The organism is Thalassospira sp. CH_XMU1448-2 (assembly GCF_037027285.1).
Classification (GTDB): Bacteria; Pseudomonadota; Alphaproteobacteria; order Rhodospirillales; family Thalassospiraceae; genus Thalassospira; species Thalassospira profundimaris_C.
In genome coordinates this window covers 632,893-690,563 of sequence record NZ_JAYMEA010000001.1, presented here as the reverse complement: position 1 = coordinate 690,563, position 57,671 = coordinate 632,893, and the positions used below count along the sequence as shown (strand labels likewise).

Here is a 57,671-nt window from a genome sequence, read left to right as displayed (position 1 = left end):
GCCCTGTTCCTTGACCGCTTTGTCGAAGGGGCAAAAAGCTGGGCACATATCGACCTGATGGCCTGGAACCCGACGGATCGTCCGGGACGTCCGACCGGTGGCGAAGCACAGGGAATCCGCGCGGCCTTCAAGCTGATCGAGGATCGTTTCGGTAAGTAAACCAAACCGTAAATTGCATATTTTCCAATAAGACCTTTGACATATGCACAGGGGTCAGGTAGACAGATTACGTATTCGTAACAAATTAATTGTTGGGCACAAGCATGTCGATCGAGATCAAACCGTCTCAGGCACTCGACCTTTGGCGTATCGCGATTGTAGAAAGTGTGCGTCGGGATTCTCCCGATCTTTCTGCCCGACAGATGGCTTTGTTGCTGAATGTTTACCTGACCCCGGCCCCGCATACGGTACGCGGCCTGTCAGAAGCGCTTAACATCTCCAAACCTGCCATTACCCGCGCCCTTGATCGCCTGAGCTCGCTTGGCATGGTCAAACGCAAGGTCGATGAAGAAGACCGCCGTTCGGTTCTGATCCAGCGGACGGTCAAGGGATCTGTCTTCCTGCGTGAATTTGGCGATATCATCGTATCGGCCGGCCTCGAGACCGAATAAACGGATCGTAAAAGACGGGTTTCGCCGCCCGCAAAACGATCAAAATGCCCTGATCAGCGCAGTCTGGTCGCCCAGAAAATCCAAAATCGGGCAGTTAGGGCAGCAATTCTTCCCCATTTTGAATTCAAAAAATCTGATATGGCAAAAATCTGCTATATACAGACCAGTCGGTTTGTAAGCACAGCAAGTATCAGATGTGCCACATCCAGATATTTTATTTTTCTTTCAGATAGTTAGGCCGGATTACGCATATTAGAAATGCAAAATTTCCGACCTTCCCGCCCCTGAAAGGCCAAAAGCGCATCCGACCCAGAAACGGGCAGCTGCAACGCTTACCGGCATCTCGATCAGCGATAAAAGGCCCGCCGCAACGATCAAAATGGCCCCGGATACGCGTGCAACCACGTTGTTACCACCGCATTTGATCAGCCAGGGCATGATGCGTGCAGCGCCCATCGCGTAAATCATTACGAAACTGTAATCAAGAACAACAAAGGTAGCCCCGAGAGTCAGCAACTGTGGTGCAAGTGGTGCCGCCAGATTGACAAATTGCGGAAACAGCGCCCCGAAAAAGGCAATCGCCTTGGGATTTCCCGCCGCAACAAGGAAGCCTTCGCGGAAAAGTTTTCGATGGCTGGCAACTTCACAGGCATCGGCAATATTCATTTCGATACCGTTCTTATCGTTTGATTTCTTGGGCTTACGGAAGAATGACAGCAATCCGATCACCAGCAGGAACACCACCCCGCACCATTTGACCACCCCGAACGCCACCGTCGATGTCGCCAGAACCGCACCCAGTCCGACGGCTGCAATCACCATCTGGATCATGTTGGCGGTGACATCACCAAGGGCGGTCATCAGGGTCGGTCGCGCGCCATAACGCAACGCATGGGACATGCCGATCAGAATGCTCGGCCCCGGCGTGAGGACCAGCAAAAAGACAAGGAGGGTAAAACTCAGCCAGACTTCGAACGACATGGAGATGCTCCGGGACTTTGACCGAACCGGAATATCACAGACATGCCATGGCACAATTGCGTCCTGCGCAACTGGCCCATGCGTCATCGGTCAGGAACGGGTCAGGCAGAAAGATCAGCGCGACTTGGCGTCGCCCGGCCAGAAATCATAGAACATGCGCACCTGGACCGAACGAAGTGTATCGGGCGGCAGAAAAGTCTGCCCTGTTTGCAGAAGCTTGTTCTGAAGGGCCGCGAAATAACGGTTGGGTACAGGCGCAAACGGGCTGAATGGCAGTTCGGGAACGATTTCCTCGCCTTTTTCCTTGGCGGCTTCGACTGCTTCGGCCTCGGCTGCAAGTTCTTCTTCTGTCTTGGGGGGCGGAGGTGGCAGCAGACCTGGTGCCGCATATTTGAAGGATCGTTTGCCCGGCTCACGGGTTTCAAAACGCTGTTGGGTATCGCGATACATCAGGCGCTGCAGATCGACCAGAAAGCCGTTAATAATCTTGGGCAGGTTATGTTCAATCACCGGCACAGCCTGTTTGGACTGCGCTTCAAGCCAGATATTGAGCACAATCTGGCGAATGGCGCCGGATTTCGGCAGTACAATGGTCAGCGATACAGGATCGGGAACAATGACCGTTTCGGGGATTTCCGGCTTGGCGTTCTTTGCCGGTTCCTCGGTCGCCGGTTCGGTCTTTTTGCTGCTGGCATGGGCAGGACCAGACAGGGGTGCGACCACAAGGATCGCCAGAAGCATGGTCAAAAACATGACCTTGCCCCAGAAACACACACTGTTTGACCATTTGCTCATAGGCGACAGCATATTCACTTTACTACCCTGTTTTCATTCCCTTTTCCGATCCTGTTCTAACAGGTTTGATGGCGCTTTGTCGTTATCAGTTACTGACAAAATCTGTCCCGGCGGCCTTAAGATCAAGGGCCGCCGCCAAAAGCGCCTTGGTATAGGGCTGTTGCGGGTTATCAAAGACATCCGTCGCGGCACCGCTTTCGACCAGTTTCCCACCCTGCATGACCATCACGCGATGAGACAATGCCCGCACAACCCGCAAATCGTGACTGATAAACAGATAGGCCATCTTGTGGCGGGCCTGCAAATCACGCAGCAATTCGACAATCTGGGCCTGCACGGACATATCAAGCGCCGATGTCGGTTCATCCAGTACGATAAAGCGTGGTTTCAAAACCAGTGCCCGGGCAATTGAAATGCGCTGTCGCTGGCCACCGGAAAATTCATGCGGGTAACGATCCATGGCATTTTGCGGCAGATCGACTTCGTTGAGGGCCTCGGCAATACGGGCTTCGCGTTCGGCAGGTGTCAGGTCAGGCTCATGAATTTCGAGCCCCTCACCGACAATCTGGGCGATCGACATGCGCGGGCTAAGCGAGCCGAACGGATCCTGAAACACGACCTGCATGTCACGGCGCAGCTTGCGCAAATCGGCACCGGCATATTTGCGGATATCCTCGCCCGCAAACTTTATATCACCCTCAGATTTCAACAGGCGCAGGATGGCCATGGCAAGGGTTGTTTTGCCCGATCCGCTTTCGCCCACAATCCCAAGGGTTTCGCCCTGCTTAAGCGACAGGGAAATGTTGTCGACTGCATCAAGATAGCGTTCCGGACGGCCCAGAATGCCTTTGCGACCAATCGGAAAGCGCACCTGAATATTGCTGGTTTCGAGCAGCTCCGTGGCATTTTCCGGCAGTTCCGGCGCATTACCGCTGGGAACGGCTGCAAGCAGCTTTTGGGTATAGGGATGTCTGGGATGTTCAAAAAGACCATGTCCGACACCGCGTTCAACGATCTCGCCATCCTTCATCACGCAGACGCTTCTGGCCATTTTCTGAACGATTTGCAGATCATGGGTGATCAGCAGCAACGCCATGCCAAGCTTGTTCTGCAGGTCCTGAAGCAATTCAAGAATCTGGGCCTGAATGGTGACATCAAGGGCTGTGGTCGGCTCGTCAGCGATCAGCAGTTCCGGCTCATTGGCAAGCGCCATGGCGATCATGACACGCTGGCGCTGACCACCGGAAAGTTCATGTGGAAGCGCCTTGAGCCGTGACGCCGGATCAGGAATACCGACCAGATCAAGCAATTCCAGAATACGCGCACGCGCCTTGGCCCCACGCAGGCCCTTGTGGAGAAGCAAGACTTCGCCGATCTGTTTTTCAATATTGTGCAGCGGATTAAGCGACGTCATCGGTTCCTGAAAGATCATCGAAATCCGGTTGCCACGGATCTTGCGCAAGGTCCGCTCTTCGGCACCGACCATTTCCTGACCGTCAAATGTGATCGAGCCCGATGGATGGGTCGCGCGTGGATAGGGCAGCAATTGCAGGATCGAAAGGGCGGTGACCGATTTGCCCGATCCGCTTTCGCCGACCAGTGCCATGGTTTCGCCGCGCCCTATCGAAAATGACACCCCCTTGACGGCATGCACATCGCCGAAATTGACCGAAAGATTGCTGACATCAAGGAGCAGCTGGTTGGCTGATTGCTCTGTCATTTTACAGGTTCCTTAGGGTCAGGGCCTATGAATTTGGCTTGAATGGTCGATAAGATTTGTGCGGATACGCGAAGCGAAACCGCCGACAGATAAGTATCTTTCAAGGTTTTGCGACAACGTAGCCCGTGCAAATCTGATCGATCCGAAGGACAAAGTTTATATTTGCAAACTCCGACGTCAAATCCCTTGTACGGGATACCAACCCGCCCGGCGGGATTTTTCTTGGATTTCACAAATATAAACTTTGCCATTCCAATCAAATTCATAGGCCCTGACCCTAAAATGTCTTGCGCGGATCGAACGCGTCACGGACAGCTTCGCCGATAAAGATCAGAAGACTGAGCATCACCGCGATGGCAAAGAAGGCCGTCATGCCAAGCCAGGGGGCTTGCAGGTTGTTCTTGCCCTGCGAAAGCAATTCACCAAGTGATGGCGATCCCGGTGGCAAGCCAAGCGACAGGAAGTCGAGCGAGGTCAGAGCAACGATTGAGCCATTCAACACAAATGGCAGGAAGGTAATGGTCGCGACCATCGCGTTGGGCAGAACATGGCGATACATGATCCGGTAATCGGTCATGCCAAGCGCCCTTGCCGCACGAACATATTCAAAATTGCGCGCACGCAGGAATTCCGCACGCACAAGCCCGGTCAAACTCATCCAGCTAAACAGCACCAGAATGAACAAAAGTGTCCAGAAGCCCGGTGCAAACAGGCTGGCAAGGATGATCAGAATAAAGAGTTGCGGCAGGCCACCCCAGATTTCGATCACACGCTGGAAACCAAGATCAACCCAGCCGCCGAAATAGCCCTGTACCGCACCTGCGGCGATGCCGATCACGGAACTGATCGCAGTCAGTGCAAGACCAAACAGGATCGATATCCGGAAGCCATAGATCAGACGCGCCAACACATCACGCCCCAATTCATCCGTGCCGAGCAGATGGCGCGAAGACGGTGGCGCTGGTTGCGGTTCGCGCATCTCGAAATCAATGGTGGCATAGGAAAACGGGATCAGTGGCCAGATGGCAAAGCCATGATGGTCGATCTTGCCCTGAATATAGGGGTCATAAAAGTCGGTCTCGACATCGAAATCGCCGCCATAGGTGGTTTCCGGATGGTCGGAAAAGATCGGCATATACCAGTTATCGTCATATTTGACGAAGATCGGCTTGTCATTGGCGATCAGTTCGGCAAACAGGCAGATCACAAACAGCACGGTAAAGATCACAAGCGACCAGTAGCCGCGCTTGTTGGACTTGAAGTTTGCCACGCGACGACGGTTAAGTGGCGAAAGAACAGCACCAAACATGATCAATTCTCCCGCGCATCAAAGTCGATCCGCGGATCAACAAGGTGGTAACTCAGATCACTGATCAGGTTCATGATCAGACCAAACAGCGTGAAGAAATAAAGTGTGGCAAACATCACAGGATAATCGCGCGTCATCACCGCGTTAAAGCCAAGCAAGCCTATCCCGTCGAGTGAGAAGATCACCTCAATCAGGACAGAGCCGGTAAACAGCATACCGACCAGCGCACTGGGGAAACCGGCAATGATCAGCAGCATGGCGTTGCGGAAAACATGGCCATACAGCACACGCTTTTCCGTCAGACCCTTCGCACGGGCGGTAACGACATATTGCTTGTTGATTTCATCAAGGAACGAATTCTTGGTGAGCATGGTCAGCGTGGCAAAACCCGAAATCGTCAGTGCAACGATCGGCAATGTCAGGTGCCAGAAATAGTCAACGATCTTGCCCCACAAGGATAGCTGTTCCCAGTTTGTCGATGTCAGTCCGCGTAACGGGAACCAGTCCAGATATGTCCCACCGGCAAAGATCACGATCAGCATGACGGCAAACAAAAAGCCCGGAATGGCAAAGCCGACAATGATCGCCGCCGACGACCAGATATCGAAATTGGAGCCATCGCGCACCGCCTTGGTAATGCCAAGCGGGATCGAGATGATGTAAATGATCAGCGTCGACCAGATGCCCAGCGATATCGAAACCGGCATTTTGTCCAACACCAGATCGACAACGTCACGGTCCTGAAAATAGCTTTGGCCGAAATCAAAGGTCAGATAGTTTTTCATCATCATCCAGAACCGTTCATGTGCAGGCTTGTCAAAGCCAAATTGCACTTCAAGTTGCTTGATGATTTCGGGATCAAGCCCCTGCGCCCCGCGATAATTCGATGTCGATGAGAAATTGTTGCCTGATTCCGATGATGATGCGGAACCACCGCTATCACCACCCTGATTGGTGATACGCGCTGTTGATGAAACAGCCGTTCCCTGAAGCTGGGCAATGACCTGCTCGACCGGGCCGCCCGGTGCAAACTGGATGATCGCGAAGTTCAACAACATAATGCCAAACAATGTGACCGGGATCAGAAGAAGACGCCGCAGAATGTAGTTCAGCATGGCCTAGTTCCCCCCCATCGGCAATTTCGCAGCCTTGTCCGGGTCAATCCACCAGCGCATGACCGATTCCCCTTTCAGCGGCACCGTATCGGGATGGCCAAAGATGTTCCACCAGGCGAGACGTTCGCCACCAAGGTAATATTGCGGGATCACGTAATAGCCCCACAAAAGGACACGATCGAGCGCATGGGTCGCTGTGACCAGCTCTTCCCAACTGTTTGCCGATGCAACCTTGTCGACCATGGCATCAACAACCGGGTTTTTAATCCCGGCGAAATTGCGCGAACCTGGTTGATCGGCGGCTTCGGAACTCCAGAAAACGCGCTGTTCATTGCCCGGCGTCAGGGATTGTTGCCACCAGAAGGTGATGGCTTCGAAATCGAAGGCTTGAATACGGTTGACCCACTGCCCGGTATCAATCAGACGGATGTCCATCTGAACCCCAAGCTGTTTGAGACGGGCTTTCATGACCAGAGCGATCTTTTCAATCCCCGGCTGGCGAATGACCAGCTCAAACCGGAAGGGCTGCCCGGTTTCCTTGTTGACCAGAACCTTGTCGCGGACTTCCCATCCGGCTTCGTTGAGAAGCGTCATGGAATCGCGCAGCGCCTTGCGGCGACCATCGGGTTCATCGAAGTTTGGCAGCTTGAAGGGCTGGGTAAACAGTTCCGGTGGCAACTGATCGCGATAGGGTTCAAGCAATGCCAGTTCATCACCGGTCGGAATGCCGCTTGAAGCCAGATCCGAATTGACAAAATAACTGTCAGTCCGCTTGTAGGCACCATAGAACATCGCCTGACTCAGCCATTGAAAATCAAAGCCATATTGAAGCGCCTTGCGCACACGCCAGTCGGAAAACAGAGGCAAGCGATTGTTCATGACATAGGCTTGCATACCAACAGGCAGATGATCGGGCATGAATTTTTTCTGAATATCACCGCGTTCGACCGCTGGCGTGTCATAGGCCGTACTCCAGTCGCGCGATGAATGTTCGGAACGCACCATATATTCACCGGCCAGAAAGGCCTGACGCTGCACCTCGGGGTCGAGATAGGTGTCATAACGGATGGTGTCGAAATTACTCTGGCCGCGATTGACCGGCAAATCCGCCGCCCAGTAATCCTTGACCCGTTCATAGGTAATGCGGCGGCCTGCCTCGATGCTTGCGACCTTATAGGCACCACTTCCGACCGGGATTTCAAAGGTGGTTTTCGAGAAATCCTTACCTTCCCAGAACTTCTTGGGCATGATCGAGATGCCCGCCGCCGTCATCGGTGTTTCGCGGTTGTTACCGGGCTTGAAGGTGAATTTGACCGTCAGGTCGTCAATCGCCTCGGCCCCCTCGATCTGGGAGAAATACTGCCGATAGACGGGGCTGCCTTTTTCAACAAGGACTTCATAGGAAAACACCACATCATCAGCGGTGATTTCGCTGCCATCCTGAAAACGCGCACGCGGATCAAGATGGAAGATGGCAAAGGAGCGGTCCTGGGGCACTTCGATGCTGCGCGCGATCAGGCCATACATCGCATAGGGTTCATCGGCACTGGCCACCATCAGGCTGTCATAAATCAGACCAAGCCCCGCCGCCGAGGTTCCCTTGAGCGTGAAGGGATTGAGCGTATCAAAGGCAACGATGGATGACTGGATCAGGGTGCCACCCTTGGGCGCATCGGGATTTACATAATCAAAATGCTGGAAATCCGGGCCGTATTTCAGATCACCATATAGCGATATGCCATGAGACGTGGTGGTCAGGGGATCAAGTTCGGCTTCCTGGACTTCAACCGTTGGTGCCGGATTGATGACAGGCTTGTCGGTATCTTGTGCCTGGACGGATGCGAACGGTATTCCGGCCGAAAATGCCATGACACCAATTGCAACAAGCATTGATGAAACCGCCCGGCGAACAGAATACATGCGCGACGGTTTCGTGTTGGCGACATACGCGATCATGTGACGAATCGTCTTTCCCCTGAAGCAAACTGGTTGCGAATCTTGTCACTATCTGAGACGCAGCTGGCAGACTTTCCCGGACATAATGACCATCAGAAAAGCACCACCCGACTGTATTATTTTTTTCTACTCCTCATAATGAGGAATAAAATGGTTCAATTTCAAGGCATCATGATGATTGTGATGCCTTTTGCGCCAGTTTTCGCCGTTCGGTTTCAATTTTGATTTCACCCATCAACCAATTGCGAAAGGCCCGGACCTTGCGCCTTTCCAGTCGCCCCTGCGGATAACAGAGCGAATAGGCATAGGGACTGTCGACCGGCAAATCGAACGGCACGGTCAAACGGTTGGTCACAACATATTCCCCGATCATTGCCGGGTCGGAAATGACCACACCGAACCCGCTTGCCGCAGCCTCCATCGCCATATCGAGGGTAGCAAATACCGGCCCGTGATCCGCATCGACCCCGGCAACCCCGGTCCCGTCCAGCCAGATATGCCAGTCTTCACGCTGTGCCGAACAATGCAAAAGGGTTACTCCGGCAAGGTCTTCGGGGGTTTTGAGCTGTCTGGCAAGATCGGGATGACAAACCGGTAAAAGCCGCTCGCCAGTCAGGAATTCATGGACCAGTTGTTCATCCTGGGTGTCGGCAAAGCGCACGGCAATATCGACCTCGTTGAAATCCACCGGGGCCTTGTCATCATTATAGGTGCCCAGTTGCACCTGAAGATCGGGATGCTCCATCTGAAAACGCCCCAGCCGTGGCACAATCCAGCGCATCGAAAAAGTCAGCGGGGCAAGGACGGAAAGCTGTGTGTCATCCGCCCGGTCTTCGACCTTGGCCACCGCATTTTCAATCGCGTCAAAGGCCGGGGTCAACCCGTCAAGAAGGTTCCGCCCGGCGCGTGTAAGTTTCAGGCTTCGATGATGGCGCTCAAAAAGTTTACGCCCCAAAACGTCTTCAAGATGTTGCACCTGTCGACTGATTGCACCTTGGGTCACGTTAAGCTCATGTGACGCTTTGGTGAAACTTTCAAGACGACCGGCAACTTCAAAGGCACGGAGCGCATTTAACGGCAATGGACGGCGTTTCATGACAACGACTTTGCATGATAAAAACTCATGCAATGATGACAAAAGATGGTTTGAGCGCAAGTATTTTTCGGCGTAACTCTGGGTTCAAGGAAATCAGACACACGCATGACAGATGCAAGGCCGCTGAAATACCGAGAGCAGGCCTCGATTGAAAAGGAACAGAATCATGGTCGCGATCACCAAAGAAGCAGGCGCATTTGTCGCAACCCGTCGTCATCACAATACCGTCAGCCTGCTGGATTTGCCGCGCGAATGGTACAAACGCCATGACCTGCGCAAGAAGCTTGGCCTGATGGATGCCCGTATGCTGCGCGATATCGGCTGGAACGTCTATGACGCCCGTCGCGAAGCTGCAAAACCGTTCTGGAAAGCGTAAGTCGCGCAAGTACAGAACAAACCCCGCGCCCCGGCGCATAACAGAGTATGTATCATGTCTGCCCCCGTTTTCCGCTTGCAGGGGTCCCTTTCATTCCCCCTGCAGGTGCTTGATGCTCTTCTGAGCATTCTGAAGGTCCCGAGCCCGAAATAAGGTTTGGAATTCTTCTTCTCCCTGAACGCAATGACCAACACCCCCCGTTGGCAACCGCGTATGAGATTGCCGGTCACTCCCCTGGTGACCGGCAATTCTTTTTTGGAGTCTGTTTTCGGTGCAAACGCGTTCTGCGGTTGACCTATTTCTTGTCAGGGTAGCGCAGATACATCAGGTTCGCCGCATTCAGGACCGAATACATCACGGCAAATTGCGCGTTGAACTCGAACTTTTCCGGCTTTGGATCAAACATCTCGTAAATATCCCGGATGGATCGCTTGCCATCAATGCGCGACAGGATCGCCGGTGATGCGGCAGGCATGGTGCGGGTCACCGAAAGCCCGGTAAAGGTGATCTTGATATTGCCCGATTTGGCAACCGATCGTGCAAGGGCAGCACCATCCACACGGGTAAAGAACGGAATGGCATCTTCGTCCGGGACCGGCGGTTTGACCTTGTTCTTTGCCTTGACCACATAAAAGATGTGCTTGGTGATATTGCCCGCCATCAGTTCGGCAAGGGCCGCACGTTCACGGAACGGCACATGGACGGCCTTTTCCAGAACATCATGGCGCGAACAATAGGTGGTCGGGTCATAACGCATCGGCTCGATAAAGCTTTGCAGGCGCAAACCGGCCTGTTCGACAAAATCAAACACCTCGTCAACGCGATAGGCACGATCCTGCTGATGTAGCAACAGGTCATAGAAACCGGCATCACCGCCATGGATATGATCGCCGATAAACGGATTGCGTTTAAGCCAGTTGGTGCCAGGCAATGAATTGAAAAGCGCCTTGCCGAAATGAAGTCGGCGCGCGCCGCCGGCCTCGGCATTGAGGCGCTCCATCATTTCCTGCATGTGATAGACGCCCTGACGGCCAAGCTCGCCATAGACCATCAGCCCCATACCACCATTGGGTTTGAGCGCATCGGTCAGCGCACGCAACCCCGCATCGGGATCAGGCAGATGATGCAGCACCCCGCAGCAATCAATATAGTCAAACGGACCATATTCCTTGGCCAGATCGACGAAGGAGCCGGTAACAAAGGTGACATTCTTTTCAAGGTTGCGGCGCTTGATGCGGGCTTCGGCAATCTCGCGCGAGCTTTCGGACAGATCGATATAGACGATTTCGGCCTTTGCCTTGCGGTCCCGGGCCTGCTGGGCCAGCATAACAAGTGCATCCCCCGTTCCGCCACCAGCAACCAAAATTTTGATCTTGCCCTTCGATGACGGATCGCGCCCGCCAAAGACGAAATGAACAACCTCGTCCCAGTTGCCGGGCGATCCGGTGACCAGCCTTTTGTCTTCGTCTTCCGGGTTGCGTGCCGGATAGGGATATGTCTCGTACTGGTCACGCGTCTTTTCAGACGATTGCACAGCATCGGCGCTCTTTTTGTCGTCGGGCATTACCGCAAATTCCAGCAGAGAAGTGGTTGGGACGTCACCATCCTATACCAAGGAATTAATTAATAAAATCCGCCAGTTCACTTGGCATCGGGCATCGTGATGACAAGTTTGCCGGTCGCGGTGCGATTGCGGATCGCCTCAAGGGCCAGCATGGCCTCTTCAAGCGGATATCTGGCCGAAATCATTGGTTCGATTTTCCCGCTTCGCAGGAGTTCCAGCAGCTCACTCATACCCTTGCGCGCGATGTCGGGATTTTGGTCAAGATAGGCCCCGAAATAGAACCCGATGGCCGAGACATTCTTGACCAGAAGGATATTGGCCGGGATTTGTGGCACCGTGCCACTGGCAAAACCGATCAGCAACATCCGCGCCCCGGGCGCAACACAGCGCAGGCTTTGATCAAACACATCGCCGCCAACCGGATCATAGACCACATCCACCCCGGCAGGTTGGCCAAGGCTTGCGGCGATCTCGCGCACCCGATCACGGATATTCTCGACCTTGTAATCAACAACGTGATCAGCGCCATGGTCCCGCGCGATCTGGCATTTATCGGCCCCGCCCGCCGTTGCAATCACCCTGGCACCAAGAAATTTGGCGCATTCGACTGCCGTCAGGCCAACGCCCCCCGCCGCACCGTGGACAAGAACAATATCGCCCGGCACGATGTTGGCGCGATATTTCAATCCAAACCAGCTTGTTCCATAGGCAATCTGAAATGCTGCCGCCGCATCAAAATCAACATCATCAGATAACGGAATCACGGTTGCGGCATCGGCAATCACACATTGGGCGAAACCACCCCAATCGGGCAGCGCCATGACCCGATCCCCAACCGCAATACCGCGAACATCGGGGCCAATCGCCCGGATGGTTCCGCTGACTTCAAAGCCGGGTGAAAACGGGCCATCGGGGCGCTTTTGATATTTGCCTTGCAGGATCAGGGTATCGGCGAAATTGACACCACAGGCCGCAACATCAATCACCACCTGCCCCGGACCGGGCACCGGATCGGGACAGTCGATCAAATGTGGTTCTTCGCCAAATGCCTTGCAAATCCATGCCTTCATGCCGGTTCCCTGTCTTTTGCCGATTGCGCGCAACAGTTTGGCGCGCGCCATCCGCACAGACAAGCCGACATTGGGCTAAATCGCTTACCAAAAACCCATTCGGGATAAGCGAGAGCACGCATGCACCCCGAAGGCGGGGCAACGTTAAATCCGCAAATGGAAAGACAGGATTGGATAGATACGTCTGCAAAAATGCCGGGATCAGAAAATCCGCTGGCGTTTGCGTTTGCGGGTCAGCAACAAAAGGATGAAGGACGGCACGATCAGAACCACCAGTGCAGGGGCCAGCAGAACCGGAACAAAGATATTGTCCCATACCCAGGAAGAAATGTAGCGCTGGACGACGGATTGTAACAGGTTCAGGCTTCCGGCATCCAGGCGATACCAGAGCTCGCCAGCCGCAACCAGACGAAAGCTTCCTGTTTGAAGTGCCGTAATGGAATCGTCTACCAGCACCGCAAGGCTGGCAAACAGCAAGACCCATCCCAACACTCTAAAAACCCACATTGTCCTCTCCAGACGCCCGCGCACGGGGTTTATATTAGCATACACTGTCCGCAGCCTAGCTTCTCTGCCCCATGGACGTAAAGGGGTGAGACGTCGCGTGCAAAGACAGTGCAAACCAAGATCCTAACGTGAAACCTTACGGCCCAGAGATCAACAAGAAGTAAAGATCACGCCAAAGCCCGGCTTACCAAGGGTTTGCACCGGTCAATCCACCATTCCTCACCCGGTTTTGCCTTTGGAATCAGACGGATTTCACGAAAGTGAAAAAAGAGGCTTATTGGGCCTTGTCAAGCAAGGTCGGGTCGGCTAATGTCCGCCCGCTTTCGCGATATATACAAGATCGCATGTGGAGAGGTGGCCGAGTGGTTTAAGGCGCACGCCTGGAAAGCGTGTTGGGGTGTAAGCCCCTCAGGGGTTCGAATCCCCTCCTCTCTGCCACTGACCAAAATCCCCGAAAATTTCAGACCTGAACACGCGCATGACATCCTGCGCGATAATGTTGTTTGTCTATTGCTCTGACACGCCCTTGTCGGAAACGGCGGCCAGCCATTTCCGCAAAAGCCCGTCAAGCTGGCTCATTTCATCGGAACTCAGACCTTCAAGCAAGCGGTGCTGATTGGCAACGTGGTCAGTGACCGCGGCATCAATCATCTCAAACCCCAGTGGTGTGAGGGCAACAACAAAACCGCGACCATCTTCCGGGTTGCGCTGACGCGTGATCAGACCAGCCTCTTCCAGCTTATCGAGCCGATTGGTCATGGTGCCCGATGTCACCATCGTCCATTCGATCAGTTGCGACGGGCTTAGCGCATAGGGCGGACCGGACCGGCGAAGGGTGGCGAGCACATCAAAGCTTGCGCCATTGAGATCGTGTTGCCTGAACACACGATCAAGCTCCATCATCAGGATATTGCGCAACCGCCCCAGACGACCAATGACCCCCATCTGGGTGACGTCAAGGTCGGGGCGTTCGCGGCGCCATTGCGCAAGAATACGGTCAATTTTGTCGGTGCTGCTTTCCATGGCTTGAGGATATGCCGAAAATTTATCTTGACGTCAAGATTTCTGAATATATCTTGACGTCAAGATAAATGGAGATGCCACCATGAATAGAACAACTGATTTATTGCTTACGGCGATTGCCCCGGTGATCTGGGGCAGCAGCTATATCGTTGCGACGGAAATGCTGCCGCATGGCTATCCGTTGACCGTTTCGCTTTTGCGCGCATTGCCCGCCGGATTGATCCTGTTGCTGGTGGTGCGCCAGCTTCCCGGTGCGGGATGGCGGGGCCGGGTTTTCATCCTTGGCGCCCTGAACTTTGCGGTTTTCTGGGCCATGCTGTTTGTTGCGGCCTATCGCCTGCCGGGCGGGGTTGCGGCAACCCTTGGTGCCATTCAGCCACTGCTTGTACTGTTTCTTGCGCGCTATGCGCTGGGCAACACCATTACGATGCTGGGCATTCTTGCCGCGGTTTCGGGCCTGATCGGGGTCGCGATGCTGGTCCTTGGCCCATCGGCAAGCCTTGATCCGATTGGCATTATAGCAGCCCTTCTGGGTGCGCTTTCGATGGCGGCAGGCACAGTCCTGACCCGGAAATGGCAGCCGCCGGTTTCACCCCTGACCTTTACGGCATGGCAATTGACTGCGGGCGGTATCCTTTTGATCCCGGTTGTCCTGATTGTCGAGCCGGGCTTCCCGATGCCAACAGTCACCAATATTGCCGGTCTGGTATGGCTGGGACTGATCGGGGCGGCACTGACCTATTTCCTGTGGTTCCGGGGCATTGCCCGGCTTGGTCCGACCACGGTGACAAGCTTTGGCTTCCTGAGCCCGACCAGTGCGGTTCTTCTGGGCTGGATCATTCTGGGCGAACAGTTATCGCCGCTTCAGATTGCCGGTGTTGTTGTTGTCCTGATCAGTATCTGGCTTGGACAGCGTGCGGCACGACCCAAAACGGATACCGTCCCGAATACCCGCCCCCTTGCTGCCACCCCCAAATCATAACGCACCACCAAACACCATTCAGAAAAGGAACGCCCCATGACCAACACCGCCCCACATAATCGTAAAATCGTTGTTTTTGGCGCCACCGGCGATGTCGGCCGCGAAGTCGTGACCGAGGCCCTTTTGCGCGGATATCAGGTCACGGCCATTGCGCGTGATGCCGCAAAACTTTCAGCCCTGCCCGAAACGGTTATCCGTCAAAGCATCGATATCCTTGCCGATCCCCAACAGGTGACAAAGGTATTGGCCGAACATGACGTTGCGGTCAGTTCACTGCGCCCCGCCCCCGGTCAGGAAAAGCTGTTGCCAGAAATGACCAAGGTGCTGCTGGATGCGGCGCGTCAAAGCCGGAAGCCGATCTTTGTGACCGGCGGGGCGGCAACCCTGAAACTTGCCGATGGCAGCGGCCATACGGTTCTGACCGCGCCGGACTTCCTGCCCGACAGCGTCCGTCCGATTGCCGAGGCCTGCGAACAGGTTGATGCCCTGTTTGATCAGTATGACGATGTGCAGTGGACCTGCCTGCGTCCACCTGCCATGCTGATTCCCGGCGAGAAAACCCGTCATTATGTGCGTGGCACCGACACGCTGGTTACCGATCATGATGGCGTTGCGCGGATATCCTATGCCGATTTTGGTGTGGCGATGGTGGATCTGGTGGATACCAATGACAGCCCGCAACAACGCCTGACAGTTGGCTACCAGAATAAGGCAAAAGCCGCCTGATCAACTTGGCGTGGTCCTTATATAAACATCAATGCAAAACGGGCGGTCCGATGGAACTGCCCGTTTTCAATTCCGGTCAGCCGGAATTCGACGCTGCCTTGATGCGGGCAAAGACTTCATCAAGGGCGGCATGAATCGCAGATGTCCCGTTTTCGCGTACGAAGGCCCTGGCGACCTGTTCGTTCAGACCGCCCGGTGTGGAATGACCATCGACCAGTTGGGCAAAGCTTTGATCCGGTGATCTGGTGGTATTTTCAGCAAGACCGGCAAACAATGCGGCCAGATAACGTCTGGCATCGGCATCATCCGATCCCTGCTTGACCATCCAGTCGGCCGCACTTTCAAGCACCGTAAAATAGGTCGCCATCAGGGCACTTCCGGCCGCATAGCCGTCAAAGGCATCGATGGTTTTGGCGGCAACCGCCCCGCCAAGCTTTTCAAACAGCTCGATGACGTCGGGTGATCCCGGATAGACCGCCGTCACACAGGCATGATGTTCGACCGACGGCAGGGGAATGGCGCGATCAATTTGCGCATCGGTGCCAAGCCAGATTTTAAGATCATCAATCGGAATGGTAGCGATCAGACTGACGAGCTTTTTGTCATCTGGCACATGCAGCTTTTCAAGCACATCGCGCGCAATTTGTGGCAGGACGGCAAGGAAGATCAGATCAGACTGATCAATGATCGCCTGATTATCTTCAAGTACACGGACGATATCAAAGTCGTCGGCAAGCTTGCGCGAGACGGCAGCGCTTCGGTGCGAGACGATGACGTCCGTCACCGGATAGTCCGAGGACAGCAATCCGCGGATCAAGGCATCACTGATGGCACCGGTACCGATAAATCCGAGCTTCATCTGAAATCCCCCTTTTGAAAATCCACGTCAAAGTCACCTATGGCAAAGTCGTCGATCAGCTCAGGAGTTCGGGGCCGTGCACCTGTTCCGTCATAGGCGGCAATCACCCGGAATTCAGGCCCGTCCGAGGTCGAATGGCTTTCATAAAGGCAGAACCGGTCGATGGTGAAAACCCGCGAACTCAGATCAACGTGATCGGCAACCGTCTGTTCGATGGTGGCGCGCGCCGCATCGCGGTTTCGGCCCAATGTGATGTGCGGGGTGAATTTGCGAGCATCGAGTTCCGGACAATCATCAAGGGCCAGAAGAGCATTTTCAACCCGATGGGCCAGACGGCGCATCACTGGCTGATCTTTCACACCCGCCCAGAAGATGCGGATTTTGCGGCTTGAGGCAAAGACATTGAGCCCGTCGACCTGAAGATCAAACGGTTCAAAGGCCACATCGGAAAGGGCCTGATCAATCTCGGCGGCCAGACCGGGATCCACATTACCGATGAATTTAAGGGTGATATGCATGTTTTCCGGGGTCTGGGCATCCAGCCCCTTGATCCCGCGCGCAAGCGGATAAAGCTCGGCTGCGATATCGCCGGGAATTTCCACGCCGACAAACAAACGCATGATGGGGTATCCAATTCTATTCTGGTGGCACGGCGAGAACGGAAACCGATGCTAGCCGGTGGAACGGCCGGGCAGCGGAAGAATATCATCCTCGCCATCGATCTGCGGGAAATTGCCCGACGCCCAGTCGGCCTTGGCCTTTTCGATCCGTTCCCTGGTGCTGGCAACAAAGTTCCACCACAGGAAGCGATGCCCAAGCGGCAATCCGCCCAGCAACATCACCCGACAATCATTTTGGGCAACGATATCAGGGATTTCTTCGGGGGCGATATAGACAAATCTTTCGGGACCATAGGTCTCGCCATCAATGGCGAGACTGCCAGAAACGACATAGACCGCCCCTTCCTGATTTTCGCCGGGAAGCAGCAACTGCGCGCCTTCGTCCATGTGAACATCAAGATAGTAAAGCTTGGACTTGACCGGCACCGGTGCGGTTTTTCCAAAGGCCTCACCGGCGATCAGGCGCATGTGAAGTCCGGCATCCTCGATGATCGGAAGGTCTTTTTTTGCGACATGATAGAAGGCCGGATCAGACTCTTCCTCTTCCTCGGGCACAGCGACCCAAAGCTGCAATCCGTCAAGTTCATGGACGGAATTGCGGACGGCTGGCGTTTCGCGTTCGGAATGGGTGATGCCACTGCCGGCATTCATCCAGTTGAGATCACCCGGGGTGATTTCAAGATTGCTGCCCAGACTGTCGCGATGAAGGACCGCTCCCTTGAACAGATAGGTCACAGTTGCAAGACAGATATGAGGATGCGGGGGAACGTCGATGCCCTGACCGGGCTGAAATTCGGCCGGGCCCATATGATCGAAAAACACAAACGGGCCAACTGACCTTACATCACGATGAGGCAGAACGCGGCGCACGGAAAACGCACCAAGATCGGCTTCCTTGCCAGTGATAAGCTTAACCATGCGCCGCCTCCTTATATATGGATTGGGAACAGCCCGAAACGGGCTGCCCCGATTAGTGTTCTGTTCGGATCGTGCCGATCACGGGCACGGATAGGGCCATTTCTGATGGATGGCTTCGATTTCGCTCAGAACATCTTCTGACAGCGTGATCTTTGCCGACCCGATATTGGTCTTGAGCTGTTCCATGCTGGTCGCACCAATGATATTGGCGGTCAGGAACGGACGCGAATTGACATAGGCCAGCGCCATCTGGCAAGGATCAAGACCGTTATCCTTGGCAAGTTTCACATAGGCCTCGGTCGATTTGATGCCGTTTTCGGTCTGATATCGGCCGAAATATTGTGGCCAAAGCGCCACGCGCGACCCTTCTGGACGGGCACCGCCCAGATATTTGCCCGAAAGCGCGCCGCCACCAAGCGGCGAATAGGCCAGAAGACCGGCATTTTCGCGGATTGAACATTCGGCCATACCGACTTCATACTGACGGGTCAGAAGGCTATAGGGGTTCTGAACCGAAACCACACGTGGCCAGCCATTTTTTTCGGCCAGCTCAAGGAACTTCATCAGACCCCACGGGTTTTCGTTCGAAAGCCCGATATGACGCACCTTGCCCGCCTTGACCAGCCCGTCGAGGGCTTCGAGGGTTTCCTCGATCGGGGTGAATTCCTCATCGGCGTCATGGACATAGCCAAGCTTGCCAAAGAAGTTGGAATTACGATCCGGCCAATGGAGCTGATAAAGATCGACATAATCGGTTTTCAGGCGCGACAGCGACCCGTCAATCGCCTCATTGATCTGTGCACGAGTCAGACGCGGCCCGTTTCGGACATAGGAAAAACGATCCGCCGGACCAACGATCTTGGTGGCAATCACCAGATCATCCCGACGCCCGCGTTTTTCGAGCCAGTTGCCAATGATGGTCTCAGTACGGGTGAAGGTCTCCTCCATTGCCGGAACCGGATACATTTCGGCGGTATCAATGAAATTGACTTCATTTGACGTGGCGTAATCAAGCTGTTCGAAGGCTTCGTCCTGCATATTCTGCTGGCCCCAGGTCATCGTACCCAGGCAAATAACACTGACATCAATGTCAGTACGTCCCAATCGACGGAATTCCATAGATCAATCCCCTTTTGCATCCCGACGCCAAACGGCTGCACATCTTGTGTCTGACGGGATGCGACTTTTCACAATGGTATGAATATATCCCGTCAAAGACGTGATGAAACCGCCTGACGCAAAAAATCTTGATTGCGTATGGATTTAACGCGCAGTTTACAAGGATGTGAGGCCAACACGCGCCTAAACAAACAGGGTCAGAACCCCGGTATAGCCATAAAAGCGGTCATTGCAGATTTCGCCATTGCCATAAAATCCGGTCAATGGCAGGTCACCCAGTTCATCGCGGATGATCATCATCTCGCGGCTTTCGGTGCCAAACAGGTGCGGCCCACGGGCGACACAGCTGCAATAAAGGGCACCGCGCGGTTTGCCCGGCAGGCGCTTTTGCAGTTCCGAAAGCATCCGTCGCAGATCCTGTTCGGCCGCCGCCCCGTCGCGACGGACAAAGCGGATGGCGTCACCTGCCTGCACATCGCCACTGATCGCGATCATATTGTTATGGGGATCAATCCCCATCAGATTACGGACGACAAAATCACCGGTATCGGACCCCGGCACCATCAGGGCTGCGTGATAGCGCCCCGAGACAATAGAATGTTCGCTGCCATCGGCATCAAGTTCTTCTTTAAGCACATCAAGGGCGGGACGATCATCAAGGGTGGCAACAATCCCTTCGCGTCCCTCGGTGACGCGATGCACCGGGCCAACCGGGGTGCAGGCCTGACTGATGCCGACCTGAACTGCGGTTTTGCCATCAAACAGAACACCTGAAAGGCCACCATCAACAACCCGGCCTGCAATCTGTGGCGCGCCACGTTCACCCGACGCAATCCCGCCGACCAGATAGGTCGAGCCCATCCTTGCCAGTTCCGAGAGTGTGGCAAGGCTTGCAGGCGCAGACGGATCGCCATGCACCAGACCAAAGATCGGCTGCAGGCGATCAATCGCCCTTTGCAATTCCGGTGCATCCAGGTCGCTATCCGTTTTAAGCGGCTCAAAAATATGGAATTCTTCACTGGCAAAAGGTGCAATCATCACCGATGCCGCCGGAACCCCGAAATAGGCCCGCCCCGATCCACACACTCCGACACCGGCGGTCCCGACCCAGTGTTCAATCGAAAGCCGCGACCGAAGAAAGGTCAGGATACTGCCGATATCGTCGGAAAGGGCTTCGGAGACATACAAAAAAGCCAGGGCCTGAGACGGCAATGGCTCTTTTTCCAAGAGTTCGGCCAGCTCGGAGGCGACAGAGGCCCAGTTTTCCCCGCTGGCATGTGCAGCCCGAAATTCCGCCGTCATGCATTCTCCCGATTTTGACTGATCAGATGATCCGGGTCTTGCGCCCGCTTTCTCCGGTTACGGCATATGCCGTGTGATATGGCTTTTCTATATCTAAGCATTGGCCCAACTCTTCGACAAGGGCCATGCTTGGAGAAGACCAGAACCATCGGCATCAATGATCAGGAAATGTGTTTGCGCAGCAAGTCCATAGCCGCATTAAGCTGTGTCATCCGCTGATGGGAACCATAATTACTGTCGGGATGGTGGATGGCAGCAAGAACACGGTATTTGGCCCGAACGGCGCGCATATCAGGCCGGGCATTTGGTGCAAACCCCATGACATGCAGCGCTTCGTTAAAGGTCGTCACCCCGCGATCAAGCGGATCAAAGGCAAGGTTATCGACAATCTGACGCAATCGTTCGAGTTCCTCGCGCGATTGCAAAAGTTCGACGGGGGGTTCTGCCTGACGTTTCTTAAGGGCGCGCGCTTCTTCAAGGGCTGCGCGTTCCGCAGCCAGAACATCGGATTTCTCGACGCGCATATTCACATCACCCGCATCGAAATCAATGGCCATTTTCAAAGCCTTGCGCACGGTGACCACGGCAAATCCCGGTGGCAGGCGCAATTGCAGACGCGGCTTGCGACGCCAGGGGCGGCCTTCGGCCGGGCCGGATTTCAGGACAATGGTTTCGCGGTCGCCCTTTGGCGGGTCGCCCGGATCTTCGTAATCATCAATCGCCTTTTGCGGCACGATCAGCATGACCGAACGGGCCAGATCGGCGGCATTGACCCCGCGGCGCTCGGCCAGTTGCAAGACAGCATCACGAAAAATCGACGAACAGGGGATGGTGTAGGATTGTTTGACGCCAGATGATGCGGTCACGCCGGATGCCTCTGATAAATTATTGATTTAATTCAATAAAGCGTAGGTCCTTTGCAGGATACCCGCCCGGTTGTTCATCGTTTTGCCCATGAAGAACATCCTGTATCGCAAAGTGTATCTGTCGATTTTGGTCGCTGCAACTGCATTTGCAGTCAAATTCGAATCGCTTCCGATTCATCCACAGGAGAAATTGCGACTCGAAACAGGACCCCGGAGTCGGAAAAAACGATTCAAGTCCCTGATATTGCGCCATTCTCACCAAATCACCAGAGAATCCAATGACCGACTCGGCAAAAACTTATTCAACAAACTTATCCACAGGAGATGGTGCATAACAGATCACAGCATTTGGTTAAATTGTTGAATCAAATGGGTAATTCATATGAATCACCGGTTTGGCATGCCACCCGGAATGGAACCTTCTGGTTCCGGTCATCCGAAATCCGGAACCCGAAAATACAATGCCCGATCAGAAAACAACATACGCAGTTATGTGACGGCCAATTCGAAACATAACCGAAAGTAAATGGTATGTTAATTTTACAGCAATCGGGGTGTTTTTGGCCGTAAAACGGCCTGTTCGGCGGATTTTTCAGCGAATCAGCATCCCGGAAAATTCTCCGTAACCAATTGTTATTATTTATATTTATGGTCATAGACCTACAATATACCGCGCACCTCCTATCAGCCCGCATATTCATTTCGGGTTGTTGATGGTTTTTGCCTACATATGCAGTTTTTAACCACCCCGCACGGCCAAAATTGCGTGTGACGAAGGTGAGTGCGCACATAAAATCCGGCGCAAAGCCGCACAAACCCTTGGAATATCGCAAATCCCGATCACGGCTGGTTTGAAGACCTTGGAACGATTCGAATTTCAGAGCATGGAATAAACGTTAAACAGACGACTGCCGCACAAGACGGAAACCCGGCCTTTGCAAATCGGCACACAAGTCAATCAGGCCATATTCATTGGCAGCAGACATGAAAAAGCCCCGTCACATCAAGGGTGACAGGGCGTTCCGGGTATCTGGGTTCCTTAGGATGCACCATCAAGCAGATTGATAATGTCTGGCAGGATACGTTCGACAATCACGCCCACCCCATCGGCATTGGGATGCATCCCGTCATCCTGATTAAGTGCAGGGTCGGCTGCTACGCCATCAAGGAAAAATGGATATAAATCAATATCATATTGCCCGGCAAGATCCGGATAGATGCTATTGAACTCATCACCATAGGCCGTCCCCATATTGGGTGGCGCCATCATGCCCGCCAGCAGGATATCAATATCTTGGGCGCGCAGCTTTTCGATAATACGGGCCAGATTATCACGCGTTTGGGATGGCTCCACGCCGCGCAAGGCATCATTGGCGCCAAGTTCAAGCAGCACCGCATCGGGCTTATCGACCAGCGCCCAGTCAAGGCGGGCCAACCCCGCCGCCGAGGTATCACCGGAAACCGAACTGTTGATCACCCGGACATCCTGCCCGGTATCCTTCAAGGCATCCTTCAGGGCTGCTTCAAGTCTGGGTGCAAAGCCCTCTTCATGGGAAAGCCCATAACCCGCCATCAGGCTATCCCCAAATAAAACAATGGTTTGCGGCGGATTGTCCGCAGCAGATACAGATGAGGATGCAGCAAAGGTGGCAGCAGCAACAAGGAAGGCCGCCATCAGAGCGGCGCTTAAGCGACGTGCGACGGCCTTGATCGCAGTGAACTCGATTACAGTGTGATCTTGCCCGAAAGCCAAATTCATAACAAATCTCACCCCATATGCTGTCATCATAGCGGCACCTTGCCGCAACGGTTACCAACCGGTTACCCTGTGACAGCGCATTCAGATCATTAGAAATCTGAACCAGAAACGTCCTGATCCGTAAGCTTATGTAACCTGCTTTGATGATCTTGCAACGGACAAGCCCGATAGGACCCGAAATGACTGTGACCGAAACCACCGCGATCCCGGAACAAAATGATGTTTCTTCGGGCAGCAACCCTCAACAGACAATTGATGTGCGTAACCTGAAGCTTCGGCTGCAGGGGCCCGCAGGGATTGTCGAGATTCTGAAGGGCGTTGACCTGTCGCTGAATGCCGGAGAACGTGTCAGTCTGGTCGGGCCATCCGGATCGGGCAAGACATCGCTTTTGATGGTTATTGCGGGATTGGAACAAGCGCAGGAAGGTGTGGTCAATGTGTGCGGCAACGATTTACGCGCGCTTGATGAAGACGGGCTTGCCCTTTATCGCCGCTACCATGTCGGCATCGTGTTTCAGGACTTCCACCTGATCCCGACAATGAGCGCACTTGAAAACGTTGCACTTCCGATGGAATTCGCCGGACGCAAGGATGCCTTTGAAAAGGCCCGTGCCGAGCTTGAACTGGTCGGGCTTGGTCATCGCACCGATCATTATCCCGGCCAATTGTCGGGCGGCGAGCAACAGCGTGTCGCCCTTGCCCGTGCCCTTGCCACCGATCCGGAACTTTTGCTGGCCGATGAACCGACCGGCAATCTTGATGGTGCGACCGGTGAAACGATTATCGAATTGCTGTTTGATCTGACCAAACGCCGCGGATCGACATTGCTTTTGATCACCCATGATCCGAGCCTTGCCGAGCGCTGCGACCGGACGGTGATGCTGCGTGATGGCGAAATCGTTTCGCAACTGGAATCGCGGGCATGAGCAACAATCAGTCTTTATCTCCAAGCGATGACCGCCTTTGGTCGATTGCCTGGCGGGTTTGTCGTCGGGAGTTGCGGGGTGGTCTTTCGGGCTTTCGCATTTTCCTTGCCTGTCTGGCACTGGGTGTCGGGGCGATTGCGGCGGTTGGAAACGTTTCGGAATCCGTTCTTTCGGCGCTGGAGCGCGACGGGCGCAAGCTTTTGGGCGGCGATGTTGAACTGCGCCTGACCCATATGGAAGCAACAGGCGAACAGCTTGACTGGCTTCGGGAAAATAGCGAACGCATTGGTGAACTTGCCACCATGCGCACCACGGCCTATGGCCCAGATCAGCGTCGACTGGTTGAGCTCAAGGCCGTTGATGATGCCTACCCGCTGTTTGGCGAGATGGAACTTGCTGACGGGATTGCCTTTAAAGGTGTCCTCGACAAACAGGACGGACTTTGGGGTGCCGTGACCGAGGCCGGTTTGCTTGAACGGCTAAAAATCCAGATCGGCGACACCGTCAAGCTTGGCGATATCGATGTGCAGATCCGTGGCGTCATTGCCAAGGAACCTGACAAGGCCGTCGGATTTTTCAATTTCGGCCCGCGTCTGATGGTGTCCAAAGCTGCCCTGATGGAGACCGGTCTGGTCCAGCCCGGAAGCCTGATCCGCTATTATTACGCTTTGGATTTGAACGATAATGACACACCAACCGCCTTTCGCGAACGGATTGAAGACCGCTTTGAAGATGCGGGATGGCGTATCCGTGACACTGCCAATGCCAATCCGGGATTGCGTCGTTTCATTGAACGTCTGACCCTGTTTCTGACGCTGGTGGGCCTGTCGGCCCTTCTGGTCGGCGGCATTGGCGTCGCCAATGCGGTGCGCAGCCATATCGAAAGCAAAACATCCGTGATCGCCACCCTGAAATCAATCGGGGCATCACACGGACTGGTGTTGCGGATCTACTTCCTGCAAATCCTTGTTCTGGCACTGATCGGGATCGGCATCGGGCTTTTGATCGGGGCAATTACCCCGGCAATTGTCGCCCCGCTTCTGGCCGGGCGTCTGCCGATTGACGTGACCCTTGGCCCGGCTTTGCCGTCGCTGATCATCGCAACCAGCTTTGGCGTACTGACCACCTTGGTCTTTGCCCTGCCATCGCTGTTGCGCGCCCGCGAAATCCCGGCGGCCCGACTGTTCCGCGCCAGTGCCGGACTGTTTAACGGAAGCCCGGTGCGCAAGCGTGACCTGCCCTATATCGGCATACCACTGGTGCTGTTGCTTGTCCTGACGGTGCTTACCGCGACAGACAAGGTGATTGCCCTTGGCTTTATTGCCGGGTCAGCTGCCGCCGTGGTGATTTTCACCTATGCCGGGCGCAGCATTGTATCTCTTTCGAAACGGTTTATTGCCGGGCGGGATGCATTTTCGCGGCTGGCACTCGCCAACCTGCATCGGCCGGGGGCCAGCACGGTTCCGGTTGCCCTTTCACTTGGACTGGGGTTGACCTTGCTGGTGACCATTTCCGGGATCGAAGGCAACCTTGATAACGAGATCAATGAGAACCTGCCTGAATCTGCGCCGGCCTTTTTCTTCCTTGATATCCGGCCCGACCAGATTGATCAGTTCCGCTCCGAGCTGCTCGAGCAAAAAAATGTTTCGGATATCGAACAAACGCCGATGCTGCGCGGACGTGTTACCGCGATTGACGGGGTGGATGCCAATGATGTCGGACCGGGCGATGATCGCTGGTTCCTGCGCGGGGACCGTGGCCTGACCTTTGCCGCGACCCCGCCCCCCGAAACCAAGCTGGTACGCGGGGAATGGTGGCCGTCTGATTATGATGATGCCAGCAAGCCGCTGGTGTCGATCAGTGCCGATATTGGCAATGCATTTGCCCTTGAGCCCGGCGATACCATCACGGTCAATATTCTGGGCCGCGACATCACCGCCGAAATCGCCAACTGGCGCGAGGTTGAATGGCAAAGCCTGCGCATGAATTTTGCGATGGTGTTTTCACCGGGCCTGATCGACAAGGCACCCTATAGCCTGATTGCGACGGCTCATATGCCGCGCGAAATGGAAGAACCGGTTGATCGCCTGATCGGGCTGGACTTCCCGAATGTGTCGGCCATCCGCGTGCGTGAGGCGCTTGAAGCCGCCAACGCCATTCTGGCCGGGATCGGAACCGCGCTTAATGCAACGAGCATGATTGCAATTGTCGCCGGTGTGCTGGTGCTGGCAGGAGCCGTTGCCGCCGGGCGTCGCAAACGCATCTATGATGCTGTGGTGCTTAAGACCCTTGGCGCGACCCGGGCCAACATTCTTTATGCCTATGCGCTGGAATACGGGATTTTGGGCCTTGCGACCGGGGTAATTGCCGCCCTTGTCGGATCGGTTGCAGCATGGTCGGTACTGGTTCTGGTGATGGGGGCCAACTGGGTTCTGTTGCCAATGACCATCCTTGGGCCGATCGGCATCGGGTTGTTTGCCACCCTTGCGGCTGGCTTTGTCGGCACCTGGCAGGCCCTGCGCGTTCCGGCAGCCCCGCTTTTGCGTAACGAATAATCCGGACAGACCTGCACACATATGAAAACAGGGCCGATCTGATGTGATCGGCCCTGTTTTCGTTTTAAAATCATTTTGATACCAAACCGAAATCCGGCTCAGTCCTGCATCATGCCAGATCGCGCAACGCGCGCCGGACGACCTTGCCGGTTGTTGTCATTGGCAATTGATCAAGGAAGGCAATCTCGCGCGGATATTCATGGGCCGCCAGACGGGTTTTGACGAAATCCTTGATGTCGCTTTCAAGCTCGGCCGTCTGGGTATAGCCATCGGCAAGCACCACAAAGGCCTTTACGATCTGGCCGCGCTGGTCATCAGGCTTGCCAATCACACCTGCCATACGGATTGCAGGGTGGGCGATCAGACAGTCTTCGATCTCGCCCGGTCCGATGCGATAGCCCGCCGAGCTGATGACATCGTCATCGCGCCCGACAAAGCGAATATAGCCATCGGCATCGACACAGCCCATGTCACCTGTCAGAAGCCATTCACCGACAAATTTGTCGCGGGTAGCTTCGGGATTGCGCCAATATTCAAGAAACATCACCGGATCAGGCGCGCGCACCGCAATGCGGCCCATTTCACCGGGTGCCAGAACATTTCCACCCAGATCAATCACTGCCACATTGTGGCCTGGCACCGGACGCCCCATGACACCGGGTTTGGGCGCCATGATCGACTGACAGGAACTGACGACCATATTGCATTCGGTCTGACCATAGAATTCATTGATCGTGACATCGAAAACCCGACGCCCCCAATCAAGAAGCTCAGAACCCAATGTTTCACCACCGCTTGCAATAGAGCGAAGATTACAATTGAATTTTTGCGCCAGTTCGTCACCCGCGGCCCGCATCATCTTTAACGCGGTCGGCGGCAGGAACGTATTGCGCACGCCGTATTGCGCAATCAGTTCAAAGGCAGCCTCGGGCGTGAACTTTTCAAACCGGTGGGCAACCACCGGAACGCCGTGATGCCAGGCTGGCAGCAACACATCAAGCAACCCGCCAATCCATGCCCAGTCGGCGGGCGTCCACATCACATCGCCGTCCTGGGGGAAGAAATCGTGCGACATTTCAACACCGGGCAGATGCCCCAGCAATACACGGTGGGCGTGAAGTGCACCTTTGGGCTGACCGGTAGTGCCCGATGTATAGATAATCAGGGCCGGTTCATCAGCACGGGTTTTGACAACATCGAACGCGTCACTGGCCTCTGCCGAAAGCGCCTTGAAGTCAAAGCAGCCATCAGGCGCACCATCAATGACATAGACATATTCAAGTGCGGGCAGCAGATCGCGGATTTCAGCGATCTTTGCAGCCCCTTCCTTGTCCGTCACAAGAGCCTTGGCCGCACAGTTGCCCAGACGATATTCCAGCGCATCCACCCCGAACAGGGTAAAGAGCGGCACGGCAATCCCGCCCATTTTATAGGTTGCAATATGGGCAATCGCCGTTTCGGGACTTTGTGGCAACAGGATGCCCACCCGGTCCCCGCGTCGTATGCCATGACGACGCATGACATTGGCAAAGCGATTTGAAAGACGTTTGAACTGGGCGAAGGTGTAATCGCGCCGCGATCCATCGCGTCTACGGTGCATCAATGCCAGGCGATCCGGGTCATCGGCCCATTTATCGCAAACATCGACGCCAATATTAAAGTGAGACGGCACATCCCAGACAAAATCCGAGCATACCGTCGCGTAGTCATTACGACTGGCCAGCATGTTTCCTCCCTGAATTTACCGCTGTTCTTTGTTTTTGGCTGCGGCAAATGTTGGGCAACATGATAGTGCTTTTTCCATCCAGATTGCACCGATTTTGTTTGCATCTGGCGATCTGGTCAGGATGGCGGATCCAGAAGGAAGGTAAAGTTCGACACCTGTCCGCTATCGGTCCGCGCACGGGTGTGACAGCCCAGACAGGTGGCATCCGCCTGATCCTGCATAAAGCTTTCAAGCGTACTGTTGGTCAGATAGCGCGGCACTTCGCCAACCCCGAATGTTGCTCCGCCCGGATTACCGATCCATTGCGTGCCCAGCAGCATGTAATTTTGCCAGACCGTGCCTTCGAGTTTACGTTGCCAGATAAAGTTGGCCTCGGCCGTTCCTGAAAACAGTCGCCAGCACCGTACAATGTCGGGGCCTTTTACCGGTTCCCCGGATGCCATGCGCGCAAAGGGTTGCTGATCAGCCCATTTCACATTTCCGCGGGTCGGCTGATTGGCAGCCATGCCTTTTTGCGTCTGGTGACCGTAAAACGCGTAGGCCTGATCGTCTTCCTGGATATCCGGGGCAAGGCACCCGTCCGCAAAGGGATTATCGGTAATAATACTGTTGGGACGACGGGCATTTGCCGCCAGGGGTACATTATTGACATGCTCGAAACTCGACCAGATCCAGCGATCACCATTGCCACTGGCCACGCGCTGTACCAGATGCAAACCGACAAGCGCGACCGTCACATCCAGACATTGGGGTTTCCCGTCAAGCGTCTGATCCATCCCCAATGAAATGCGGGCCGGACGGGTGTAATAACCCTGCCCGGACGGGGATACGGCATTTGCCCCGTCAGGCAGCACCCGCCAGGCAAATTTCAGCAGTTGTGCGCCCATATCGCCCGGTGCGGACGGGGGAATGACGCTATCCTTGGCATCTGCGGGCTGGCCGACTTTTGCCGGTTCGACCCGCGCAAGGGTTGTTGATGCAGGGTCAAACAGCTTGCCTTTGGGAAATTCGATAGCATTGCCCGACTTGGCAAAGGCGGCACGACCAGTTTTCTGATCAAGGTCGTTGTCCTGGATATAACGGGCAGCAACCGGATTTATGCGGGTTTCAAACAGCACGAAATTTCCAGCCTGATCGACCAATGCATCACCGGTCGTTTGCAGATAGCTTGCCAGCAACAGGGTTCCTTCGGGCAGATCATCTGCACAAGTCGGGTTCGGATAGGGAACCTCGGAAAACAGGTCGCGCCTTGTGGGGAAGCTTTCCCACAAGGCGGGCTGATCGGGCTTATCAAGCGGCGTCATCAGCGCGGTAAAGCCCTGCCATGAAAACCGGTCAAACGGTCGCTGGGCGTGATAAGCCAGAAAGCGATAGACGAAGCTTGCATCAAATTCCGGGACATCGACCGGGGCAACATCGCAAGGTGCGTCAATGGTACCGCTGGCACAAAATTCCGCACCGTCGTAGTTCTCAGCAAAAACAGGAATATCACCGCGCGCAGAACTTGCGGTGAATTTGGAATTCTGGGCCTGGGCAGGCAACAATATCGCTGTCTGGCCAAATGCCAGCCCCAGCAACAATGATATGTATTTTATCGCCTTGGTGGTCTTTGACATGCCAGATCGGACCTTTTCCATGTCGGGGGTGCATATCAATGTCCCCATTGCCGGACCATCATAGACCCGTTTGCCTGCCTTGTCCTGATTATGGATTTTCACGATCTTGTCAAATGCAGGGTGAACAAGATCACATGTGGATAGCTGTGACGATTGCACTTTCCGCCAAACCGTTGCTTTTCACGGAAATCCTGCCATATTTTGACCATCGCAGAATTGTAGAAATGATTCTGCCCACAATTGGATCAAAGAGGGATTTCAATGGCTTTTGAAACGCGTCAACGCGGCTATGACGTCTCGGTTGGCCGGTCGGCGGCCGAGATCGATGAAGGTCTCCGCGCCTATATGCTGCGTGTCTATAACTACATGGCATCCGCACTTGCCTTGACCGGTATCGTGGCAATGGCTGTGTCGACCAGCCCGGCCCTGATGCAGGCAATTTTCGGCACCGGACTTATGTGGATTGTCATGCTGGCCCCGATCGGGCTGGTGTTCTTCCTGAGCGCACGTATTCATAAAATGAGCTTCGGCGCAGCACAGGCGACTTTCTGGGTCTATGCCGGACTGATGGGCTTGTCCCTTGCTTCGATCTTCCTGGTCTATACCGGTGAGTCGATTGCTCGTACCTTCTTCATCACCGCAGGTACCTTCGGTGCGATGAGCCTTTATGGCTACACCACCAAGAAAGACCTGTCGGGCTGGGGCAGCTTCCTGTTCATGGGCCTGATCGGCATTATCATTGCCAGCGTGGTCAATATCTTCCTTGGCAGCAGCATGTTGCAGTTCGTCATTTCGGCTGCTGGTGTTCTGATCTTCACCGGTCTGACCGCCTATGACACCCAGCGCATCAAGGAAGCGTATCACGAGCATGATGACGCAACCACCGCAGGCAAAAAAGCCCTGTTCGGTGCCCTGCAGCTCTATCTCGACTTCGTGAACCTGTTCATTATGCTTCTGCACTTCTTCGGTAATCGCGAATAGAAGTGCCACGGCATTCGCAGTCAAAACCCCCGCAGACAGCAGCTGCGGGGGTTTCTTTTTGTCTGATCCGAGCTGACCATGACGGGGCGCATCGCAATATGATCAGGAGGCGATTTCTTTTTCCGGTCCCTCGCCGCCGGTCGCATCCATGATCGCCTTGCGATGACCAAGCTGGGAAATGATGTTTTCGGTACGGGTAAAGCCACCCGATGCCGCCCGTGCAGCGCCCTTGGCCCCGGCATCCATGAATGCCTCATAGGATTGCGAGAAGCCCATTCTTGCGCTTGAAAGCATCTGGACGTCCTTATGCACGGTTCCGTTGGTCAGATAGACCGTCGACAGTGCAAACATCGTCCGTCCCCAGATATAGGGATTGTCACGTCGCGCACAGATCTTAAGGGCCGCCTGGAATACCGGCACGACCTGGGTATCGGGGATGGTGACATCATTAATGATGGCGGCCGATACAATGGCCTCGGCCAGACCATAGGCCGTAATTGCATAAAGTGGCGCGTGGGCCCGGTTATTGACCATGGTCAGCGCCCGGCGATATTGCGCTGCCCCGCTTTCAATCATTTTGGCGTCTTCGCTATCCTTGCCGCTTGCCACCATGGCCTCGGCAAGTTTGCAGATCGCAAGCGCCCGGTCGACCGGAGACCCCAAAGACAGTTCAAAGCGCCGTTCAAGCATCTTCCAGATACCGATCGCAAGGGCGGGCGAGCGGGCCTTGAGATTGGCAATCAGTGACCAGTTCACCAATCCGGCATACATCGCCAGAAGGGCTGTGGATTTTGCATCGACTCTGGCAAAGTCACTGATCTGGGCAACAAGATCCTCGGTGCGCAATTCCCTGACAACCGCCTCTCCCTTTTGTTGCGGAAGTGCCTCGCCCAAAAGTCCCGAGGAACTCCGTGCCTTGGCCTGTGGCACATCACCTGGACTGTCACCGGCATCGCTCAAAATCTTGCGGATGTGGGGTTCAAGCACGCGAAGCGCGCTGGCGCAGTAACTTCGATCCCCGGTTTCCGTCAGAACAAAAGCCCCGAAGGCATAAGCTGTTGCGACACCTTGCCCCCCGGCTTCGAAATATTCGCCACGATTGATGCGTTCCTGAAAATCCTCGAGGTAGCTGGTCAGGCGCGCAATCTGCAACAGACGCTGTTCCCCGCCCCGCGATTTAAAAAGCAGTTGTGCGGCAAGAAGGATGCGAAGCGCATCACTAACATCACGATGATCAACCTGCCGGAAACTGTGGGTCAGTGGCAGCATCAGATCATAAAGTGATGATGTCAGCGCATCACTGACCAGATGCAGGTCAAAACCGCCAAACGCGTTTTGCTGCCCCCAGAAAATGGCGTCTGCATCAACCCTGCGCCCCATATTCAGGACATTGAGCTGGGCTTCGCGCATGGCCTGGAAGCCGTCAACGGTATCCGGATTGGGGGAGAAGAACTGATCAAGCATGACCGAATTGCTTTCAGGCACATCGACCAGACTGCGCGCAACCATTTCGGCAAAAGGATCAGAGGGCTGAAAACCCCCTTCGGTACTGGCGTCCGGGCGGCCAAATCGGGCAATCGCATACAGACATAAAGGCTCGGCACCCGGCGCGTTTTCATACGCAGAATCGGTGACGTCCCCTGAAGTTTCATTACCGGTGATCAGCGACTTGATCACCAGGCCAACCATTGACCAGAAACCAGCCATTATTGCCCTTTTTCGCACCGCATAAAGTTGATCGACAACTTTAATAGATACCTGAGTTTCTTAATTGACCATTGTCATCGCTGTGACGCGAATGGTCAATGCCGCAGCCTGGTTTTTCGGACATACCCAAGTATAGATTTGGCGATTTTCAAGGGATAACCCCTTACGTCATCAAGTCAGATTTTCTAGTTCCAGGGACGATCTTTACGACGTGTCGTGCGCGATGACCGGACAGAGGTGCCCGCCGGTCCCCATGGCCCCTTCTTGGGGCCGGGTTGCGCTACCGGTGACTGCTGACGCGGGTTCACGCCATTGACCATGGCCTGCAACCGGGCGATGCGATTGGCCATATTGGGATGGGTCGAAAACAGATTGTCCACGCCCTTACCCGACAGCGGGTTGGCAATATACATATGTGCGGTCGCCGGGTTGCGTTCAGCCTGCATGTTCGGAATGGTGTGCACGCCCTTATCGAGCTTGGCAAGCGCACTTGCCAGCCACAAAGGATGACCGCAAATCTCGGCTCCGATACGGTCGGCGTCATATTCGCGGGTCCGCGAGATTGCCATCTGCACGATCATCGCCCCCATAGGGGCCAGAATGGCAATCAGGATCATGCCGATCCCGCCCAGAGGATTGTTATTTTCACTGCGGTTGCCGCCAAACATGCCCGCAAACATTGCGAAATTGGCAAGGGCCGAAATGGCACCGGCGATGGTGGCCGTGATGGTCATGGTCAGGGTGTCACGATTTTTGACATGGGCGAGTTCATGAGCCATCACACCGGCGATTTCGTTACGATCAAGATGCTGTAACAAACCGGTCGTGGCCGCCACCGCCGCATTTTCCGGATTGCGACCGGTTGCAAAGGCATTGGGCTGGGGATTTTCAATCACATAGACCTTGGGCATCGGCAGTCCGGCATTGCGCGCCAGATCACGCACCATGGAAACAAGTTCGGGCGCAGATTGATCATCGACCTGACGGGCATTGCGCATCCGAAGCAACATGGCATCGGAATTCCAATAGGCGAACACATTCATCGCACCGGCAAACAAAAGTGCAATGATCATGCCCTGTTGCCCGCCGATCATCATGCCAACAGCACCAAACAGCGCGGTCAAACCCGCCAGCAACAAACCTGTACGCACATAGTTCATGGTCGAACACCCTTTTTGGCAAACCTTTCGAACGACAGATAAGGCAAAGTTTGGCAATGGCAAGCACCCGGCAAACTTGTTCTGTTTGTTTGCCGTCGCATCGAAAACTTATTCGTTAGTGTGGGAAGATTATTCCCGCCAACCCTTTGAACAAGCAAAATGATTATGGCGTTTTCACCTGCGTGACCAACATCACAGAACGAATACCGCAGATATTCAGGGAGTCCCCTGATTACACCCATAAGTGGTCTTTTTATTGCATACGCAATTTAAGATCTCATTGCAGGAGGTGTCTTATGGTCGAGTTTCAAGGAAAGATGTCCATCGTTGGCGCACGGTTTCTGACCATGCCCAGACCGATTGATCCACAAACCGGTGAATACAGTACCAAATTCTCGCTTGAGGAATGGAAAGCTCTTCAAACCAAACATCAGGAAGACTTTGAAACCTATCAGTCCAAAGCTGAAAGCCAACTGAATACCTGGCTGGACGATAACGGCGACGCAAAGGTCACACGCGCCTATTATCTTGATGATCAGCTGGTCGCTGTATTTGGCGAAGATAACATCAATGTCTCGAATGGCATGAATTACGCCTTGGAATACGGATACGCGCAGAGCGACGGCGAAAATCTTGGATATTCCGGGGACCAGTTAGCCAGATATGCCGAAAATCGCGTCGAATTTGCGATGCGTCGTGAATATGGCGACAGACTGACCGTCAAGGAAGGCCCGGCAGGAACGCTCGGCACACTGGCCGATTATCGCGAAGACCTGTTTGGCGGGGACCGCTGGCCATCAGCAGACAATATGCCACCACCGCGTGAAATTGACTGGGATGCTCCATCACCGGCACAGGCCGGTACATGGCAGGGCCCCCTGGCCCTGATTGATACCCAGGCATTTCTCGACATGCGTACGATGCGGATTGAGGCCTAACAGGAAAGTAAAACAGCCGGACCGGCGGGGTCGGGGGAAAAAGACGGTCCGGCTGTTTCTGCAACGATGTCGTTTACTCCGCAGGCTGGTGTGCGTCAGCCTCATTGAGTGAACGAACTTCGTTGCGCCGACCAATCATGCGTACAAGGACATAAAAGACCGGGGTCAGGATCAGGCCAAATATTGTCACGCCCAGCATGCCCGAGAACACGGCAATACCGATGGCGTGGCGCATCTCGGCACCGGCACCACTGGACAGAACCAGCGGCACGACACCCATGATGAAGGCCAGAGAAGTCATAAGGATCGGGCGCAGGCGCAGACGGCTGGCCTCGATTGCGGCCTGAACGGTGCCACGTCCCTGATGTTCCAGTTCGCGAGCGAACTCGACAATCAGGATGGCGTTTTTGGATGCCAGTCCGGCAAGCACAAACAGGCTGATCTGGGTGAAGATGTTATTGTCCCCACCAAACAGATAGACACCAAAAACAGCCGACAGGATGCTCATCGGAACGATCAGGATCACCGCAAGCGGCATGGTCAGGCTTTCGTACTGGGCAGCCAGAACCAGGAACACCAGAAGGATACAGATCGGGAAGATGAAGATCGCTGTATTGCCCGCCAGAATCTGCTGATAGGTCAGTTCTGTCCATTCATAGGACATGCCCGGCGGCAATGTTTCATCAAGGATCTTGGTGATTGCTGCCTGTGCCTCGCCACTCGAATAACCCGGGGCGGCGTTACCATTCAGATCAGCCGAACGAAACGCGTTATAGCGCATCGCTGTATCCGGCCCGAACGTTTCCGAAACGGAAAGAACTGATCCAAGCGGCACCATATCCCCATCCGCATTGCGCGTTTGCAGACGCAGGATGTCCTCGGGGCTTGACCGATAGGGTTTGTCAGCCTGTGCGATGACCTGATAGGTCCGCCCGAACGCGTTGAAGTCATTGACATACATCGAGCCCAGATAGACCTGCATGGTCCGGAAGATTTCATCGACCGGCACGCCAAGCTGCTGGACCTTGGTGCGGTCAAGGGTCGCCTGAAGCTGGGGCACATTGATGTTGTAGCTTGAAAACACACCGGTCAGTTCCGGTGCTGCCCATGCCTTGGCAAGGACCTGTTTCATGGCATCATCAAGGGCGCGATAGCCCTGATCGGAACGATCCTGCACCTGAAGCTTGAAGCCACCGACGGTTCCAAGACCCTGAACCGGCGGGGCCGGGAAGATGGCAACAAAGGCCTCGTCAATCGCCGCGAATTTCTGTTGCAGCTTGCCCGCGATGGCAAGCCCGGACAGATCATCGCTTTTACGTTCGTCAAAATCGGTCAGCGTGACAAACACGATGCCCGCACTGGAACTGTTGACGAACCCGTTGATCGAAAGCCCCGGGAAGGCCACGGCACTTTCGACACCGGGCTCCTTAAGCGCGATATCAGACATCTCGCGAATGACATCTTCGGTCCGGTCCAGCGTCGAACCCTGCGGAAGCTGGGCGAAACTGACCAGATATTGCTTGTCCTGAAGGGGGACAAAGCCTGTTGGCAGGATCTGGAACCCCTGATAGGTCAGGGCGAGCAGGCCGACATAAAGCGCCATCATGATGGTCTTCATGCCCAGCAGGCGTTTGACACCACCAGCATACATTTCGGTACTGCGGTTAAAGAAACGGTTGAACCCACGGAAGAACCAGCCAAAGACAAAGTCCATACCGCGCGTCAGCCAGTCTTTGGGCGCGTCATGACTGCGCAGAAGTACTGCCGACAAAGCCGGGCTGAGTGTGAGTGAGTTGATGGTTGAAATGATGGTGGCAATGGCGATGGTCAGGGCAAATTGCTGATAGAACTGGCCGGTCAGGCCGGAAATAAAGGCAATCGGCACAAACACACCGGTAATCACCAACGACGTCGCAATGATCGGTCCGGTAACTTCGCGCATGGCCGCAACCGTCGCATCGCGCGGAGACAGACCACGTTCGATGTTACGTTCAACGTTCTCGACCACCACAATCGCATCATCGACCACGATCCCGATGGCCAGAATCAGACCAAACAGCGACAACACATTGATCGAGAAGCCCATCAACAGCATCAGGGCAAAGGTCCCGATGATCGAAACCGGCACAGCAAGTAACGGGATGATCGATGCACGCCATGTTTGCAGGAAGATCGTCACCACGATCACCACAAGCGCAATGGCTTCAAGCAGGGTCTTGATAACCGATTTGATCGAACCACGCACAAACACGGTCGGGTCATAGACAATCGAGTAATCCAGATCGTCAGGGAAGTTTTGCTTAAGCTCTTCCATGGTTGCGCGCACATTGCTTGAAATATCAAGCGCATTTGAGCCGGGCGATGCAAAGATCGGAATGGCCACCGCAGGCTTGTTATCGAGCAGGGAGCGCAGCGCATATTGCTGGGCTTCCATTTCGACACGGGCCACATCGCCAAGACGCGTGATGGTGCCATCATTTTCACGCTTGATGATGATATTTTCGAATTCCTCGGGGGATTCCAGACGGCCGCTGATATTGATCGGCAACTGGAACTGCACACCACTGTCATAGGGCGCACCACCAATAATCCCGGCAGCGACCTGAACGTTCTGGCTCTGGATTGCAGAAACAACCTCACCAGCAGTCAGGTTGCGTTCAGCCACCTTGTCAGGGTTGAGCCAGACACGCATGGCGTAGTCACCTGACCCGAACAGGCCGACCTGCCCGACACCACTGATACGTGCCAGACGGTCACGCACATTAAGCGTCGCATAGTTGCGCAAATACAGCATGTCATAGCGTTCATTGGGTGAACGCAAATGAACGACCATGGTCAGATCCGGCGACCGTTTGGACACCGTCACACCAAGCTGGCGCACGATATCGGGCAAGCGCGGTTCGGCCTGCGACACACGGTTCTGGACTTTTTGCTGGGCCAGATCGGGATCGGTTCCGATTTCAAATGTCACGGTCAGCGACAGGTTGCCATCGGTTGTGGCCAGCGAGTTGACATAAAGCATCCCCTCGACCCCGTTGATTTGCTCTTCAAGCGGGGATGCAACGGTTTCAGCAATCTCGGCGGGGTTTGCGCCGGGAAACTTCGCTTCGACCACGATCGACGGCGGCACGACTTCGGGATATTCCGAAATCGGCAAACGCCACATGGCAATCAGACCGCCCAGCAATATCAGCACGGAAAGAACGCCGGCGAAGATCGGACGGTCGACAAAAAATCTTGATAGGTTCTGCATGAAAGTTAGCCTTGCTTAAAGCGCCAGCACACATCCGTCAGGATGCGGCGGCCTGCAGAATTTCGGGAACAACCGGCACGCCCGGACGGACCTTCATGATGCCATTGACAATCACAAGGTCGCCTTCGTTCAGACCCGATGTCACAATGCGCATGCCATTGATTTCAGAGCCCAGAGTAACCTGACGATAGGCAACCGTATTGTCGGGTTCGACGACATAGACGAACTTGCGGTCCTGATCGGTGCTGATGGCTTCGGGCGAAATCATGATGACATCCTGTTTGGCAAGGGTACCGACCTCAAGAGCGGCAAAGGTGCCTGGCAAAAGATCGCCATCAAGGTTGTCAAACAGGGCACGGGTCCGGATCGTGCCGGTGCGCGGATCGATGCGGTTGTCAAAGCTGTGAACAAATCCTGACACCTGACGCCCGTTGGACAGGGTCATGTTGACCGGGATGCTGTGGGCGGCTTCAGCGATTTTGCCGCCATCACCGATGCTGTCAAAGAAGGTCTGCTCATCAAGGTCAAAATCGGCATAGATTTTACCGGTTGAAACAATCGTGGTCAGGACCGGGGCATTCGGCCCGGCATTGACCTGATTGCCAATGGTCAGTTCGACCCGGCTGACCCGGCCGCTGATCGGGGCTTTGACATAGGCGTGATCAAGTTCGATCTCGGCCAGTTCAAGATTGGCCTTGGCACGCGTCACCTGACTTTGTGCGACGCGATGGGTGTTGAGACGTTCGTCATAGACGCGCTTGGACACTGTGCCATTGGCAACGAGCTTTTCTGCACGCGCCTTTTCCTTGGCAGCCAGCGACAGGTTCTGTTCGGCAGCGGCCAGTTCGGCACGTGCCTCGTTAACGGTTGCCTGATAACTGCGCGGATCAATCACCGCCAGAATATCGTCCTTTTGAACCAGCTGTCCGTCTTCAAAGCGGATTTCGACAATTGCACCACTGACCTGTGGGCGCAGCTGGACTTCCTCGACCGCGCTCAGACGGCCGGAAAAGTTATTCCAAAGCCGCACAGAGCTGCTTTTGACGTGAGAAACAGTAACCGGGGTTGCCATCGGGGCAGACTGAACCGCCACTTCATCGGCAAAGGAGCCCGAGACATGCAAGCCATATCCACCTGCGGCAGCGACCAGCGCCAATGCGGCAACTGGCAGCAGAATTCTGCGTTTTGATCGAGACTGCATCTTTTCTTCTTCCAAATGGGTTGCGCCGCACACACGCGGCCCGTTTGAAGGGTAGATGCATACCGTTCGGTTTGTTCGCAAGGGGAAGAAGGCAAAAAAATGGCTATTTTTTATTTTTATACTGTTTTGTCAGGAGACATCAACTGACATAAATTACAGTTAACTATCTGAATTTACATTGCAAATTTAGAATTCGGCAGATCCCTTCACGCAGATCAGACCGAACAGTATCCAGATCATTAAATACCTTGCCATAGGTCAGCAGACCATGGACATACTGGAAAACAAGGCGGGCCAACAGGGTGACATCACCGTCTTCGCCCAGCATGCCCTCGCCTTTCAGCCCGCGCACCATCGAGGCCAGATATTTGACCTGTTCGCCTGCAAGTTCTCGGGAGCAATCCTGGATTTCCACATCTTCCGGACCGACCTGGCCGCCTGCGGTAAAGATCGGGCACACACAGACTTCGCTTTCTCCCGGAACGGCATGCCTTTTCTGTTTGTCGCAGACCAGCTCGATATAACGATTAAGCTGTTCAATCGGGGGAACTTCGGGGGAAAAGACTGCGCGAAGCTCGTCTTTGCCTTTTTCCCAATGATGGCGTGCGGCAGTCGCAAACAGCGCGGCCTTGCTGTCAAAGTGATGATAGAACGCGCCTTTTGTCACCCCGGCATGCTTGCAGACATCGCTGACACCGATGTCGTGATAACTGCGTGTTGACAGCAATTCGATGGCTGTCTCAAGCAGCTTGATCCGGGTTTCCGCGGCGTTCCTCATGGCTTTTACCTGTATATTGATTATGTGTCACATATACGTACCGGTTGGTATTTTTCAAGGAATCCCGTCCGGAACATTGCAAGATCATCATATAATCATGGCAGGAGGATGACAGGAATGTTCGTAAATTCAAATATTTAAGTGGATATATGAGCCAGACACATAGCAGCCATCGCTGGCGGTCTTTTATTATGCTCCCTGTCTCAATCTCCGCCCCGAAGAGTTATTCAAAGGCCCCGCAAAACAAAAGAGGGCGCAAAAAGCGCCCTCTCTGTTACGTTTTCAACGACAGGCTTGTCAGGGTTCAAGCCCCGATCAGCGCCCTGATCTGACGGTTGGCCACGGTGATCATCGAAAGATCAATCTGCCCGGCCGCACGCAACTCGTTGATCAGTTCATCACAACGCGCGCAGCCGCGCTGATGAGCATCGGCCCATTTATCAACAAGATCAGAACCCGAGCTGCCTTTTTTGCCATCGGCAAGAACCGCACGGGTCAGTTCGCGCTGATGCCCGAACAGATCATCAATCACAGCTGCACGTGCCATTTTCTGCCAATAGGTTTCGGCTTCGATGGACTCGGCTGCGGCGCGCATCAGACCAAGCTGGAAACGTGTTCCAACGGCGAAATAGGTCGATGCGACCTCGATCACGTCACGACCGGTTGCCTCGGCGATCCGGACCACGTCACAGATCGCAACCATCTGGGCAACAGATGCAATGCGACGTGCGAGTTCTTCGGGAACGCCCTGTGCCATCAAAGACTGGGCTTTCTGTTCGAGTGCGGTTCTGAAACCGGCATCCTCCGGGACAATTTCGTCAAAGGCCGAAATCACCTTGGATACCGCAGGACGGAACATCTCGATCTTGGCACCAACGTTAAGCTCCTCACAATTGCGTAGGAACCACTGGGTGACGTCATTGACCATGCGGTTGATGTCACGGAACATGCTGATCTGCAACTTGGCCAGCACCACGTTATCAAGCGCCTCGATCCCGGCCCAAAGTTCCCGCAGACCAAAGACGGCGCGCGTAATCAGATAGCCACGTGACACATCCACCGCCGAAAGACCGGTCGCCTCCATCATGTCATGAACAAACGTGCCGCCAACGCGGTTAACCAGACTGTTGGTCGCCACGGTGGCAATGATTTCACGTTTCAGACGATGGCCCGAAATCGCATCCGCATATTTCTTGCGAAGCGGTGTCGGGAAATACCGCACCAGTTCCTCGACCAGGATTGGATCATCCGGAAGATCGGATTCCAGCACCTCGTCATAAAGCCAAAGTTTGGCATAAGGCATCAACACCGAAACTTCGGGACGCGTCAGACCTTCATGCGCACTGGCACGACGGGCAAGTTCCTCGTCATCGGGAAGATATTCGATCTCGCGGTTAAGACGCCCTTCGCGTTCCAGCATCCGGATCAGACGCACCTGCGCATCAAGCAGATCCGAGCTTGCCGCATGGGCATTGGAAATGGCCTGACTTTGCAGGTAGTTATCGCGAAGAACCAGATCACCAACTTCGTCGGTCATTTCGACCAGAAGCTTGTTACGCTGTTTTTCGGTCATATCGCCCGCAGCAACCACTTCGCCGACAAGGATCTTGATATTGACCTCGTGATCCGAGCAGTTAACGCCTGCTGCGTTATCAATGGCATCCGTATTCAAACGGCCACCGGCATGGGCATATTCGATACGCCCGCGCTGGGTTGCACCAAGGTTTGCGCCCTCGCCAACCACCTTGGCGCGAAGTTCGCGACCATTGATGCGGATGGCATCATTGGCACGGTCACCGGCATCGGCATTGGTTTCGTGACTTGATTTGATATAGGTCCCGATACCGCCAAACCACATCAGCTCGACATCAGCTTTCAGGATCGCCTTCATCATGTCGGCTGGCGTGACCTTGCCGCTATCAAGACCAAGAAGCTTGCGAACCTCGGGTGACGGATCAAGGGTCTTGGCCTTGCGGTCAAAGATATCGCCGCCCTTCGACAGGAGCTTTTTGTCATAGTCGGTCCAGCTTGACCGCGGCATATCAAACAGGCGTTTGCGCTCGGCAAAGCTTTTGGCCGTATCCGGGTCCGGATCCACAAAGATATGCATGTGGTTAAAGGCAGCGACCAGCTTGATCTGTTCAGACAGAAGCATGCCATTGCCAAACACGTCGCCGGACATGTCACCGACACCTGCCACGGTAAATGGCGTGGTCTGGATATCCTTGCCCATTTCGCGGAAGTGACGTTTGACCGATTCCCACGCGCCCCGGGCGGTAATGCCCATTTTCTTGTGGTCATAGCCCTGCGAGCCACCCGATGCGAAAGCATCGTCAAGCCAGAAGCCGTAATCACGGGCCACACCATTGGCAATATCCGAGAAGGTTGCCGTGCCCTTGTCGGCCGCAACGACCAGATACGGGTCATCTTCATCAAGACGGCGAACACGTTCTGGCGGAATGATGTCGCCACCAACGATATTGTCGGTGATGTCGAGCATGCCGCTCATCAGGATTTTGTAGCAGGCAATACCTTCTTCGAGGAATGCTTCGCGCGAGCCATCGGTCGGCGGGCGTTTCACAACAAAACCGCCCTTGGAACCAACCGGAACAATGACCGCATTCTTGACCATCTGGGCCTTGACCAGACCCAGAATTTCGGTGCGGAAATCTTCCTGGCGATCCGACCAGCGGATACCGCCACGGGCCACCGGACCACCACGCAGATGGACGGCTTCGACCCGCGGGGAATAGACAAAGATTTCACGCCATGGACGGGGCAACGGCAAATCCTCGATCATGCCGGAATTGAATTTGACCGACAGATAGGGCTTGGGGTTTCCATCCGCCCCGTACTGGAAGAAGTTGGTGCGCAGGGTCGACTGAACCAGATTGAGGAAGGCCCGCAAAATGCGGTCCTCATCCGGGTTCATCACATCTTCAAGGCGCGACACGATATCGCCTTCGATGGCTTCGACTTCCAGTGCCATGCCCGGATCGCGATCCGGGTCGAACTTTGCAACAAACAGCGACACGATGGCAGACGCCAGTGCCGGGTTGTTGGCAAGGGTGCGCGCCATGTAATTCTGCGAGAAGGCAGACCCCATCTGACGGGTATAACGGGCATAGGCCCGCAGGATCACGACTTCGCGCCAATGCAGGTTGCCCAGCAGAACCAGACGGTTAAAGGCGTCGTTTTCCACTTCGCCATGCCACATGCGGACAAACAGTTCCTGGAACTTGTCGCGCACATCATGCAGGCTGAATTCACCATCGACAACCACGCCGAAATCGTGAATGCGGACATTGGTTTCCACATCGCGCGGACGAACTGTAAACGGGTTCTCGGTGATGACCTTAAGCCCCATATTTTCAAGCATGGGCAAAACATCAGACAACGGCACCGGCGCACCGGGATTGTATATTTTGAAGCGCAGTTCGTTTTCGGCGGCCTCGATCGGACGATAGAGGTTCACGCGAAGGTCATTGGCCTTGATCACATCTTCGATGCGTTCGATATCAAGTGCCGCACTTTCGACCGTGAAACGTTCGCGATAGTCGCTTGAGAAGCTTTCACCATAGCGACGATAGAGCGCAAGACCGCATTCCTCGCCCATTTCACGAACAAGGACCTGACGAAGCGTATCCGTCCAGTCGCGCGCCACCTCAACCAGCTGACGTTCGATTTCGGCAACGTTATATTCCGGCAATTCACCCGGATTGGTTTTGACCAGCAGATGCAGACGCGCAAGCGGGCTGTCCCCGATCAGGGTGTAATGTGCTGTCACCTTGCCGTCAAAGGCATCTTCGATGACCTTCTGGAACTTGAACCGCAGCTTGGTCGAGAAACGATCGCGCGGGCAGAACAGCTGACAGGAAACGAACCGTTCAAACGCATCACGACGGACAAACAGGGCAATGCGCTGACGTTCCTGCAAATGCAGGATGCCCATGCAGATGTGATAGAGGTCATCAAGCTCGACCTGGAACAATTCGTCGCGCGGGAAGGTTTCAAGGATATTGACCAGCGCCTTGCCATCATGGCTGGCAGGCGGGAAGCCGGCGCGCTTGACCGTTTCGGCAAGTTTCATGCGCAAAAGCGGTATCAGGCGCGGGCTCAGGTTATAGGCGACCGAGGTAAACAGGCCGACAAAAAGGTGCTGACCAACGACCTTGCCCTTGGCGTCGAACTGTTTGACGACGATGGTATCAAGATGCACCGGACGATGGACGGTCGATTGCTTGTTGGCTTTGGTCACCATCAAAAGGTTGGGGCTGGTGACGAAGTCCTGAACTTCAGGCGACAGATTTCCGATCTGGCGCAGTTCATCGAAAATATGCGTTCCTTCGCGCGACAGGATGCCGAGCTGATTTTTGACTTCGACATCAGCAGCCGTTTTCTTGCCCGACGTCTTGAAGCGGTATTCGCGATAGCCAAGGAAGGTGAAGTGATCATTATGGAGCCAGCCAAGGAAATCCTTGACCTCCCGACGGTCTTCTTCGGCACCACCACCGGTGGTTTCACCGATTTCATCAAGAACTTCGGAAACCTTTTTAAGCATCGGCTGCCAGTCACGCACGGCAAGAGCCACATCGGTCAGGGCATTTTCCAAACGCTCGTGGATCTTGTCGAGAACCGCCTGATCGGTCTGTTCGTCGATCTCGACATGCATCACCGATTCACGCGGGTCTTCTGAATCCTCAACCCCTGCAACCGATTGGAGTTCGCCGTTCTGATCACGTGCGATGCGCATGATCGGATGGATCACCAGATGCACCGTCAGATCAAGTTCATGAAGAACCGACGTTACGGAATCGACAAGGAACGGCATGTCGGTATTGCTGATCTCGATCACGGTGTGATCGGACTTCCAGCCGTGCTCTTCAAGATCGGGGTTATAGACCCGGATTTTGGCGGCATCGGCCGACGGGCGCTTTTGCGTGAATTTATAAAGCGTCAACGCCGCGCCATAAAGCGAGTCGACCGAGCGACCCGCCATGTCGTCAGGCGGAACATCCTTATAAAAAAGGCGAACGAATGCTTCTGCATCCTTCGCCATCTTGCCTTTTATGCGTTGCTGGATTTGTTCGACAACTTTGTCGATGACTTCCCGTTTCGGGTCGTCTTTGCGGGCTTTCATGTCCAATTTCCCTTTTTCTCAGTTCTGTTTGCCAGAACCGAAACACCGACCTTTGCGGACGGCATCACACACCACGGATGTCACATTTTATTATTTGGGCCGAAACCCGAAAGAAATCGGCGGAAACCGCTATTGGATGACACAGGATTCCAAAGACTTCTTCCAAGGCTACACATAGCTGATCAAGTGCCTAAAAACTATGCTTCTGCACAAAAAAAATTCATTTACCCAACAAGCTAGACTGGGCAAGTCTGATTAACTGTTAGGCATTCCCGTCACAGAATTTTGCCCTTTATTGCGTCGCAAAATGACCTAAACTCATAGAAACAGACCCACACAAAAGAATCCTTCGCACATGCACACCGCCAGGTCGGAGACACACCATGCTTGAAGGCAAAAAGGGACTTATCGTTGGAATTGCCAATGACCTATCCATTGCCTGGGGATGCGCACGTATTTTCCGGCGTGAAGGGGCCGATCTTGCCGTTACCTATCTCAATGACAAGGCCGAAGCGCATGTGCGTCCGCTTGCCGAACAAGTCAACGCGCCAATCATCGCCAAACTTGATGTCCGCGATGAACAGCATTGTGACATGTTGTTTGCCGAGATCGAAAAACAATGGGGAAAGCTTGATTTTCTGTTGCATTCCATTGCCTTTGCCCCAACCGAGGACCTCCATGGACGGGTCGTGGATTGTTCGCGTGACGGGTTTCTGGCGGCAATGGATATTTCCTGCCACTCCTTTGCCCGGCTGGCCAAACGTGCCGAACCATTGATGCAGGATGGCGGCACACTTTTGACCGTGACATATGTGGGATCGGAACGGGTTGTCGATCATTACGGCGTCATGGGACCGGTGAAGGCCGGTCTCGAAAGCATGACCCGCTATATGGCAGCCGAACTGGGCACTAAAAATATCCGCTGCCACGCCATTTCGCCCGGCCCCCTTTTAACCCGCGCCGCATCAGGCATCGCCGAATTTCAGCATCTGATGGATGAAACAGCATTACGTGCCCCATCAAGGCGACTGGTGACCATTGATGAAATCGGTGAACTGGCCGCCTTTCTGGTTAGTGACCGTGCGCAGTCGCTGACCGGCGATGTGGTCCATATTGATGGCGGCTATAACATCATGGGCTAAGTGATCGCAAAGCGCCTGTAAGGAGGCCTAGCGGCGCTTTATCGCATCATCTGCCATCGGGGCGACCCGTCTGATCTGACGGGCCAGTGCCAGTTTGTAATCCGCATCGGGGTCATTTGCCGCTGAAGCAAACAGATCTGGCACATCACCCCCATTGATCGCGACCATCCGGCTTTCGGTATCACTTTGGGTTTCGATCCGGCCCTCTACCAGATGGCGCAGGTCAAACCCTGCCTGTTTCAGGGCTGGTGCGATCAATAAGGTCCGATGGCAATCAAGCGGGTCCTTTTCCGCACACATCAGGCAGATACGGTATTTCGCAGCCCCGGCAACAAGCCGTTCGATCCCGGTTTTGAAATCCGGCGTCTTTGCCATCAGATCATAGTCAAGCTGGCCATCAGGATAGAGTTCCGGCACTTGCGGCTTGCCGCCCATCACATCGCCCATGAAAACATAGGCAATACCGTTTTCGCGCAGGAACGGCCCGAAACTGTCGGCATCAAACGCCGTCCAGTAACTGGATCGCCTGAAGGTTCTGATATCGGCAACCGCCGTTATGCCATGCGCCTTGAACAGCGCAAGCAAACTGACACGGTCATGCCCGGCATAACCGACCGTGAAAATGATCCGATCGTGCTCAGCGATGTCATGTGGATTGGGCCCTGTCATCACACCAAGACACCCGATTGACCGACAAAAGACAACCCTTATCAGCCCTTCTAGTTCGCATTCGAGGCAACCCGCCTTGCATGCACAAGCTGATCAACCAGATGGGCATCAATCGGACGGGAATAGTAGAAGCCCTGCACATTGTCACAGCCGATCAAACGCAGACAATCAAGCTGCGATGCGTTTTCAACACCTTCGGCTGTGGCCTCCATCCCGGCCATATGAGCAAATTCAATAATCGCCCGAACCAGTTCGCGGTCCCGCATCGAAATGTCGATCTGGTCAATGAAGATGCGATCAATCTTGATGATATCGACCTCAAGATTGCGCAGCCGCCCAAGCGATGAAAATCCGGTACCAAAATCATCGATCGCAATCATCACACCGATGTCCTTGAGCTCGCCCAATATGCGTTCGCTGGACTCACCACTGGCCATGACGGTTTCGGTGACTTCCAGAACCAGCCGCGCCGGATCAAAACCGGTTTCGTTCAGAATGGCCCGCACACGCTCGACATAATCAGGATCATCAAACTCAAGAACCGACACATTGACACTGATGCCGACACCGGGCCAATGCAGGGCAGCCTCGCAGGCCGAACGCAAGGCCCATGCCCCGATTTCTCGAATCATGCCGGTTTCTTCGGCGATCGGAATGAACAGATCAGGTCGCACATCACCAAGTTCGGGATGCTCCCAGCGTGCCAGGGCCTCAAAGCCCAAAAGCGTCTCGTCCGGAAGAGCATAAAGCGGCTGGAACTGTAATCTGAGCTGCCCTGCACCGGCATCAAGGGCCGCACGCAGATCATGCTCAATCCGTCTTTTTTCCCGGTTGGCAGCATCCATTTCCGGATCGAAGGCGACATAACAGTTCCGCCCTTTGGCCTTGGCGCGATAAAGCGCCACATCGGCACGACGGATGAGTTCGTCACGCCCGAGATTACCATCCGGATCAAAGGCCACACCGATACTCATCCGTACCGGGATCAGACGCCCGTTGACCTCGACCGGGGCATTGCCCGAAGCAAACAGATTTTCGCAGAAGGCCTCGGCATCAGGCAAATCCGCAATGTTGGTCAGTAACAGGGTGAATTCATCCCCGCCAACCCGTGCGATAATGCTGCCCGGCAGTACTGCAGCACGGAGACGACCTGCGACCGCACGGATCATGACATCGCCCCCGGGATGCCCCATGGTGTCATTGACCTGTTTGAAATGATCAAGATCGATGAATAACAGCGCAATGCCCGGTACATCGCGATCATCACGCATCAAAACGTTATCAACGACATCGTTAAAGCAGGACCGGTTGGGCAGCCCGGTCAGGGAGTCATGACGGGCCATGTGATACATCTGACGTTCGGCCAGACGCTGTTTGCGATAGCGAACCCGAAGCTGAAGCGCAAAAAAACCGATCAGGATCAGCAGCAACAAACCCAATGCCGCCAGCATCGGAAGAAGATAGGAAAAGACTGCACTTCCGGGCCGATAGGGTGACCAGAAAAAATGACCTATGGTCTGGCTGTTCATATCGACCAGACGGTTGGAGGCTTCATGGTCCTGGGTGCGATCAATGACCGAGAACCGCAATCCGTCAAAAAGGAATTTCCGGCCCGTCTCTGTCAGGAATTTGCCATCAAGATAACGCACCGAGACGAACACATATTCCTCACCGGGCACCTGCGCAATGTCACCGGAGTCCGAAACAATTGCCTTGGCACTGACAATAGTTGGTCGGCCATCAACAAGCGCAACATCGACCGCACCGGGGGTCTGCAAATAGGCCCCTGCATCAAGCTTGCCATCATTCTCGCGCATACGGGTACGCAGGATATCGACCAGGTGCAGGATGGTCTTTTCCGCCTTGGAATAATCGAGCGCATATTGCGGGTCATCGACAATATAGGCATGAAGCAGGCGATCATCCGGGGCGAGAACAAACAGCGCGTTGTGATCGAAATATTCCTGCATCCAGATGCCAAGATTCCATTCAATCCATTCTTCATCACCGGCCCGCACGGCATTGAGGGCATCATCCCAAACCGTGACACTTTCCTGATCATGGGCAATCTGGTTGCGCAGATCGGCGATCACGCGCTCAAACAGGTGATTCTGCCGCTCATAAGCGACGCGGTCGGCTTCCTGGGTTGTCCAGTACAAAAGACCAAGACCGCCAAGGTTAAGCAACAACGCACAAATGACTGCGGGCAAAGTCCGCGTCAAAACGAAATTCTTGTTTGAAAAGAAACCGTGAAACTGCACCAATAATCCTTCATCAAGCGCAGAGAAAAAGCCTACCCTTTTGGATAATATCTGCTTCTTTTCAAGTTTGCGATGACGGACTGGTTTTCAATAGCACAAAGCGTTCCAGCGGGCAGAAATTCGCGATTTACCAGAAAATACTTACCGGAAATGGCCCAACGAATCGGCAATAAAAAAGGCTGCCCTTGCGGACAGCCTTTTTAGAACTTTCATCATGGAGCGGGCGAAGAGATTCGAACTCTCGACCCTAACCTTGGCAAGGTTATGCTCTACCCCTGAGCTACGCCCGCATCATCATGAAAGCGATGTGCAAAGAAACCGTCTGATGGAGCGGGCGAAGAGATTCGAACTCTCGACCCTAACCTTGGCAAGGTTATGCTCTACCCCTGAGCTACGCCCGCATTCATCAGTTTGTTTCCTGCCCCTGTGGAGCGGCGCGGATAATAGCCCAACAAAGAGCGATTGCAACCCTTTTTTCCACGAAATCGTAACATTGCAAATTTTGGCAGTTTTCCTTGACTTTATGAGGTCGAATTGCCGAAATCCGACCGGCCTCGCGCAAATTTGCGTCCGGTTTTGAAGTTGGGTATCTTCGCGCGTCACATCCACAAGAGAAACAGCATGAGCAATCCATCAACCGTACTTTTCGATCAGCTGGCAAAACTGGGAATCGAAACGACGACTCATGAGCATGTTCCGCTTTTCACGGTCGAGGATTCGCAAAATCTCCGCGGCGATCTTCCCGGGCTTCATTCCAAGAACCTGTTTGTCAAAGACAAGAAAGGTGAATTGTGGCTGGTCGTCGCAGAGGAAGAGACCGAGATTCGCATGAACCACTTGCATAAGCGGCTGGGGTGTGCGCGTCTGTCATTTGGCAAACCTGAATTGCTGATTGCAACACTTGGCGTCAAACCGGGTTCGGTAACGCCCTTTGCGCTGATCAACGACATGGGCAGAAAAGTCAGACTTGCCCTTGATGCCAAATTGGCCAACGGCAATGTTTTGAACTTTCACCCCTTGCGCAATGACAGAACCACGACAATTTCGTCAGCAGACCTGTTGAAATTCATCACATCTCTGGGGTACGAAGCTTTGATCATTGATTTCGAAGCCGATCTGGAATCAGCGGGCGCTAACTGAATCGCGGACATCCGGGGTAAGTCCTTATAAATACAAACATTTGATTATAGTAATAAATCTATTTCACATCTATGCCTCTTGTCGTCCGGGCAACGCGGCATCATCTAGAAATCAGTTTTAGTGAGTGAACAATAATGTCGATTATTCTTGACGCGAATGCGCCTGAAACGGCCACCAATCCGAACCAGGCATCCGATCTGATCAAGGACAGCAGTGTCGAAACTTTTGTCCAGGATGTTATCGAGCCTTCAATGGAAGTGCCTGTCGTCGTCGATTTCTGGGCCCCCTGGTGCGGCCCGTGCAAAAGCCTGACGCCGGTGATCGAAAAGGTTACCCGAGAAGCTGGCGGTCGCGTCAAACTTGTCAAAATCAACATCGATGAAAATCAGGAACTGGCGATGCAATTGCGCATCCAGTCAGTTCCGACTGTTTATGCCTTTAAGGGCGGTCGTCCCGTTGACGGCTTCCAGGGAGCACAGCCCGAAAGCGAAGTCCGTGCATTCTATGAACGTCTTGCCGGAGGTCCGATTGAAAGTCCGATCGAGGCCCTTCTTGAACAGGCCGCCGCAGCCCTGACCGAGAGTAATTTCGAAGATGCCCACGGGCTCTATGTCAGCGTTCTCGAGCGCGAGCAGGAAAACGAAACTGCAATTGGTGGCATGATCCGCTGCATGGTGGGCATGGGTGAGACCGAAGAAGCCCGTCACTTCGTCGACAACATGTCTGAAGTTGATCGACTGAAAGCGCCAATTTCGGCCGCAATCAGCGCGCTTGAACTGGCTGAAACCGGTTACAGCAGCGAAGATCTTGATGCCGCACGAGCCAAGGTTGCAGCAGACCCGACCGATTTGCGGGCCCTGTATGACCTTGGCATGGCATGCTTTGCGACCAACAAACGCGAAGAAGCCGTCGACGCCATGATCAAAATCATTCGTACCAATCGCGAATGGAATGAAGATGCAGGACGCACTCAGCTCCTGAAGTTTTTTGAAGCCTGGGGTCCGATGGATCCCGCCAGCGTCGCCGGACGCCGTGCCCTATCGACGGTCTTGTTTTCATGAGCATATGCGGTCCTTTTGATCCTGCGTTTTCGGATCTTCCTGATGTCATGCCGGTTTTCCCGCTTAGCGGTGCGCTTTTGCTGCCGCGTGGCCATTTGCCGCTGAATATTTTCGAGCCGCGCTATATCAACATGGTGACGGACGCATTGGGTCAGGACCGCATCATTGGCATGATTCAGCCCCGCCCTGACCAGCATAACAGCTATTTCATGGACCCTGATCACCCGGCCATCTTTTCAACCGGGTGCGCCGGGCGTATCACCGCCTTCAGCGAAACCGACGATGGTCGTTTTTTGATCACATTGACTGGCGTCTGCCGTTTTAATGTTGTTGAAGAACTGCCCAACAATGATGGCGGCTATCGCGCCGTACGCGGCGATTTTGCCCCGTGGAAGGACGATCTCGACATTCCGGCAGATGACATGCCGATCAATCGTGATCGCCTGCGCATGGCGCTTGAGGCCTATTTTGCCCAGCATTCCCTGCGGTCCTGTTGGGATACACTGGCCGATAGCGACGATGAAATGCTGATCACCACCATTTCGATGGGCTGCCGGCTCAGCCCGCTTGAAAAACAGGCTTTGCTCGAATGCACAACCCTGTATGATCGCGGCGATATGCTGACTACGTTGCTTGAAATGGCGGTCCATGCGGGCCCGAAACATATGCATGGCAGCACCAACTGATTGTTAAAGGCCGTTGCATTACGGCGTTATAACCCAAAGGCCGAATTGATGACTGCGACTCACAGCCCGGTAGACCCGAAACTGCTTGAAATCCTTGTCTGCCCGGTGACCAAGCAGGCGCTTGAATATGATCGTGAAAATAACGAGCTGATCAGCCCGAAGGCCGGTCTGGCCTATCCGATCCGTGACGGTATCCCGATCATGCTGCCCGACGAAGCTCGTCCGATCGAAGATTAAGGCGGTATCTGTCCATCATGTCACAGGACGGCTTCACTCCGGAATTCACCCCCGTCGAGATTAATTATCTGCGTGATGACCGTATTCTTGAGGTCATATGGGATGATGGCGTATCAACACGTCTGAGCGCCGAGCTGCTCCGCGTTGAAAGCCCGTCGGCCGAAGTTCAGGGCCATCATCCGTCCGAGAAAAAGATCATCGCCGGACGCCGTCATGTCGGCATCATCGACATCTCCCCGGTCGGTAATTACGCGGTACGGATCAGCTTTGATGACCTGCATGATAGCGGGCTTTACAGCTGGCACTATCTGCGCGAATTGCATGAAAAGCAGGACACGCTCTGGTCGGACTATCTTGCGGCTCTTGAAGCCCGCGGCCTGTCCCGCGACCCCTGATCATCCCCTAATCGATCATTCCCGAATTTTGCATATAAAAACGGCCCCGTCGGGCAGGACGGAGCCGTTTTAAATCTGGCGGTTTCCGGCAAACCGGCGCCGTCAGACGATATCAGAAGCGATAGCCAATACCGACACCAAAGACCCACGGATCAAGGTGCGCTTTTGATGTATTGGCACCGTTATTGATGCTGATATCCGTATCGAGGAAGATTTTCTTCACATCGAGGTTCACTGACCAAGGGCCGGAAATCGCGTAGTCAAAACCTGCCTGGAAGGCATAGCCGAAGCCATCTTCATATTTGACCGAGTTGAACTGCCCCGGTTTGGAATCATAGAAGAAGGTATAGTTGATACCGGCACCGACATACGGGCTCCAGCGGCTTTCGGGCATGAAGTGATACTGCAGCGTCAGGGTCGGCGGCAGCAGACGAACCGAGCCGGCGTCAAGGTTCGGGTTCTGCCAGGTCAGGTCATGCTTGGTGGTTGCCGCGATCAGCTCAAGCGCAAGATTATCCGTCAGGAAGTAGGAAAAGTCGACTTCTGGGACTGCATCGTTGCTCAGCTCGCCATGACCACTCCCAATGGTGTGGTCGTAGGTCTGCTCGTCAGGTACCATGGCAATACCACGCGCACGAATGACAATGTCACCGGCCTGCTTGGTTTTGAATTCTGCGGTCTGCGCATGGGCTACATTACCAGCAAGCAGGGCCGCCGCCATAAGCCCACCCAGTGCGGTTGCACCAATCGTTTTCTTCAAGAATGACATCGTCTGTCCCCTTTTGCATGTATCAGATCGGAGGGGACATTGCGCCTTTCCAATTGCTGACTTGTTGACACAAATCAACATTCGCACATAAAAAACGACAGTATTTTGAACGATTATAACTGAATGGCGATCAGTAAATCAGTTTAAAGCGATTTACCCTGCATCAATTTTGGCAAGGTTCCGGCATAGCCCATCGCATGAGACATGAAGGTCTTCTTGAGTGGCGGGATTTTCTGAACCACAGCCAGACCAATATCGCGCGCCCAACGGATCGGGGCGATATCGTTTGAAAACAGCCGGTTGGTCAGATCGGTCACTGCCAGCATCACCGTGTTGTCAAACCGGCGCCATTGCTCATAGTCACCAAGCACATCGGCACTTCCAATATCACGGCCCAAACGACGGGCATTGACCAGAATTTCGGCAAGCACCGCGACATCGCGAATACCCATATTAAGGCCCTGCCCGGCAATCGGGTGCATGCCATGCGCCGCATCCCCGATCAGGGCGATCCGGTCATCGGTATAGTGATAGGCATGCTGAAGACCGAGCGGATAGCAAAAACGCGGGCCGACAACTTCGAGATCACCAAGATAACCGTCAAAGCGCCGATGCAATTCATCGACAAAGGTCTCTTCATCAAGATTGACCAGATAATTGCCAAGCTCCGTACTTTCCGTCCAGACAATCGAACAGCGATTATCGGTCATCGGCAGAATGGCAAAAGGACCGGCTGGCAGGAAATGCTCGACGGCCAGACCGTTGTGCGGCTGCTTGTGCTTTACGGTGCAAACCACGGCACTTTGCTTGTAACTCCATTCATAGGTCTTGATACCTGCCCATTTACGCAGCATCGAGTTACGCCCCTCTGCCCCGACAGCAAGCGGCGCACGAACCTGACGACCATCTGCCAGCGAAATGGTCATGCCGCCCTGATCACGCGCAATCCCGGTGACACGCGCCGGTGCGATCATTTCAATCAGGTCGCTTTTTGCAATCGCTCGATATAACGCACCGCGGGTGACAAGATTTTCTACGATATAGCCCAGCGGTTCGTTACCGACATCATGGTGATCATAATGCAGGAAAAGCGGGCTTTGGCCGTCGGCAATGCGGATATCAAGGATCGGCTCGGCCTCGTCAGCCATGTGTTCCCAGGCACCGACCACTTCGAGCACCGCCTTGGAAGCCGCTGCAATCGCGCAGGTCCTGCCGTCATAATTGGCACTGAGGATGGTTTTAGGGTCAGCATAATCAATCACTACCGACTTCATCCCGCCATGGGCAAGTGCCAGCGCCATGGCAGCACCATTAAGGCCGCCGCCCAGAATGACGACATCGGTATGAAGTACCTGTTGATCATGCATCTTGAATATCCTGCTTCAGCCAGCCTCGCCCGTCCCGCTTTCATACGACCTTTGATCACATGCCAGCGTTGACCTGACGCAACATCTGTAACCGCCATCGGTTACAGCCATATTTACCCCGGCCACTACCGGCCCACAACCCACCCCGTCCTGTTGTGGTCGCAAATTGTCATCCGATGAGCATTACGGGGATCTGCGCCGCTACGGATCACAAGCAAATTTGACCTGGATAATCGCAGAATCCCGCCCGGTTTCATGCTGCTGGTCCGATGGCACTCCTGATTGCCGGAATGGCGTGGGTCACTCATCACCTTGAGCTACAACAGCTTTTTGCTGTGCTATCTCTTTGATTAAAAAATATGCACATTTTTTAAACAGAAACAGATTCTGTGCATATTTTAATCCTGCATTTTCATTGCATCACTGCCGGGAAACCTGGAAAACACTATATTTTATCATTATAAAACAAATACTTATAAGTTTTATTTTGAGTCTGGCACGATTCTTGGTTTGGAAGCTGTGACTGCGAAATCGTGATTACCACGTTGGTACTCAACGGATATGCCGGGAGGTCGCAATATTATGAAACTTGTTACTGCTGTCATTAAGCCGTTCAAACTCGATGAAGTCCGCGAAGCGCTCAGCGCGCTTGGCGTTCAGGGTCTGACGGTCACCGAAGTAAAAGGTTTTGGCCGTCAGAAAGGCCAGACCGAAATTTATCGTGGTGCTGAATACATGGTCAGCTTCCTGCCGAAAGTGAAGCTGGAAGTCGCCATCACGGATAATCTGGTCGATCAGGTTGTCGAAGCTATCACCAAAACTGCTCAAACCGGGAAAATCGGGGACGGTAAGATTTTCGTTCTTGATGTAAGCCAGGCGGTCCGTATCCGTACTGGTGAAACCGGCGACGACGCCCTGTAAGTCCAGAGACAAGGGGAGACATTATGACTATTTCCATGAAGAAAACCGGCCTTGCTGCTGTGGCAGCTACCGCCCTTCTGGCAATCGCTTCTCCGGCCTTTGCTCAGGACGCAGGCGTTTCGGCCGAAACCCAATATATTCTTAACAGCTTCAGCTTCCTGTTCAGCGGCGCGCTGGTCATGTGGATGGCTGCTGGCTTTGCGATGCTGGAATCCGGCCTCGTCCGTACCAAGAACGTATCCACCATTCTGTTCAAGAACATCGGTCTGTTCTCGGTTGCAGGTATCATGTATTACCTCATCGGCTACAACCTGATGTATATGGATGTTTCCGGCTGGATCGGTTCGCTGAGCCTCTGGAGTGCTGATGATGCAGCTGCTTTGGGCGGCGATTTCTCTGGCGGTTATTCCGCAACGTCTGACTGGTTCTTCCAGATGGTCTTCGTTGCAACCGCAGCTTCGATCGTTTCGGGCACTGTTGCCGAGCGTATCAAACTGTGGCCATTCATGATCTTCGTCGTTGTTCTGACTGGCGTTCTCTATCCGATCACCGGTGCATGGACCTGGGGTGGCGGCTGGCTCTCTGAAATGGGCTTTGCTGACTTCGCCGGTTCGACCATCGTTCACTCGGTTGGCGGCTGGGCTGCTCTGACCGGTGCGATCATCCTTGGTGCACGTAAAGGCAAATATGGCGCAGACGGTTCGGTTCACCCGATGCCGGGCTCCAACCTTCCGCTTGCAACCCTCGGTACCTTCGTCCTTTGGCTCGGCTGGTTCGGCTTCAACGGTGGTTCCCAGCTTGCTATGGGTTCTGGTGCTGATGTCATCGCGATTGCCAACATCTATGGCAACACCACGATGGCTGCTGCCGGTGGCGTTGTTGCCGCAGCGATCCTGACCCAGATCCTTTACAAAAAGGTCGACCTTACCATGGCACTTAACGGTGCACTGGCTGGTCTGGTCTCGATCACGGCTGGTCCGGACACCCCGACCATCGGTTCTGCCATCATCATCGGCGCAATCGGCGGCATTCTGGTTGTCATCGCAGTTCCGCTGCTCGACAAACTGAAAATCGACGACGTTGTTGGTGCGGTTTCGGTTCACCTTGTCTGCGGCATCTGGGGCACGCTTGCTGTTCCGTTCACCAATGACGGTGCATCATTTGGCGTACAGCTGACCGGTATCGTCGCAATGGGTGCCTTCACCATCGTTACCTCGGCCATTGTATGGCTCATCCTGAAGTTCACCGTTGGTATCCGTCTCTCGGAAGAAGACGAAGCCATGGGTTCGGATGCTGCTGAACTCGGTCTGGAAGCTTACCCGGAATTCGGTAAGGGTTCCCAGCGCTTCTAAGCGATTTGATTTCCTGACGGGTATCGGGCTTGCCCGGTACCCAGCCTGTCAGACCAACTGGCCCGCCCTGGATTTTTCCACGGCGGGCTTTTTGTGCATTGCTGCCTTTTTGGGCAGCCTTTTGTTCATTGCGAAGGCAGAACCCCTTTTTCTGCCCAAACTCGCCTTCCATTCCCTGACGATCAAAATACCTCCCAAGACCTTGCTGCTGCTGGCTTGCATCCCCCTTGTGCATCCGTTGGCACGAAAATTGATCTTGGCAGCTCCGAACCAGAGTCCGGCGGCCCCGACAAGACCGGACCGAGAGGAAACGCTAAAAAGGGGGATGCCTGATGGAGGCTTTCCAGACTGCCTCGGACGTATTTTTCGTCCTGATGGGCGCTATTATGGTGCTCGCAATGCATGCCGGTTTTGCT

48 protein-coding genes and 3 tRNA genes (2 of these 51 only partly in view) are annotated in these 57,671 nt (G+C 54.4%); 19 read left to right on the top strand and 32 right to left on the bottom strand.

The features are described 5' to 3' along the window. Together WA318_RS03195 and WA318_RS03190 are read left to right on the top strand one after the other, a co-directional pair. Positions 1-159, top strand: partial view of a leucyl aminopeptidase family protein gene (locus tag WA318_RS03195; protein WP_336079966.1) — the 3' end only. The gene continues 1,242 nt to the left of window position 1, outside the view; 159 of the gene's 1,401 nt are visible here — the last part of the coding sequence; its start codon lies beyond the left edge, outside the window; it ends in the stop codon at positions 157-159. A 104-nt stretch (positions 160-263) separates the two neighbouring features. Beyond that, positions 264-611, top strand: coding sequence for a MarR family transcriptional regulator (locus tag WA318_RS03190; RefSeq protein ID WP_114096622.1), 348 nt, complete (start codon positions 264-266; stop codon positions 609-611). Between the two features lie 252 nt (positions 612-863). Here the strand turns inward: WA318_RS03190 and WA318_RS03185 are convergent, their stop codons facing one another. The 7 genes from WA318_RS03185 to WA318_RS03155 form a co-directional block, all read right to left on the bottom strand. Further along, positions 864-1,592, bottom strand: coding sequence for a LysE family translocator (locus WA318_RS03185; RefSeq protein WP_336079965.1), 729 nt, complete (start codon positions 1,590-1,592; stop codon positions 864-866). 114 nt (positions 1,593-1,706) lie between these two features. Then, a complete protein-coding gene (locus WA318_RS03180) occupies positions 1,707-2,345 on the bottom strand; it encodes a hypothetical protein (protein ID WP_336079964.1) in 639 nt (212 codons plus the stop codon). A 127-nt stretch (positions 2,346-2,472) separates the two neighbouring features. Beyond that, the gene (locus tag WA318_RS03175; RefSeq protein WP_114096619.1) at positions 2,473-4,107 is read right to left on the bottom strand and encodes an ABC transporter ATP-binding protein; all 1,635 of its coding nucleotides are present in this window, start codon (positions 4,105-4,107) and stop codon (positions 2,473-2,475) included. A 277-nt stretch (positions 4,108-4,384) separates the two neighbouring features. Beyond that, positions 4,385-5,416: an ABC transporter permease gene (locus WA318_RS03170; protein WP_336079963.1), complete on the bottom strand. Its 1,032-nt coding sequence runs from the start codon at positions 5,414-5,416 to the stop codon at positions 4,385-4,387. A 2-nt stretch (positions 5,417-5,418) separates the two neighbouring features. After that, the gene (locus WA318_RS03165) at positions 5,419-6,531 is read right to left on the bottom strand and encodes a microcin C ABC transporter permease YejB (protein WP_336079962.1); all 1,113 of its coding nucleotides are present in this window, start codon (positions 6,529-6,531) and stop codon (positions 5,419-5,421) included. Positions 6,532-6,534: 3 nt separating this feature from the next. After that, complete coding sequence (locus tag WA318_RS03160) at positions 6,535-8,487, bottom strand: extracellular solute-binding protein (protein ID WP_336079961.1); 1,953 nt, start codon at positions 8,485-8,487, stop codon at positions 6,535-6,537. A gap of 169 nt (positions 8,488-8,656) precedes the next feature. After that, positions 8,657-9,583: a LysR substrate-binding domain-containing protein gene (locus tag WA318_RS03155; protein WP_114096615.1), complete on the bottom strand. Its 927-nt coding sequence runs from the start codon at positions 9,581-9,583 to the stop codon at positions 8,657-8,659. Between the two features lie 166 nt (positions 9,584-9,749). Here WA318_RS03155 and WA318_RS03150 point away from each other — a divergent pair, with 166 nt between their 5' ends. Then, a complete protein-coding gene (locus tag WA318_RS03150) occupies positions 9,750-9,959 on the top strand; it encodes a DUF1127 domain-containing protein (protein WP_336079960.1) in 210 nt (69 codons plus the stop codon). 295 nt (positions 9,960-10,254) lie between these two features. Here the strand turns inward: WA318_RS03150 and WA318_RS03145 are convergent, their stop codons facing one another. The 3 genes from WA318_RS03145 to WA318_RS03135 form a co-directional block, all read right to left on the bottom strand. Next, complete coding sequence (locus WA318_RS03145; protein ID WP_336079959.1) at positions 10,255-11,523, bottom strand: class I SAM-dependent methyltransferase; 1,269 nt, start codon at positions 11,521-11,523, stop codon at positions 10,255-10,257. A gap of 77 nt (positions 11,524-11,600) precedes the next feature. Beyond that, positions 11,601-12,644, bottom strand: coding sequence for an NADPH:quinone oxidoreductase family protein (locus WA318_RS03140; RefSeq protein ID WP_336079958.1), 1,044 nt, complete (start codon positions 12,642-12,644; stop codon positions 11,601-11,603). Between the two features lie 150 nt (positions 12,645-12,794). Further along, entirely contained in the window at positions 12,795-13,100 is a 306-nt protein-coding gene (locus WA318_RS03135; protein WP_114096612.1) for a hypothetical protein, read from the bottom strand. 348 nt (positions 13,101-13,448) lie between these two features. On the opposite strand from WA318_RS03135, the gene WA318_RS03130 reads away from it, so the two are divergent. Further along, positions 13,449-13,538 (top strand) — tRNA-Ser (locus WA318_RS03130). A gap of 69 nt (positions 13,539-13,607) precedes the next feature. On the opposite strand, the gene WA318_RS03125 is transcribed toward WA318_RS03130, so the two are convergent. Further along, entirely contained in the window at positions 13,608-14,123 is a 516-nt protein-coding gene (locus WA318_RS03125) for a MarR family winged helix-turn-helix transcriptional regulator (protein ID WP_336079957.1), read from the bottom strand. A gap of 82 nt (positions 14,124-14,205) precedes the next feature. On the opposite strand from WA318_RS03125, the gene WA318_RS03120 reads away from it, so the two are divergent. Together WA318_RS03120 and WA318_RS03115 are read left to right on the top strand one after the other, a co-directional pair. After that, positions 14,206-15,105 carry an EamA family transporter gene (locus tag WA318_RS03120; protein WP_336079956.1) on the top strand — a complete coding sequence of 300 codons (900 nt, stop codon included), beginning with the start codon at positions 14,206-14,208 and terminating at the stop codon, positions 15,103-15,105. A 36-nt stretch (positions 15,106-15,141) separates the two neighbouring features. Continuing rightward, positions 15,142-15,831, top strand: a complete 690-nt coding sequence (locus WA318_RS03115; protein WP_336079955.1) for an NAD(P)-dependent oxidoreductase — start codon at positions 15,142-15,144, stop codon at positions 15,829-15,831. A gap of 76 nt (positions 15,832-15,907) precedes the next feature. Here the strand turns inward: WA318_RS03115 and WA318_RS03110 are convergent, their stop codons facing one another. The 7 genes from WA318_RS03110 to WA318_RS03080 form a co-directional block, all read right to left on the bottom strand. Further along, complete coding sequence (locus WA318_RS03110) at positions 15,908-16,690, bottom strand: pyrroline-5-carboxylate reductase (protein WP_336079954.1); 783 nt, start codon at positions 16,688-16,690, stop codon at positions 15,908-15,910. Further along, complete coding sequence (thpR, locus tag WA318_RS03105; RefSeq protein ID WP_336079953.1) at positions 16,687-17,310, bottom strand: RNA 2',3'-cyclic phosphodiesterase; 624 nt, start codon at positions 17,308-17,310, stop codon at positions 16,687-16,689. The genes WA318_RS03110 and thpR overlap by 4 nt, the downstream gene beginning before the upstream one ends. 51 nt (positions 17,311-17,361) lie before the next feature. After that, positions 17,362-18,228, bottom strand: a complete 867-nt coding sequence (locus tag WA318_RS03100; protein WP_336079952.1) for a pirin family protein — start codon at positions 18,226-18,228, stop codon at positions 17,362-17,364. A 78-nt stretch (positions 18,229-18,306) separates the two neighbouring features. Beyond that, the gene (locus WA318_RS03095) at positions 18,307-19,347 is read right to left on the bottom strand and encodes an NADP(H)-dependent aldo-keto reductase (protein WP_336079951.1); all 1,041 of its coding nucleotides are present in this window, start codon (positions 19,345-19,347) and stop codon (positions 18,307-18,309) included. A gap of 183 nt (positions 19,348-19,530) precedes the next feature. Next, positions 19,531-20,649: an FIST signal transduction protein gene (locus WA318_RS03090; RefSeq protein WP_336079950.1), complete on the bottom strand. Its 1,119-nt coding sequence runs from the start codon at positions 20,647-20,649 to the stop codon at positions 19,531-19,533. 161 nt (positions 20,650-20,810) lie between these two features. Continuing rightward, positions 20,811-21,515 (bottom strand): J domain-containing protein, encoded by a 705-nt coding sequence (locus tag WA318_RS03085; RefSeq protein WP_114096603.1) that lies wholly within the window; start codon positions 21,513-21,515, stop codon positions 20,811-20,813. A 1,039-nt stretch (positions 21,516-22,554) separates the two neighbouring features. Continuing rightward, the gene (locus tag WA318_RS03080; RefSeq protein ID WP_336079949.1) at positions 22,555-23,274 is read right to left on the bottom strand and encodes an arylesterase; all 720 of its coding nucleotides are present in this window, start codon (positions 23,272-23,274) and stop codon (positions 22,555-22,557) included. Positions 23,275-23,453: 179 nt separating this feature from the next. On the opposite strand from WA318_RS03080, the gene WA318_RS03075 reads away from it, so the two are divergent. Continuing rightward, positions 23,454-24,200 (top strand): ABC transporter ATP-binding protein, encoded by a 747-nt coding sequence (locus WA318_RS03075; RefSeq protein ID WP_336079948.1) that lies wholly within the window; start codon positions 23,454-23,456, stop codon positions 24,198-24,200. Next, complete coding sequence (locus tag WA318_RS03070; RefSeq protein WP_336079947.1) at positions 24,197-26,755, top strand: ABC transporter permease; 2,559 nt, start codon at positions 24,197-24,199, stop codon at positions 26,753-26,755. Before WA318_RS03075 ends, WA318_RS03070 begins: the two co-directional genes overlap by 4 nt. Positions 26,756-26,864: 109 nt before the next feature. Here the strand turns inward: WA318_RS03070 and WA318_RS03065 are convergent, their stop codons facing one another. Further along, positions 26,865-28,481, bottom strand: coding sequence for an acyl-CoA synthetase (locus tag WA318_RS03065; protein ID WP_336079946.1), 1,617 nt, complete (start codon positions 28,479-28,481; stop codon positions 26,865-26,867). Positions 28,482-28,597: 116 nt separating this feature from the next. Further along, positions 28,598-30,199 (bottom strand): hypothetical protein, encoded by a 1,602-nt coding sequence (locus tag WA318_RS03060; protein WP_336079945.1) that lies wholly within the window; start codon positions 30,197-30,199, stop codon positions 28,598-28,600. 159 nt (positions 30,200-30,358) lie between these two features. On the opposite strand from WA318_RS03060, the gene WA318_RS03055 reads away from it, so the two are divergent. Then, positions 30,359-31,078 (top strand): Bax inhibitor-1/YccA family protein, encoded by a 720-nt coding sequence (locus tag WA318_RS03055; RefSeq protein WP_114096598.1) that lies wholly within the window; start codon positions 30,359-30,361, stop codon positions 31,076-31,078. 102 nt (positions 31,079-31,180) lie between these two features. On the opposite strand, the gene WA318_RS03050 is transcribed toward WA318_RS03055, so the two are convergent. After that, complete coding sequence (locus tag WA318_RS03050; protein ID WP_336079944.1) at positions 31,181-32,785, bottom strand: hypothetical protein; 1,605 nt, start codon at positions 32,783-32,785, stop codon at positions 31,181-31,183. A 185-nt stretch (positions 32,786-32,970) separates the two neighbouring features. Continuing rightward, positions 32,971-33,945, bottom strand: coding sequence for a zinc metalloprotease HtpX (gene htpX / locus WA318_RS03045; RefSeq protein WP_336079943.1), 975 nt, complete (start codon positions 33,943-33,945; stop codon positions 32,971-32,973). A 296-nt stretch (positions 33,946-34,241) separates the two neighbouring features. Between htpX and WA318_RS03040 the strand changes: the two genes are divergently transcribed. Further along, positions 34,242-34,883, top strand: coding sequence for a hypothetical protein (locus WA318_RS03040; protein WP_114096595.1), 642 nt, complete (start codon positions 34,242-34,244; stop codon positions 34,881-34,883). A 73-nt stretch (positions 34,884-34,956) separates the two neighbouring features. On the opposite strand, the gene WA318_RS03035 is transcribed toward WA318_RS03040, so the two are convergent. The 4 genes from WA318_RS03035 to WA318_RS03020 form a co-directional block, all read right to left on the bottom strand. Continuing rightward, on the bottom strand, positions 34,957-38,136 hold the full coding sequence (locus WA318_RS03035; protein WP_114096594.1) for an efflux RND transporter permease subunit: 3,180 nt from the start codon (positions 38,134-38,136) through the stop codon (positions 34,957-34,959). Between the two features lie 37 nt (positions 38,137-38,173). Continuing rightward, positions 38,174-39,337, bottom strand: a complete 1,164-nt coding sequence (locus tag WA318_RS03030) for an efflux RND transporter periplasmic adaptor subunit (protein ID WP_114096886.1) — start codon at positions 39,335-39,337, stop codon at positions 38,174-38,176. Between the two features lie 163 nt (positions 39,338-39,500). Continuing rightward, complete coding sequence (locus WA318_RS03025) at positions 39,501-40,115, bottom strand: TetR/AcrR family transcriptional regulator (RefSeq protein WP_114096593.1); 615 nt, start codon at positions 40,113-40,115, stop codon at positions 39,501-39,503. Between the two features lie 304 nt (positions 40,116-40,419). Further along, positions 40,420-45,255, bottom strand: a complete 4,836-nt coding sequence (locus WA318_RS03020; RefSeq protein ID WP_336079942.1) for an NAD-glutamate dehydrogenase — start codon at positions 45,253-45,255, stop codon at positions 40,420-40,422. A 383-nt stretch (positions 45,256-45,638) separates the two neighbouring features. Here WA318_RS03020 and fabI point away from each other — a divergent pair, with 383 nt between their 5' ends. Next, entirely contained in the window at positions 45,639-46,397 is a 759-nt protein-coding gene (gene fabI / locus WA318_RS03015) for an enoyl-ACP reductase FabI (protein WP_336079941.1), read from the top strand. Positions 46,398-46,424: 27 nt separating this feature from the next. On the opposite strand, the gene WA318_RS03010 is transcribed toward fabI, so the two are convergent. The 4 genes from WA318_RS03010 to WA318_RS02995 all read right to left on the bottom strand — a co-directional run bounded on the left by WA318_RS03010 (position 46,425) and on the right by WA318_RS02995 (position 49,728). Then, positions 46,425-47,066 (bottom strand): DUF488 domain-containing protein, encoded by a 642-nt coding sequence (locus WA318_RS03010; RefSeq protein WP_336079940.1) that lies wholly within the window; start codon positions 47,064-47,066, stop codon positions 46,425-46,427. A gap of 50 nt (positions 47,067-47,116) precedes the next feature. After that, positions 47,117-49,327, bottom strand: a complete 2,211-nt coding sequence (locus WA318_RS03005) for a putative bifunctional diguanylate cyclase/phosphodiesterase (RefSeq protein ID WP_336079939.1) — start codon at positions 49,325-49,327, stop codon at positions 47,117-47,119. Between the two features lie 215 nt (positions 49,328-49,542). Then, positions 49,543-49,617: transfer RNA gene (locus tag WA318_RS03000), tRNA-Gly, on the bottom strand. A 36-nt stretch (positions 49,618-49,653) separates the two neighbouring features. After that, positions 49,654-49,728 (bottom strand) — tRNA-Gly (locus tag WA318_RS02995). 220 nt (positions 49,729-49,948) lie between these two features. Between WA318_RS02995 and WA318_RS02990 the strand changes: the two genes are divergently transcribed. From WA318_RS02990 to WA318_RS02970, 5 genes are all read left to right on the top strand, one after another. Then, entirely contained in the window at positions 49,949-50,467 is a 519-nt protein-coding gene (locus WA318_RS02990) for a prolyl-tRNA synthetase associated domain-containing protein (RefSeq protein WP_336079938.1), read from the top strand. Positions 50,468-50,601: 134 nt separating this feature from the next. Further along, the gene (gene trxA, locus WA318_RS02985; protein ID WP_336079937.1) at positions 50,602-51,528 is read left to right on the top strand and encodes a thioredoxin; all 927 of its coding nucleotides are present in this window, start codon (positions 50,602-50,604) and stop codon (positions 51,526-51,528) included. Then, positions 51,525-52,214 carry an LON peptidase substrate-binding domain-containing protein gene (locus WA318_RS02980; protein ID WP_114096586.1) on the top strand — a complete coding sequence of 230 codons (690 nt, stop codon included), beginning with the start codon at positions 51,525-51,527 and terminating at the stop codon, positions 52,212-52,214. The genes trxA and WA318_RS02980 overlap by 4 nt, the downstream gene beginning before the upstream one ends. 48 nt (positions 52,215-52,262) lie before the next feature. Beyond that, positions 52,263-52,451 carry a Trm112 family protein gene (locus WA318_RS02975; protein WP_101246487.1) on the top strand — a complete coding sequence of 63 codons (189 nt, stop codon included), beginning with the start codon at positions 52,263-52,265 and terminating at the stop codon, positions 52,449-52,451. A 17-nt stretch (positions 52,452-52,468) separates the two neighbouring features. Further along, on the top strand, positions 52,469-52,846 hold the full coding sequence (locus WA318_RS02970; RefSeq protein ID WP_114096585.1) for a gamma-butyrobetaine hydroxylase-like domain-containing protein: 378 nt from the start codon (positions 52,469-52,471) through the stop codon (positions 52,844-52,846). Positions 52,847-52,958: 112 nt separating this feature from the next. On the opposite strand, the gene WA318_RS02965 is transcribed toward WA318_RS02970, so the two are convergent. Continuing rightward, complete coding sequence (locus WA318_RS02965; protein ID WP_336079936.1) at positions 52,959-53,615, bottom strand: OmpW/AlkL family protein; 657 nt, start codon at positions 53,613-53,615, stop codon at positions 52,959-52,961. A gap of 143 nt (positions 53,616-53,758) precedes the next feature. After that, positions 53,759-54,982 carry a UbiH/UbiF/VisC/COQ6 family ubiquinone biosynthesis hydroxylase gene (locus tag WA318_RS02960; RefSeq protein WP_336079935.1) on the bottom strand — a complete coding sequence of 408 codons (1,224 nt, stop codon included), beginning with the start codon at positions 54,980-54,982 and terminating at the stop codon, positions 53,759-53,761. A 582-nt stretch (positions 54,983-55,564) separates the two neighbouring features. On the opposite strand from WA318_RS02960, the gene WA318_RS02955 reads away from it, so the two are divergent. From WA318_RS02955 to WA318_RS02945, 3 genes are all read left to right on the top strand, one after another. Further along, positions 55,565-55,903: a P-II family nitrogen regulator gene (locus tag WA318_RS02955; protein WP_007088725.1), complete on the top strand. Its 339-nt coding sequence runs from the start codon at positions 55,565-55,567 to the stop codon at positions 55,901-55,903. Positions 55,904-55,926: 23 nt separating this feature from the next. Further along, positions 55,927-57,255 (top strand): ammonium transporter, encoded by a 1,329-nt coding sequence (gene amt, locus WA318_RS02950; protein ID WP_336079934.1) that lies wholly within the window; start codon positions 55,927-55,929, stop codon positions 57,253-57,255. Between the two features lie 332 nt (positions 57,256-57,587). Beyond that, on the top strand, positions 57,588-57,671 hold the start of the coding sequence (locus WA318_RS02945; protein WP_336079933.1) for an ammonium transporter. The gene runs 1,155 nt beyond the window's last position; only the first 84 of its 1,239 coding nucleotides appear in the window; it begins with the start codon at positions 57,588-57,590; the stop codon falls past the right edge of the window.

Bases quoted from the DNA above. Each gene is read 5' to 3' on its own strand.
- WA318_RS03190 (WP_114096622.1), top strand. From the start codon at position 264: ATGTCGATCGAGATCAAACCGTCTCAGGCACTCGACCTTTGGCGTATC.
- WA318_RS03185 (WP_336079965.1), bottom strand. From the start codon at position 1,592: ATGTCGTTCGAAGTCTGGCTGAGTTTTACCCTCCTTGTCTTTTTGCTG.
- WA318_RS03180 (WP_336079964.1), bottom strand. From the start codon at position 2,345: ATGTTTTTGACCATGCTTCTGGCGATCCTTGTGGTCGCACCCCTGTCT.
- WA318_RS03175 (WP_114096619.1), bottom strand. From the start codon at position 4,107: ATGACAGAGCAATCAGCCAACCAGCTGCTCCTTGATGTCAGCAATCTT.
- WA318_RS03170 (WP_336079963.1), bottom strand. From the start codon at position 5,416: ATGTTTGGTGCTGTTCTTTCGCCACTTAACCGTCGTCGCGTGGCAAAC.
- WA318_RS03165 (WP_336079962.1), bottom strand. From the start codon at position 6,531: ATGCTGAACTACATTCTGCGGCGTCTTCTTCTGATCCCGGTCACATTG.
- WA318_RS03160 (WP_336079961.1), bottom strand. From the start codon at position 8,487: ATGATCGCGTATGTCGCCAACACGAAACCGTCGCGCATGTATTCTGTT.
- WA318_RS03155 (WP_114096615.1), bottom strand. From the start codon at position 9,583: ATGAAACGCCGTCCATTGCCGTTAAATGCGCTCCGTGCCTTTGAAGTT.
- WA318_RS03150 (WP_336079960.1), top strand. From the start codon at position 9,750: ATGGTCGCGATCACCAAAGAAGCAGGCGCATTTGTCGCAACCCGTCGT.
- WA318_RS03145 (WP_336079959.1), bottom strand. From the start codon at position 11,523: ATGCCCGACGACAAAAAGAGCGCCGATGCTGTGCAATCGTCTGAAAAG.
- WA318_RS03140 (WP_336079958.1), bottom strand. From the start codon at position 12,644: ATGGCGCGCGCCAAACTGTTGCGCGCAATCGGCAAAAGACAGGGAACC.
- WA318_RS03135 (WP_114096612.1), bottom strand. From the start codon at position 13,100: ATGTGGGTTTTTAGAGTGTTGGGATGGGTCTTGCTGTTTGCCAGCCTT.
- WA318_RS03125 (WP_336079957.1), bottom strand. From the start codon at position 14,123: ATGGAAAGCAGCACCGACAAAATTGACCGTATTCTTGCGCAATGGCGC.
- WA318_RS03120 (WP_336079956.1), top strand. From the start codon at position 14,206: ATGAATAGAACAACTGATTTATTGCTTACGGCGATTGCCCCGGTGATC.
- WA318_RS03115 (WP_336079955.1), top strand. From the start codon at position 15,142: ATGACCAACACCGCCCCACATAATCGTAAAATCGTTGTTTTTGGCGCC.
- WA318_RS03110 (WP_336079954.1), bottom strand. From the start codon at position 16,690: ATGAAGCTCGGATTTATCGGTACCGGTGCCATCAGTGATGCCTTGATC.
- thpR (WP_336079953.1), bottom strand. From the start codon at position 17,310: ATGCGTTTGTTTGTCGGCGTGGAAATTCCCGGCGATATCGCAGCCGAG.
- WA318_RS03100 (WP_336079952.1), bottom strand. From the start codon at position 18,228: ATGGTTAAGCTTATCACTGGCAAGGAAGCCGATCTTGGTGCGTTTTCC.
- WA318_RS03095 (WP_336079951.1), bottom strand. From the start codon at position 19,347: ATGGAATTCCGTCGATTGGGACGTACTGACATTGATGTCAGTGTTATT.
- WA318_RS03090 (WP_336079950.1), bottom strand. From the start codon at position 20,649: ATGACGGCGGAATTTCGGGCTGCACATGCCAGCGGGGAAAACTGGGCC.
- WA318_RS03080 (WP_336079949.1), bottom strand. From the start codon at position 23,274: ATGAATTTGGCTTTCGGGCAAGATCACACTGTAATCGAGTTCACTGCG.
- WA318_RS03075 (WP_336079948.1), top strand. From the start codon at position 23,454: ATGACTGTGACCGAAACCACCGCGATCCCGGAACAAAATGATGTTTCT.
- WA318_RS03070 (WP_336079947.1), top strand. From the start codon at position 24,197: ATGAGCAACAATCAGTCTTTATCTCCAAGCGATGACCGCCTTTGGTCG.
- WA318_RS03065 (WP_336079946.1), bottom strand. From the start codon at position 28,481: ATGCTGGCCAGTCGTAATGACTACGCGACGGTATGCTCGGATTTTGTC.
- WA318_RS03055 (WP_114096598.1), top strand. From the start codon at position 30,359: ATGGCTTTTGAAACGCGTCAACGCGGCTATGACGTCTCGGTTGGCCGG.
- WA318_RS03050 (WP_336079944.1), bottom strand. From the start codon at position 32,785: ATGGCTGGTTTCTGGTCAATGGTTGGCCTGGTGATCAAGTCGCTGATC.
- htpX (WP_336079943.1), bottom strand. From the start codon at position 33,945: ATGAACTATGTGCGTACAGGTTTGTTGCTGGCGGGTTTGACCGCGCTG.
- WA318_RS03040 (WP_114096595.1), top strand. From the start codon at position 34,242: ATGGTCGAGTTTCAAGGAAAGATGTCCATCGTTGGCGCACGGTTTCTG.
- WA318_RS03035 (WP_114096594.1), bottom strand. From the start codon at position 38,136: ATGCAGAACCTATCAAGATTTTTTGTCGACCGTCCGATCTTCGCCGGC.
- WA318_RS03030 (WP_114096886.1), bottom strand. From the start codon at position 39,337: ATGCAGTCTCGATCAAAACGCAGAATTCTGCTGCCAGTTGCCGCATTG.
- WA318_RS03025 (WP_114096593.1), bottom strand. From the start codon at position 40,115: ATGAGGAACGCCGCGGAAACCCGGATCAAGCTGCTTGAGACAGCCATC.
- WA318_RS03020 (WP_336079942.1), bottom strand. From the start codon at position 45,255: ATGAAAGCCCGCAAAGACGACCCGAAACGGGAAGTCATCGACAAAGTT.
- fabI (WP_336079941.1), top strand. From the start codon at position 45,639: ATGCTTGAAGGCAAAAAGGGACTTATCGTTGGAATTGCCAATGACCTA.
- WA318_RS03010 (WP_336079940.1), bottom strand. From the start codon at position 47,066: ATGACAGGGCCCAATCCACATGACATCGCTGAGCACGATCGGATCATT.
- WA318_RS02990 (WP_336079938.1), top strand. From the start codon at position 49,949: ATGAGCAATCCATCAACCGTACTTTTCGATCAGCTGGCAAAACTGGGA.
- trxA (WP_336079937.1), top strand. From the start codon at position 50,602: ATGTCGATTATTCTTGACGCGAATGCGCCTGAAACGGCCACCAATCCG.
- WA318_RS02980 (WP_114096586.1), top strand. From the start codon at position 51,525: ATGAGCATATGCGGTCCTTTTGATCCTGCGTTTTCGGATCTTCCTGAT.
- WA318_RS02975 (WP_101246487.1), top strand. From the start codon at position 52,263: ATGACTGCGACTCACAGCCCGGTAGACCCGAAACTGCTTGAAATCCTT.
- WA318_RS02970 (WP_114096585.1), top strand. From the start codon at position 52,469: ATGTCACAGGACGGCTTCACTCCGGAATTCACCCCCGTCGAGATTAAT.
- WA318_RS02965 (WP_336079936.1), bottom strand. From the start codon at position 53,615: ATGTCATTCTTGAAGAAAACGATTGGTGCAACCGCACTGGGTGGGCTT.
- WA318_RS02960 (WP_336079935.1), bottom strand. From the start codon at position 54,982: ATGCATGATCAACAGGTACTTCATACCGATGTCGTCATTCTGGGCGGC.
- WA318_RS02955 (WP_007088725.1), top strand. From the start codon at position 55,565: ATGAAACTTGTTACTGCTGTCATTAAGCCGTTCAAACTCGATGAAGTC.
- amt (WP_336079934.1), top strand. From the start codon at position 55,927: ATGACTATTTCCATGAAGAAAACCGGCCTTGCTGCTGTGGCAGCTACC.